At 45.4% G+C, this 43,006-nt stretch carries 35 protein-coding genes, 2 pseudogenes and 1 riboswitch (1 of these 38 running past the window's edge); of the genes and pseudogenes, 7 read left to right on the top strand and 30 right to left on the bottom strand.

Annotated elements, in window-relative coordinates; all coding sequences use genetic code 11:
• Nucleotides 1–481: the 3' portion of a hypothetical protein gene (locus tag ACTNDQ_RS00530; RefSeq protein ID WP_144096145.1), read on the top strand. It extends 293 nt beyond the left edge of the window; the window shows 481 of its 774 coding nt (coding positions 294–774); the start codon falls outside the window, past its left edge; the stop codon is at nucleotides 479–481.
• Nucleotides 482–549: 68 nt separating this feature from the next.
• Here ACTNDQ_RS00530 and ACTNDQ_RS00535 read toward each other — a convergent pair whose 3' ends face one another.
• From ACTNDQ_RS00535 to ACTNDQ_RS00590, 12 genes are all read right to left on the bottom strand, one after another.
• Nucleotides 550–3,093 carry a histidine kinase N-terminal 7TM domain-containing diguanylate cyclase/phosphohydrolase gene (locus ACTNDQ_RS00535; protein ID WP_278795337.1) on the bottom strand — a complete coding sequence of 848 codons (2,544 nt, stop codon included), beginning with the start codon at nucleotides 3,091–3,093 and terminating at the stop codon, nucleotides 550–552.
• A 2-nt stretch (nucleotides 3,094–3,095) separates the two neighbouring features.
• Nucleotides 3,096–4,727 carry a GH3 family domain-containing protein gene (locus ACTNDQ_RS00540; RefSeq protein WP_178818263.1) on the bottom strand — a complete coding sequence of 544 codons (1,632 nt, stop codon included), beginning with the start codon at nucleotides 4,725–4,727 and terminating at the stop codon, nucleotides 3,096–3,098.
• Nucleotides 4,724–5,305, bottom strand: a complete 582-nt coding sequence (locus tag ACTNDQ_RS00545; RefSeq protein ID WP_118608104.1) for a hypothetical protein — start codon at nucleotides 5,303–5,305, stop codon at nucleotides 4,724–4,726. Before ACTNDQ_RS00545 ends, ACTNDQ_RS00540 begins: the two co-directional genes overlap by 4 nt.
• Nucleotides 5,306–5,543: 238 nt before the next feature.
• Complete coding sequence (locus tag ACTNDQ_RS00550; protein ID WP_288788089.1) at nucleotides 5,544–6,023, bottom strand: metallophosphoesterase family protein; 480 nt, start codon at nucleotides 6,021–6,023, stop codon at nucleotides 5,544–5,546.
• Nucleotides 6,020–6,604: an XTP/dITP diphosphatase gene (locus ACTNDQ_RS00555; protein WP_110103311.1), complete on the bottom strand. Its 585-nt coding sequence runs from the start codon at nucleotides 6,602–6,604 to the stop codon at nucleotides 6,020–6,022. The genes ACTNDQ_RS00550 and ACTNDQ_RS00555 overlap by 4 nt, the downstream gene beginning before the upstream one ends.
• Nucleotides 6,601–7,758, bottom strand: coding sequence for a THUMP domain-containing class I SAM-dependent RNA methyltransferase (locus tag ACTNDQ_RS00560; protein WP_441063197.1), 1,158 nt, complete (start codon nucleotides 7,756–7,758; stop codon nucleotides 6,601–6,603). The genes ACTNDQ_RS00555 and ACTNDQ_RS00560 overlap by 4 nt, the downstream gene beginning before the upstream one ends.
• Nucleotides 7,755–8,297: a phosphodiesterase gene (yfcE, locus tag ACTNDQ_RS00565; RefSeq protein WP_278795334.1), complete on the bottom strand. Its 543-nt coding sequence runs from the start codon at nucleotides 8,295–8,297 to the stop codon at nucleotides 7,755–7,757. Before yfcE ends, ACTNDQ_RS00560 begins: the two co-directional genes overlap by 4 nt.
• A 126-nt stretch (nucleotides 8,298–8,423) precedes the next feature.
• Complete coding sequence (locus tag ACTNDQ_RS00570; protein ID WP_015526020.1) at nucleotides 8,424–8,756, bottom strand: rhodanese-like domain-containing protein; 333 nt, start codon at nucleotides 8,754–8,756, stop codon at nucleotides 8,424–8,426.
• A gap of 112 nt (nucleotides 8,757–8,868) precedes the next feature.
• Complete coding sequence (locus ACTNDQ_RS00575; RefSeq protein ID WP_441063200.1) at nucleotides 8,869–9,072, bottom strand: hypothetical protein; 204 nt, start codon at nucleotides 9,070–9,072, stop codon at nucleotides 8,869–8,871.
• A 306-nt stretch (nucleotides 9,073–9,378) separates the two neighbouring features.
• Entirely contained in the window at nucleotides 9,379–10,308 is a 930-nt protein-coding gene (locus tag ACTNDQ_RS00580; RefSeq protein ID WP_110103310.1) for a cation diffusion facilitator family transporter, read from the bottom strand.
• A 200-nt stretch (nucleotides 10,309–10,508) separates the two neighbouring features.
• Nucleotides 10,509–10,690, bottom strand: a riboswitch (NiCo riboswitch).
• 504 nt (nucleotides 10,691–11,194) lie between these two features.
• Nucleotides 11,195–12,742 carry an ASKHA domain-containing protein gene (locus ACTNDQ_RS00585; protein WP_180954769.1) on the bottom strand — a complete coding sequence of 516 codons (1,548 nt, stop codon included), beginning with the start codon at nucleotides 12,740–12,742 and terminating at the stop codon, nucleotides 11,195–11,197.
• Nucleotides 12,743–12,786: 44 nt separating this feature from the next.
• Nucleotides 12,787–12,960 carry a hypothetical protein gene (locus ACTNDQ_RS00590; RefSeq protein ID WP_277663816.1) on the bottom strand — a complete coding sequence of 58 codons (174 nt, stop codon included), beginning with the start codon at nucleotides 12,958–12,960 and terminating at the stop codon, nucleotides 12,787–12,789.
• 358 nt (nucleotides 12,961–13,318) lie between these two features.
• Here ACTNDQ_RS00590 and ACTNDQ_RS00595 point away from each other — a divergent pair.
• Nucleotides 13,319–14,880: pseudogene (locus tag ACTNDQ_RS00595) on the top strand (IS1182 family transposase).
• 4 nt (nucleotides 14,881–14,884) lie between these two features.
• On the opposite strand, the gene pckA reads toward ACTNDQ_RS00595, so the two are convergent.
• Nucleotides 14,885–16,489: a phosphoenolpyruvate carboxykinase (ATP) gene (pckA, locus tag ACTNDQ_RS00600; protein WP_441063203.1), complete on the bottom strand. Its 1,605-nt coding sequence runs from the start codon at nucleotides 16,487–16,489 to the stop codon at nucleotides 14,885–14,887.
• A gap of 351 nt (nucleotides 16,490–16,840) precedes the next feature.
• Here pckA and ACTNDQ_RS00605 point away from each other — a divergent pair.
• Nucleotides 16,841–17,942: pseudogene (locus ACTNDQ_RS00605) on the top strand (threonine/serine ThrE exporter family protein).
• Between the two features lie 95 nt (nucleotides 17,943–18,037).
• Here the strand turns inward: ACTNDQ_RS00605 and ACTNDQ_RS00610 are convergent.
• Nucleotides 18,038–18,793 carry a DUF4866 domain-containing protein gene (locus ACTNDQ_RS00610; protein ID WP_441063205.1) on the bottom strand — a complete coding sequence of 252 codons (756 nt, stop codon included), beginning with the start codon at nucleotides 18,791–18,793 and terminating at the stop codon, nucleotides 18,038–18,040.
• Nucleotides 18,794–18,808: 15 nt separating this feature from the next.
• On the bottom strand, nucleotides 18,809–19,456 hold the full coding sequence (locus ACTNDQ_RS00615) for a YoaK family protein (RefSeq protein WP_278795390.1): 648 nt from the start codon (nucleotides 19,454–19,456) through the stop codon (nucleotides 18,809–18,811).
• 166 nt (nucleotides 19,457–19,622) lie between these two features.
• On the opposite strand from ACTNDQ_RS00615, the gene ACTNDQ_RS00620 reads away from it, so the two are divergent.
• The gene (locus ACTNDQ_RS00620; protein ID WP_278795330.1) at nucleotides 19,623–20,501 is read left to right on the top strand and encodes a LysR family transcriptional regulator; all 879 of its coding nucleotides are present in this window, start codon (nucleotides 19,623–19,625) and stop codon (nucleotides 20,499–20,501) included.
• 28 nt (nucleotides 20,502–20,529) lie between these two features.
• On the opposite strand, the gene ACTNDQ_RS00625 is transcribed toward ACTNDQ_RS00620, so the two are convergent.
• Together ACTNDQ_RS00625 and ACTNDQ_RS00630 are read right to left on the bottom strand one after the other, a co-directional pair.
• Nucleotides 20,530–21,357: a PRD domain-containing protein gene (locus ACTNDQ_RS00625; RefSeq protein ID WP_279199040.1), complete on the bottom strand. Its 828-nt coding sequence runs from the start codon at nucleotides 21,355–21,357 to the stop codon at nucleotides 20,530–20,532.
• A 239-nt stretch (nucleotides 21,358–21,596) separates the two neighbouring features.
• Nucleotides 21,597–23,849 (bottom strand): PTS transporter subunit IIABC, encoded by a 2,253-nt coding sequence (locus ACTNDQ_RS00630; RefSeq protein WP_279199021.1) that lies wholly within the window; start codon nucleotides 23,847–23,849, stop codon nucleotides 21,597–21,599.
• 437 nt (nucleotides 23,850–24,286) lie between these two features.
• Between ACTNDQ_RS00630 and ACTNDQ_RS00635 the strand changes: the two genes are divergently transcribed.
• On the top strand, nucleotides 24,287–26,008 hold the full coding sequence (locus tag ACTNDQ_RS00635; protein WP_441063208.1) for an ABC transporter ATP-binding protein: 1,722 nt from the start codon (nucleotides 24,287–24,289) through the stop codon (nucleotides 26,006–26,008).
• 259 nt (nucleotides 26,009–26,267) lie between these two features.
• On the opposite strand, the gene ACTNDQ_RS00640 is transcribed toward ACTNDQ_RS00635, so the two are convergent.
• From ACTNDQ_RS00640 to ACTNDQ_RS00680, 9 genes are all read right to left on the bottom strand, one after another.
• The gene (locus ACTNDQ_RS00640; RefSeq protein WP_288787743.1) at nucleotides 26,268–26,702 is read right to left on the bottom strand and encodes a hypothetical protein; all 435 of its coding nucleotides are present in this window, start codon (nucleotides 26,700–26,702) and stop codon (nucleotides 26,268–26,270) included.
• Nucleotides 26,689–27,480 (bottom strand): ParA family protein, encoded by a 792-nt coding sequence (locus ACTNDQ_RS00645; RefSeq protein ID WP_092070221.1) that lies wholly within the window; start codon nucleotides 27,478–27,480, stop codon nucleotides 26,689–26,691. Before ACTNDQ_RS00645 ends, ACTNDQ_RS00640 begins: the two co-directional genes overlap by 14 nt.
• A gap of 229 nt (nucleotides 27,481–27,709) precedes the next feature.
• On the bottom strand, nucleotides 27,710–28,885 hold the full coding sequence (gene mmsB / locus ACTNDQ_RS00650) for a multiple monosaccharide ABC transporter permease (protein ID WP_279199024.1): 1,176 nt from the start codon (nucleotides 28,883–28,885) through the stop codon (nucleotides 27,710–27,712).
• A 4-nt stretch (nucleotides 28,886–28,889) separates the two neighbouring features.
• Nucleotides 28,890–30,428 carry a multiple monosaccharide ABC transporter ATP-binding protein gene (mmsA, locus tag ACTNDQ_RS00655; RefSeq protein ID WP_441063211.1) on the bottom strand — a complete coding sequence of 513 codons (1,539 nt, stop codon included), beginning with the start codon at nucleotides 30,426–30,428 and terminating at the stop codon, nucleotides 28,890–28,892.
• Between the two features lie 85 nt (nucleotides 30,429–30,513).
• Nucleotides 30,514–31,542, bottom strand: a complete 1,029-nt coding sequence (gene chvE, locus ACTNDQ_RS00660; protein WP_242981975.1) for a multiple monosaccharide ABC transporter substrate-binding protein — start codon at nucleotides 31,540–31,542, stop codon at nucleotides 30,514–30,516.
• A 309-nt stretch (nucleotides 31,543–31,851) separates the two neighbouring features.
• Complete coding sequence (locus tag ACTNDQ_RS00665; protein ID WP_441063224.1) at nucleotides 31,852–32,916, bottom strand: sugar ABC transporter substrate-binding protein; 1,065 nt, start codon at nucleotides 32,914–32,916, stop codon at nucleotides 31,852–31,854.
• Between the two features lie 20 nt (nucleotides 32,917–32,936).
• Nucleotides 32,937–34,535 (bottom strand): response regulator transcription factor, encoded by a 1,599-nt coding sequence (locus ACTNDQ_RS00670; protein ID WP_278795324.1) that lies wholly within the window; start codon nucleotides 34,533–34,535, stop codon nucleotides 32,937–32,939.
• Nucleotides 34,513–36,021 (bottom strand): sensor histidine kinase, encoded by a 1,509-nt coding sequence (locus ACTNDQ_RS00675; RefSeq protein ID WP_278795323.1) that lies wholly within the window; start codon nucleotides 36,019–36,021, stop codon nucleotides 34,513–34,515. Before ACTNDQ_RS00675 ends, ACTNDQ_RS00670 begins: the two co-directional genes overlap by 23 nt.
• Nucleotides 35,999–37,027 carry a sugar ABC transporter substrate-binding protein gene (locus ACTNDQ_RS00680; protein WP_173760704.1) on the bottom strand — a complete coding sequence of 343 codons (1,029 nt, stop codon included), beginning with the start codon at nucleotides 37,025–37,027 and terminating at the stop codon, nucleotides 35,999–36,001. The genes ACTNDQ_RS00675 and ACTNDQ_RS00680 overlap by 23 nt, the downstream gene beginning before the upstream one ends.
• Nucleotides 37,028–37,168: 141 nt before the next feature.
• Between ACTNDQ_RS00680 and ACTNDQ_RS00685 the strand changes: the two genes are divergently transcribed.
• On the top strand, nucleotides 37,169–37,753 hold the full coding sequence (locus ACTNDQ_RS00685) for a TetR/AcrR family transcriptional regulator (protein WP_278795322.1): 585 nt from the start codon (nucleotides 37,169–37,171) through the stop codon (nucleotides 37,751–37,753).
• Nucleotides 37,754–37,910: 157 nt separating this feature from the next.
• On the top strand, nucleotides 37,911–39,875 hold the full coding sequence (locus ACTNDQ_RS00690; RefSeq protein WP_278795321.1) for an oleate hydratase: 1,965 nt from the start codon (nucleotides 37,911–37,913) through the stop codon (nucleotides 39,873–39,875).
• A 145-nt stretch (nucleotides 39,876–40,020) separates the two neighbouring features.
• On the opposite strand, the gene larE is transcribed toward ACTNDQ_RS00690, so the two are convergent.
• The 4 genes from larE to ACTNDQ_RS00710 all read right to left on the bottom strand — a co-directional run.
• Complete coding sequence (gene larE, locus ACTNDQ_RS00695) at nucleotides 40,021–40,848, bottom strand: ATP-dependent sacrificial sulfur transferase LarE (protein ID WP_278795320.1); 828 nt, start codon at nucleotides 40,846–40,848, stop codon at nucleotides 40,021–40,023.
• 258 nt (nucleotides 40,849–41,106) lie between these two features.
• Nucleotides 41,107–41,907 carry an MBL fold metallo-hydrolase gene (locus ACTNDQ_RS00700; protein ID WP_129974597.1) on the bottom strand — a complete coding sequence of 267 codons (801 nt, stop codon included), beginning with the start codon at nucleotides 41,905–41,907 and terminating at the stop codon, nucleotides 41,107–41,109.
• Between the two features lie 181 nt (nucleotides 41,908–42,088).
• Nucleotides 42,089–42,277 carry a Uma2 family endonuclease gene (locus ACTNDQ_RS00705; protein ID WP_441063226.1) on the bottom strand — a complete coding sequence of 63 codons (189 nt, stop codon included), beginning with the start codon at nucleotides 42,275–42,277 and terminating at the stop codon, nucleotides 42,089–42,091.
• 156 nt (nucleotides 42,278–42,433) lie between these two features.
• A partial coding sequence (locus ACTNDQ_RS00710; protein ID WP_441063216.1) for an RNA-guided endonuclease TnpB family protein occupies nucleotides 42,434–43,006 on the bottom strand: 573 nt, incomplete at its 5' end.

Below are 43,006 nucleotides of genomic sequence, written 5' to 3' on the forward strand. Positions count from 1 at the left end.
TGACTATATGGAAAGCTTTTCCCCGGAGGGACTTGATCCGGATGATCTTGCGTCCCTCTTTCAGGCCTTTGCAAAGGGAGACACTGCTGCCGAAGGTGCACTGACACAGTTCTACATGGCTCAGGCAGCCCAGATGGCCGCTGAACTGAACTGTGAGGAAATCCACCTGGCCGATCTCATTCAGGAGGCAAATCTGGCCCTTCTGGCGTCTCTCAAAGAGACAGACCCACAGGAGAAAAACGATACCTGGATGCGTGGTCGTATCCGCAGCGGGATCCTTCATGCCATTGAGGAACAGACACAGCAGAAATTCCGTGACGACTATCTGGTATCCAAGGTAGAAAACCTGGAGGCTGCGGTTAAAGAACTCACAGACGATGATGACGCCACCAAATTCACCATTGATGAGCTTGCCGTGATCCTGGATATGAATGTGGATGAGATCCGGGATGTACTTCGCCTTACCGGAGATGATAAATAAAGCTTTCTTCATATTCTTCACAAAAACGGGTCTGACATAGCTTGTCAGACCCGTAATCTTAATATTCTTTATGCTTTTTCTTCCCGTTTCAGCTCCGCCGGTTCTGCAAGATGGATCTTTCCTTCCCGAAATATGTGGATAAATACCTCCGCCATATCCGGATCGAACTGTTTTCCTTCCTCTTCTCTTATGATCCGAAGAGCTTTTTCCACTGGCATCAGTTCTTTATAACAACGTTTGGATGTCATGGCGTCAAAGGAATCTGCGATGCAGAGGATCCTTGCAGATGCCGGGATATCTTCTCCCGCGATCCTCCTTGGATAGCCGTTTCCGTCATAACGTTCGTGATGACCGATAACCGCAGGGATAACATAATCCAGCGACGGAAGGTGACGGATGATCCCGATGGACGCTTCCACATGACCTTTCATGATCTCATACTCTTCATCCGTAAGCTTGCCTTCTTTATTCAGGATATGCTCCGGGATCCCGATCTTTCCAACATCATGAAGAAGCGCCGCCTGACGGATGATCTCCACCATTTCCGTTGTATAGTTCAGCGCCTTCGCAAGACTTGTTGCGTAATAAGCCACATTGTTGGAATGTCCGAAGGTATAATGATCTTTGGTATCAATGGCTGCAGTCAGCGCATAGATCGTGGATTCATAGGACTGATAAATATGTTCATGATCGGATTTCTTACCCGCATTTTCTTCATCCAGGCTTTCCTTCAGCATGGTGTCAAAAATCTCGATGCCGTTTTTACCGCTGCGCTTTACATGATATACTGCCAGGTCCGCATTATCCAGGAGTTCCTTTGCTGAGCGTGCCGCATAAGGCGCCGCACTGATCCCCACGCTTACCGTAAGGATTTTCAGCTTGTAGTCTGCAGAATCGTTGCGCATATGCAGGATCTGCTTCTGTATGGATTCTGCCAGATTTCTGGCGGAAAAAATATCGTAATTTGGCATCAGGACCGCAAATTCCTTGGCACTGTGACGTGCCACATATCCCTGTTCTCCCACGCTTGCCTGGATGATATCTGCCACCTTTCGAAGTGCAACATCTCCCTGCTGATTTCCGTACAGCTGATTGTACAGCTTGAAATCATCAATATTGAACAGGATCAGTGCAAGCGAACCCTCTTTATTTTTTTCGTATTCCTCATCCAGGATCTCATAAAAATATTTCCGGTTCAGAAGGCCCGTCAGTTCATCGGTCCTTGCCTCAGTCCATGCCGCCTCATAAAGTCTGGCATTTTTGATGGCAATGGAAGCTACTGAGCTGACCGAAGACAGCATGGCAAGGTCATTATGGTTCAGATTCCTGTGTCCGTCACCGGAAATCGCAATGATCCCGGCCAGATCATCATTTTGTCGAAGACCTGCACAGTATTCGATACCCAACTCTGAAAACATATGTTTCTCCGACTCCCACATGGATTTGTAGGCTGTGGAAGAACGAAAATCCCGGATCACCACACAGTCCTCATTTCTGGTAAGCCAGGTGACCACCGGATTGTCCGCTTTCAGCGAAAAGGTCAGATCGTTCAACGGACGGTTGCTGTAAACAGCCTGATATTCCCCTGATTTTTTGTCTCTCAGACAAATATAGATCCGTCCTGCATTGGTAGTTTCCTTCAGCACATTTACCGTATTGCGCAGGATCTCTCCTACCCGGAGTGTCCTGGATACTGACTGGCTGAAATCTTTCAGCTCCTGAGACTGCTGGATCTCTTTTTTGATAAAAACATTGTTCATCAGACATTTCCACAGCACTGTGACCAGCCATGCAGATATAAGAAAAACGAAAGAAAAGATCAGCACATGATACTCACTGGCTGCAGGGAGCAGCATTCGGATATAACTCATCAGGTACGGTGAAAGATTGATAAACAGTACTACCGTCAGGACCACGCCCACACCAAAGCAAACCCCATCTGACGCAAGACGGCGCATCTGGAACAGCCGTCTTCTGGTCAATGCATAAAGCATCAGGACAGCATTGATCAGACCGCTGACAATATCGATGGGGAATCCGGAAAATACCGGCACTGCCAGCGCAAGGTTTCCCACAAAAATGATCAGTATCCCCACAAGGATCGGTTCGATCTGTTTGCGGTATCCGGGATGTCTCCGGCATCCGCGGTACATGGTAATAAAAATCTGGATAATGGTGATCCCTGCTACCACAAAGAACAGAAGGAACCAGGGTGTGATCTTATAAACAAAATGCGCACCACCGTTTTTACGGATCAGATCCGGCCAGCGCAGGATGATCCCGCCCGGGATGTTGATCACAAAAAGCAGCAGCATCAAAAACAATGGGATCTTGCTTTTTCTGCCCATACGCACTCCCATGAATTCACTGATGAACACATAGTAAAAATATGGCAGAAACAGGATTCCTGCCAGAGACACATAATACCACAGGATATAAGAGGGGCCTGCTTCCATACGCATCAGAAAAGAGCCCAGCGTCCAGCAGAGCATTCCTCCCAGCACACACATGAAACTGTTGATGATCCGGCTGCGCTTACCAGCCAGAAGAGTCAGTATCATAAATGTATAGAAAAAAACTGAAATGATTGAAAATGATATATAGCTTTCCATAGTTACTTCCTCATATTCCCGAATCCGATCTCATCCTGCAGTCTCAAAAGTTCCGCCACCTCATAATAAGGAGTGCTCATATGCCGTGGTTTCCGTCCTTTTCTGGACTCATACAGATGAAAGGTACCACAGCGCAGGATGGTCACCACAAGGGGATCCATTCCCAGGATTTTCTTCAGATCCCGGTAATCCTGATCGATATATTTGAAATACGTGGTCAGAAGTTCTTTCAGAATATCCGTGCTCATAGCCTGATACATCAGCGCTTCTTTTTTTACTTCTATATAAAGATGCAGATATGGGCGTTTTTTCTCATTATATTCTTTCACTGCGATCCAATCCGTAACCGGCTGCCCGGACAGCTGGATCACACTTTTGATACCATTTTCCGAAATCCTGGTAAAGCCTGCGATATCAATGATCCACGGAACACGGTCTATGTACTCAAATCTTGGGATCTGTGTCCGGTCCTCCTGGTTGGTAAGACCCACGCACCGATACATATCTCCCACACGGTACCTGGCAAAGGCTCCGCCCTTCAGCACAGTGATCACAAGCTCATATTTCTCCCCGGGAACAACCTCATCCATAAGATAGGTCGGAGGAGTGAACGTGGGATCCTCATAATTATGGAGCATATCCTTTTCGGTGATAAATTCATAAAAGCAGGTATCCGGAAAAAAGTACATTCCGTTCCTGGTCCAGGTCTCGGTTCCTATAATGGAAGGTTCCGTTCCTGCAAAAAGCTCCATGGGCCGAACTCCCCACATTTCCTCCAGATCATCCTTATAGCACTGGTTGTCGGTTCCTGCCACCATAAATCCCTTCAGGTGAAAAAGGTCTTTCGGAAGAAGCTCCCGTTTCTCCTTCTTACAGATCTTTTTGGCATTCAGGATCCTTTTCAGCATCTTTGGTTTATACTGCAGAAGTTCCGAAAAGGAGATTTTGCTTTTTCCTGATGATACGCTTCCGGTGAGGCTCTGGCTTACTGCATAGGCCACACTTCCAAGTCCGAAGAAAAATTCCACGTCCTGTTTCATGGCCATCTTGAAGCCCTCTTTGTTCCGCTCACCAAAGCTCATATTTACCGCATCTTCCACTTCCGGAAGAAAACGGATGTCGATGTCCTCTTTCAGCGCCAGTGGAAAAAGGCCGGTAGCAAAAGGCAGCGGTGCCAGTCCGTAAAGGATCTTGTCCGTTTCCTCCACATCAAATTTGCCCTTTTCACGGCTTGTAGCCAATATGAGGCAGGCAACTACATTGTTCCTGTAGGTATCCAGCATACTTCTTGTGTATGGTGCTACCTTTATCGGATGGCGTCCGCCTTCCCAGGTCGTCTGTATCCAGATGATCGGATTCCCCGGAAGAGTTTCACTTCTCTTCTGGAGGAGCATATCCGCATAATCCTCATAAGTGGTAAGAGGTACCAGCCGACGGAACTCGTCGATCCCGGATGGTCTCCTGCCCTTCAGAATGCTTTTGCCCAGTTCACAGTCTGACCAGAGCTGGATCTGCTCTTCCATCAGGCGATTCTGGATCTTCATGTAATCCTGCATTGTCAGATCAAGAAATCCGCAATATTCTTTCCAGATAGCATCATACTGCTGTTTTCGAAGCTTTTCGCCAAGACTCACCGCCTTTTCCCCCCTTTTCGCCATGTTTTTATACAGGCAGCTGTACTGTTTCGGTCTGGGATCAGAAAGGGAGTTGTCTGCTGATACGCTCCGTAATTACTGAATGTTTCCGGAAACACGATCCTGTCCTGGTAAAAAATGTACAATATGTTCCACACGATAAGGACCCCAAAAGCCCCCATTGCCTTCCCGGATCCCAGAAATCCGGCCAGGCAAAAATAAAATCCGGCGAACCACAGAACGCCAGGATGTCGGCAGAGTGCATAAACACCCTCTGTATAGGCCAGCCTTTCATGATTTTCTTTGACATATGTCTCATCAAAGGGCAGCGCAAAAAACAATGTATAGATCAACAGTCCCAGAAACAGGATCGCTGCTGTCAGAAAAACAGCAGAAATAAAAAAAGAACTTCCCCGCCGCGGCCAGCAGCTCCGGATCACCAGACCTGTTGACACTGCGATCAGGAAACATCCTATGCTAAAAAACGGATGAAGAAAGCTTTTTTTCAATCGGATACTGTTATGATCATACAGGAAGCAGCATAAAAAGCCGATACTCCCTATAATAACCGCAGTCATCTGTATTTTCCCCCTTCATTTATGTAAAGCGGACCTTCTCATTCCGCTCTGCTGCATTCTCAGGAACGAGACCCCTTCATGGTCAGTACCCTAAAGAATGCTCTATATTACTAGAAAACAACTACTTGTTCATTATATAGCACATAGCTGACTTTCGCAATCGTTTTTGACTAATATATGCTGAATATTGGCACAAATTTTATCAATTATGACAGTTTATTTGTTTTTTCTGCCGGAATCAGAGGTAACGGATCTCTACGTGCATTTCGCCCTTTCCATCTGTCTCCATTACTGCATAGCTTGGATGGCGTCCCCGTTGTCTGGGAAAAGCCAGACTTCCGGGATTTACCAGAAGCACACCTGCTTCCTTTTCAACAACCGGTACGTGGATATGTCCGAAAAAAGCCGCATTGCATCCCCTTGAGCGGGCAGCTTCTGCCAGCTGATCAAAGGCCATGGATACACCGTAGTAATGACCGTGAGTTACCAGGATCTTATTTCCCTCGACCTCGATCACATCTTCTCTCGGAAGATCCGAGAAAAAATCATTATTTCCGGACACAATACTGCAGGGACATTCTGCAAGGGCTTCGATATAAAATTCTCTGCCTTCCACATCTCCGCAATGTACCAGCATGTCAAAAGGAGCCTCCCGATTTATCGCGATCTCCAGGTTTTCATCTCTTCCGTGAGTATCGCTTACGATCAGCACCTTCATACAAGCTCTTCCTTTATAAGGCAAAGAGCTTTTCCACGATGGCTGATCCTGTTCTTTTCTTCCATGGAAAGCTCTGCGGAAGTACAGCCATATTCCGGAAGATAAAAGATCGGGTCATAGCCAAAGCCATTCTCCCCTTTTTCCTCGTAGCCGATGCGGCCTTCCATGGCAGCACGTACTGTCTTTCTTCTGCCATCCGGGAAAGCTGCCGCAATAGCACATACAAAACGTGCAGTACGTTTCTCATCAGGTACACCTTCCAGACGCTGGATCAGGTTTGCGTTTTTAATATGATAAGAAGTATCCTCACCCATATAGCGTGCGGAATAGATTCCCGGCTCTTTGTTCAGATAGTCGATCTCCAGACCGGAATCATCTGCCAGAACGATCTCGCCGGTCATTTTACTGATTGCTTCTGCCTTGATCATGGCATTTTCTTCAAAGCTTTTTCCATTTTCATCAATATCCGCATGGATCCCGGCATCCTTCAGGGAAAGGATCTCCAGAGAAGGATCCGCAAGTATCCTTCGGATCTCCTTCATTTTATCCTCATTTCCGGTAGCAAAAATGATCTTTTTCATTCTTTAATACTTCCTTTCTTCGGCGGACGTGGTCCAAGAAACTGGTAATAGTAGGTTTTCATCATTCCGTTATAGATCTTACGGTTTTTATCTGCCTTTCGGCCGATGTCATTCTCTGCCTTGTCATAGGCAGTGATCAGATACATGGACCAGCGATCCAGCCCCTTATAGCTTTCACCGATCTCACGGTACAGTGCAGGGAGATTGGATTTTTCTTCGATCCGCTCACCATATGGCGGATTTGACACGATAAAACCAAAGGGTTTGGAATGGCGGAGTTCACTGACCGGGCGCTGCTGGAAATGGATCAGTCTGTCCACTCCTGCCATTTTTGCGTTGGCGCGTGCTGCCTTGATGGCAGCTGCATCGATATCAAAGCCCTGGATATCGGTTTCAATATCAAGATTTACACGTTCTCTGGCTTCTTCTCTTGCATCCTCCCAGCATTCCTTCGGGATCAGATGCTCCCAGCTCTCGGCCAGAAAATGACGGTTCAGTCCCGGCGCCATATCCGCTGCCATCATTGCCGCCTCAATAGGAAAGGTGCCGCTTCCGCAGAACGGATCGACAAGAATACGGTCCTTTTTCCAGGGGGTGAGCATCAAAAGAGCGCTGGCAAGCGTCTCGGTGATAGGTGCCTTGACAGTCATCTGGCGATACCCTCTCTTATGGAGGGATACTCCTGAAGTGTCGATTCCGATCAGAGCTACGTCTTTCATAAAGGCCACACGGATAGGAAATTCCGGACCGTCTTCCGGAAACCAGGAAATCCCGTAGATACCTTTGAGACGCTCTACAATGGCTTTTTTCATAATGGACTGGATATCAGATGGACTGAAAAGCTTACTTTTGATGGAGTTTGCCTTGGCTACCCAGAATTTACCGTTTTTCGGTATGTAATTCTCCCATGGGAGAGCCTTGGTCTTTTCAAAAAGCTCATCAAAAGTCTCGGCCTTTACTTCGCCTACTTTCAGAAGCACACGTTCTGTGGTACGAAGGAACAGATTGGCGTCTGCCACACCCTGGGCATCAGCCTCAAAGGTTACTCTTCCGTCTTCCACCCTGGTCACTTCATAGCCAAGATCCAGTATTTCACGCTTCAGCACCGCCTCTGTTCCAAAATGACAGGGCGCCGTTAATTCCCACAGATTCATAAAGTGATCTCCCGTACTGTATTTCCTTCAAAATCTTTAATAGTAAAAATTTCGTTCTCAAGGATTGCATAGGTCGGCGGGTTACCTTCCTTTGGAATGGATACGGAACCTGGGTTCAGAAGGATATAATTCCCCATATTTTCTGCCTTCAGCACATGTGTATGACCGTGGATCAGAATGTCTCCGTCCATCATCGGCGGAAGATTATCCTTATTATAGATATGACCGTGTGTGGCGTACATCGTTTTTCCTTCGATGGCAAGGATACAGTAATCTGCCATAACCGGGAAGTCCAGGACCATCTGATCCACCTCTGCCTCACAGTTTCCGCGTACTGCATAGATCTGGTTTTTTCTCTCATTTAAAAGGCGGATGACTTCCTTTGGTGCGTATTCCTTCGGAAGGTCATTTCTTGGTCCGTGATAAAGCAGATCTCCCAGAAGCACCAGTCTCTCCGCCTTCTCCTTGTCATATGCTTCCAGCATTTTCCGGCAGTAATATGCCGAACCATGTACATCGGACGCAAACATATATTTCATAAGCTTTTCTCCTTGTAATTTGTGTTGGTTTTTATCTCTGTTCTTTACATTATCATGATTTCCTTTAAAATACAAGATTTGTTACAGATATGCATTCGCAATCTATTTTGATATCGTCCGCTTTTTTTATCCGCGCACAAGATTTCTCCCTCTGTAGGCTGCAAATCCACCGATCACGGACCTGGTACGACAGCCCTGTCTTGCCAGGCTCCGGGCAGCCTGCATGCTGGCGCCGCCGCGGTCGCAGTAAAATATCAGCAGCTTATCTTTGGGAAAACGATATTTCTGATCCTGTTTTTTCTCAAGATATTCCTCCAGCTCTCTGTATGGAATATTTACCGCGTTCCGGACATGTCCCCTTCTGTAGGCGGCAGAATCCCGGAGATCTATGATAACAGCGTCGCTGCGCTCCACATAATAATCCAGCATTTTTGCAGAAATAGTTTCGATCTGAAACATGGAAAAAATCTCCTCTTTTTGGTATATTATATGGAAGCTTCCGGGTGAATGTTCCCTTATATGTATTTAAGCGGGAAAAGCCATCTCTGACTTTTCCCGCTTTTCTTATCCTTTAATATCTGTCAGAGCCTCTGTCCTTCTCAGAATCATATTCATCGGAAACTTTGTTTCCGTAGCTGCTTTTGGAACTGTTCCTGGAAGAATTTCCCGAACTGTTCTTAGAGCTGTTTTTTCCGCAGTTTCTGGAAGCACTTTCCCCGTGATTTTTTCCTGCATAATTAGACTCATTTCTGTCTGTTTCGTAATTTTTCGCCATTTGAATTACCTCCTGATGAAGTTGATTTTACGGCTTTCCGAAGCTTTCTGCCGCTTTTTATTACAGGAAATAGTATCCCAAAAAGTTTGGAGATTATTCGCCAAAATCATATTGCTTTTTTTTCCAGTTTATATTATAATCATTCTTGTAAAAAGAATTTACCCTTCAAAAATTTTTTTTACATAACCCCTTATTTAATTATTTATACTCCCCTCGAAACACCCGGTAGCTCCCCTACCGGGTGTTTCTCTATACAAAAAACAAGCCGCCGGATGACGATCACAGTCGCTCCGGCAGCTTGTTTTTTTATCCGTTGATCGGATTTACATGCACCATACAGTGCTTTACATCTTTGAATTTATTCTCGATCGTATGATGTACATTTTCCGCAATATCATGTGCATCAAAAAGGGAAATACTTCCATCTGCTGCGATCTCGATATCCACATACATCTTGGATCCGAAAAGACGGGTTTTAAGAAGGTCTACTCTTCTGACGCCCGGTACCTTGAGTATCTCTCTCTTCATGGATTCCTCAGTTTTTGCATCACAGGAATGATCTACCATCTTGTCAATGGCATCCCTGAAAATGTCGATCGATGCCTTGGCGATCATAACGCAGATCACGATACTGGCGATCGGATCCAGAATCGGGTATCCCAGTCTTGCTCCTAAAATACCGACAAAAGCTCCGATAGAGGAAAGTGCATCTGAACGATGGTGCCATGCATCTGCCATCAGGGCTCCTGAATTGATCTTCTTTGCAGCACCTCTTGTATACCAGAACATCCACTCTTTTACCACAATGGATACCACTGCTGCAATCAGTGCAAGTGTTCCCGGAATGGCAATGGTTCCGCCGGATGTGCTTTTTACGATATCACGGGCACCGGTAATTCCGATCCCGAGACCAGTGACAAGCAGCATTCCTGCAAGGACAATGGAAGAGACACACTCCATTCTTTCATGTCCGTACTGGTGCTCTTTGTCCGATTTCTTTGTAGAAAGACGGACACCGATAATTACGATGAAGGTGCTTCCCACATCTGATGCAGAATGAATGGCATCCGAGATCATCGCTCCTGAATGTGCCACAATACCTGCGATCAGTTTAAATACTGATAATAAAAGGTTTACCAGAATACTGATCCCGGATACCTTCATTGCTGTCTGCTGTTCCCATGAAGCTGTTTTTTCTGTATCATGTATAATTGTTTTGTTTTCTGTGTGTTCCATAAACAGAATCTCCTTTTAAATATATGATCAGGTTCTTCTTATGGCACAACATTTTCCGTGAAAAAACCGGCAGTTCCTTCACTACTCGCTGCAGTGCGATTTTCCGCCGGTGTTCTTTCTTTTCTGTATAAGGATATCCCAGCTTCTACCTTCTGTTCCATCCATATTTTGCAGTAAAAAAGACATACCTGCGAAACATACACTGTCCCGCAGATATGTCTGAAAGCAAAGTCACATTCTGCTTCACCTCATATTCCGTGAATGCAGGTTCTTTGCAATTACGTTTAAATCCATATCCGCTGCCGCTTCCTGCGGCCCGGCCCCATGCCTTCGGATAAATATTTTCGATTCCGAAAAGCATCGCCTGCTCAGTTTGTACTGTTGATCTCGCATCCTGTTCGAATGTAATGCAGTGCAAAGAGAATTTTTGCAGTCTTACGGGTCTCCCGCTTAACTTCTCAGAAAGGATACACCATATGCCCTTTGTTAGTCAAGCCAAAGTTTTTTATTTTACAGGTAGATATCTTCAACTTTCTGTTTATTCCATGTCTGGAAACATGCTTCGCACTGCACAGTTCTATATCAAATAATAGCTCCTCAGTTGTTTGTCAAAAAACCGGGAGCGGATAAATCCGCTCCCGGCAGACTGTAGACAAAGTCTATTTTGGCAAAGATTCCAAGAAGCAGTTCTCCTGGCCTTTTCTGAACGCAAAGATTTTTTGGATTTCTTTCTGTCAGAAAAGTCAGCTCGGTATGATTCTGGACACAGGCTGCGGTCTGGTTTCCTGATTCAGGTGCTTTGCAGCGCATCTATCTGTCAATCCGCGCCTGACACCGGTCACTTCCATGAGCTTGCATGACTGATTCTGAGTATCCATCGCTATAATCAGGAAGAGAGATTCCGACAGGATGCTTCCACCGTCGGGTAGCGCTTTATGTCCGTATGCGGGATGAATTTTGCTGCCTGCATGCGAATCAGAAAATCCGGAATGGATGCAAATTGTACGCAGTAAAGATTTTCTGTAAAATATTGAATATCGTCCATTCTGGTGCGGTCAAGCAGCAGAATACGGGCACCGTCCAGAGAGGCGTTGGAGATACAGGTGTATTTCTCACGGGGCTGATCCGGAAAGATGCCGATCGTGATGGCGGATTCCAGATTAGAATGAGCACTAAAAGCACCAGACAGATAAAAATGGGAAATATCTGTCTCCAGACATCCTGCTGACTCAAGCAGACAGTCCATCATGGTGTAGGCAGCGGCTTTGGTATCCAAATATTGTTTAATATCCGTCTGTGAGAAATACAGTGGTTCTCCGCTCCCGGACTCTTCGGCAGTGGCATAGACGGCGGCATACTCCTGTTCCTCCTCCAGATATATGATCCGCGGAGTGACATCTGGATTCAATGTGCCCGCAATATTGATCCATCCATGAAGTCTCATTTGGGCCAGTAGATCGATAATGCCGGAACCGCAGATGCCCACCGGGCGGCTTCCGTCGATCGTGGTAAAGGTCAGGTCTTTGCCGTGGATCGTCACTGTATCTATGGCACCCTTCCCGGCCTGCATACCGAAACGGCTGATATAGCCTTCCAGAGCCGGACCTGCGGCACCAGCGCCGGCTAACATCCATTCGCGGTTGCCGATAACGAGTTCTCCGTTGGTACCGATGTCGAAGAACAGGAGGGTGTCTTCACTTTGGCGGATATCCAGATTCAGAAGTCCGCTTACAATATCTCCCCCCACATAATTGGAGGCAGAGGGGATGATGTAGAGCATTCCGGAAAAATCAAGTCCCAGTTCGCTTCCCCATAACCATCCGGGCTCTGTAGTGACCGGCGCGAAGGGAGAGGAAAATACGGTCCATGCATTCAGCTTTAGCAGAAAATGAATCATGGTCGTGTTGCCGGAGACGATCATGATCGGACAGCTGCGGACTTTGATGTCGGTCTGCGAAGCCAGCTGTCCGATCAGAGACTGAAAGGTTTCAACCGTGACTTTCTGAAGGTCATCCGCATGTCCGGAATCCTCCATGGTATACGTGATGCGAGTGAGAATATCGGTTCCGTAGGTGCGCTGCCCGTTGGTGCCGCGTACCTGTGCAACGACAGCCCCGGTATTTAAGTCGACCAGCTGCATGACAATAGTGGTGGAACCGTAGTCCACAGCAAGTCCATAGTGCATCTGCCGTGTGTCTCCGGCCTCCACATCGGTCACGATCCAGTCCTTTTCCCTGTATACCAGCGTTACTGTGATGTGATAATCACATTCTCTGCACAGGGGGTAAAGCTTTTGCAATATGTGAAGAGGGATTTTGGCATTCTTATATCCAACGTCGGACAACGTCTGACAGATCCTATGCTGGTCACTTTTCGTATCTTCTTCCGTGGGAGGAGTGATCTCAAGATATACTTTTTCACTGAAACATTTCATTTTCATGCCTCCTATGTTAATCGATGCGCCGTTTTGGCAGGTTATCAGAAATACCACCGGCCATTATCGATAGCTGGTCTCTTAATCAATAATTTGCATTTGAAATGGATATCATTCTCTTTTACAGGAACATTCTTTCCTTCTTTACATTCTGGGCATTGAACAATTTTTCCATTTTTCAAGTCTTTGAGCATGCCACCAATGGTTTCCTTTTTCATCGTACTTCTTCCATGATTGTTGGGGATTTTGTTCTATCACGGAATTATTATATTCCTTAAATCATCACTGGTCAATGTCCTCCCTTTTATGCGGAATAATAAAGATCGTCGCTTTTTAAGGAGAAAATGAGAAGTAGGAAGCGGATTTGTGAGAAAACCCAATCATATGGAGCAGGGGATACGTGGTTGGTTAAATGCACCAATACTACGTCGGAAATGATCTAAGGAAAAAGAAAAACATCGCTGCCATGACAGCGATGTTTCAGACTGTAGACAAAGTCCCGGCGAAAGCCGGGCTTTTCTATGTTTACGACCGTTTTTCTGGTATAATACAAATATAAGAAGGGCGGTGTTTTTTATGATGACAAAAAATTCAGATAAAAAAAGGGAACAGATGATAATGCTCTGTATGGATGATATGGTTCCCCAAAACCATATGCTGCGTTTAATTGATAAAGCCATTGACTGGACTTTTATATATGAGCTTGTAGAAGAAAAATACTGCCCTGATAACGGAAGGCCCAGTATGGACCCTGTCATGCTGATTAAGATTCCCTTCATTCAATATCTTTATGGAATCAAAAGTATGAGGCAGACCATCAAAGAGATAGAAGTAAACGTTGCTTACAGATGGTTCCTCGGATTAGACATGCTGGACCCTGTCCCTCATTTTTCAACCTTTGGGAAAAACTACACCCGCCGTTTTAAGGACACAGATCTTTTTGAGCAGATCTTTGCGAAAATATTAGAAGACTGCATGAAATTTAAACTGGTGGACACCGATCAGATCTTTGTGGATTCTACTCATGTGAAAGCATGTGCAAACAACAAAAAAATGCGAAAAAGAGTTGCACATGAACAGGCCCTTTGGTATGAAGAAAAATTACAGAAGGAAATATCCAGGGATCGTGAAGCGCACGGGAAAAAACCTTTAAAGGAAAAAGACAGAAATGATCCCCCATCCGGCGGCGGGAGCGATAATAATACAAAGGAAGAAGAAATTACAGAAGGGATTAAAACGCAGAAATGCAGTACCAGTGATCCGGAAAGCGGCTGGTTCCGTAAAGGCGAGCATAAACATGTTTTCGCCTATGCAGTGGAAACAGCTTGTGATAAACACGGCTGGATCCTGGGATACAGCATTCATCCGGGGAATGAACATGACAGCCGGACATTCAAAACACTTTATGACAAGATAAAGATCTATTCACCGGCTATGATCATTGCAGATGCCGGTTACCGTACACCAGCAATCGCCCATGAATTGTTAGAAGATGGTATCGAGCCTCTGTTCCCATACAAGAGGCCAATGACAAAGGAAGGGTTTTTCCGAAAATATGAGTATGCATATGATGAGTACTATGACTGCTACATATGTCCGGAAAACCATATATTATCCTATCAAACGACAAACAGAGAGGGGTATAGGGAATACGTAAGCTGCGGAGAAATATGTGCCAGTTGCCCCAATCTTCATAGATGTACGGAAAGTAAAGAACACATAAAAGTGGTTACCCGCCATGTGTGGGAAGAATATATGGAGAAAGCGGAGGATATCAGGCATACACTTGGCACTAAACAGATATATGACCTAAGAAAGGAAACAATCGAGAGGATTTTCGGAACAGCCAAGGAACAACATGGATTTCGTTATACACAATACATAGGGAGAGCCCGGATGGAAATGAAAGCGGGGCTTACTTTTGCATGTATGAACCTGAAAAAACTGGCCAGGATACTGGACAAAAGGGAAGAAAGAATATCGACTATCCATAATATTGAGCGGTTATTAAAGGAAAAGACATTTTTAAAAAAAAGTGGTGCTGGAGATTATCTCCAGCACCAACTTTGTCTACAGTCTGCCGGGAGCGGATAAATCCGCTCCCGGTTAAGTCTACGATCTGTATTCAGTTGGAATGACTGATTATGCCTGCGGGCCGGCTGCAACGAGTGCTTTACCAGCTGCATTTCCTTCATATTTAGCAAAGTTCTTAACAAATCTTGTAGCAAGATCTTTAGCCTTTGTCTCCCACTCTGCAGCATCTGCATATGTGTCACGTGGGTCAAGGATTGCAGGATCTACACCCGGAAGCTCTGTCGGAACCTCGAAGTTGAAGAATGGGATCTTCTTTGTCGGAGCTTTAAGGATAGATCCGTCAAGGATAGCATCGATGATACCACGAGTATCTTTGATGGAGATACGTTTTCCAGTTCCATTCCATCCTGTGTTAACGAGGTATGCTTTCGCACCGCTCTTCTCCATTCTCTTAACGAGCTCCTCAGCATATTTTGTCGGATGAAGCTCAAGGAATGCCTGTCCGAAGCATGCGGAGAATGTAGGAGTAGGCTCTGTGATTCCACGCTCTGTACCAGCAAGCTTAGCTGTGAATCCGGAAAGGAAGTAGTACTGTGTCTGCTCCGGTGTCAGGATAGATACTGGAGGAAGTACGCCGAATGCATCTGCGGACAGGAAGATAACCTCTTTCGCTGCCGGTGCAGAAGATACAGGGCGAACAATGTTCTCGATGTGGTTGATCGGATAGGAAACACGTGTGTTCTCTGTTACGCTCTTGTCAGCGAAGTCGATCTTGCCCTCAGCATCAAGTGTTACGTTCTCAAGAAGAGCGTTTCTCTTGATCGCATTGTAGATGTCCGGCTCAGACTCTTTGTCAAGGTTGATAACCTTAGCATAGCATCCACCCTCGAAGTTGAATACTCCGTTGTCATCCCAGCCATGCTCGTCATCACCGATCAGAAGACGCTTAGGATCTGTGGAAAGTGTTGTCTTACCTGTTCCGGAAAGACCGAAGAAGATTGCTGTGTTCTCTCCGTTAAGGTCTGTGTTTGCAGAGCAGTGCATAGCAGCGATGCCCTTCAGCGGCAGATAGTAGTTCATCATGGAGAACATACCTTTCTTCATCTCTCCGCCGTACCATGTATTGACGATAACCTGCTCACGGCTTGTAATGTTGAACATTACAGCTGTCTCAGAGTTCAGTCCTAATTCTTTATAGTTCTCAACTTTAGCCTTGGATGCATTGTAAACAACGAAATCCGGTTCAAAGTTCTCAAGCTCCTCAGCTGTCGGCTGAATGAACATGTTTGTTACGAAATGTGCCTGCCATGCAACCTCAACAATGAAACGGATAGCCATACGTGTGTCTTTGTTAGCTCCGCAGAATGCATCTACTACGAAAAGTTTCTTGTTGGAGAGCTCTTTCTTTGCGATGTCCTTTACTGCTTCCCATGTTTCCTGAGTTGCCGGATGGTTATCGTTCTTGTACTCATCGGATGTCCACCAAACTGTGTCTTTGGAGTTCTCATCCATAACGATATATTTGTCTTTAGGAGAACGTCCTGTGTAGATACCTGTCATTACATTGACAGCACCAAGCTCGCTGACCTGACCCTTCTCAAATCCCTCAAGCTCCGGTTTGGTCTCTTCCTCAAATAATGTCTCGTAGGAAGGATTGTACACGATCTCAGTTGTTCCGGTAATACCATACTTTGTTAAATCGATTTTTGCCATCTTAACATTTACCTCTCTTCTTTAATAGTAATTATGATAGCCACCTACTGCTGCAGGTTTTTGTCATCCTGCCATAGGAATTGGTCATTCCAACATCCCTATCCACAATTATACATAAATTGTACGTAAAAGCAACCAAAAAAATTCATTTTCCGCAAAAAAATGATAAATCTTTAACAGTGACGTTTTGGTACTGTCAGATTTTACTCCATCTATGCTTGACTTTTTCAGAATAATGGCTACAATATATCTGATTATAGTTATTATATATATTTATAATAATAACTATATAATTTTAATATATAGAAAGAAGTGATTTCCGTGTCAGATATTCCGGTTAAACGTAATCATATGAAAATCCCCTGGCACAACTATGTAAGCGCCAGGAACAGCCAGCCCATCACCGAAGCTTCTCTTTCCGAAAAAGCTTCCCTGATCGGCCGTACAGGCATGATACTTCTCTCCTGTGGGACCGGTGCCTGGCGGGTACGGAGTTCCATGAATACATTGTCAGAAGCACTTGGCATCACCTGCTCCGCAGATATCGGACTGATGTCTATAAGCTACACCTGCTTTGACGGTGAGAGCAGTTTTTCCCATGCACTTAGTCTGGCTACCACCGGCGTAAATACTTCCAGGCTGAACAGGCTGGAACATTTTGTCAGTGATTTTCCTGCGGAGGGTATCCATATGAGCGGTGAACACTGCACAGTCAGTTAGATGAGATCGAGCGGATCCACGGGCTTTATTCCCCTGCAGCCCTGGGACTGGCTTCTGCACTGGCCTGTGGTGCATTTACTTTTCTTCTGGGCGGTGGCCCGCTGGAAATGATCCTGGCTTTTGCAGGCGCAGGCATCGGAAACGCCATTCGCTGCAAGCTTGGCAAGCATCATTTTACTCTGTTTATGTGCATTGCAGTTTCTGTTTCCTCCGCCTGTCTTGTATATGCAGGCTTCCTGAAGCTGGCAGAGCTTCTGTTCCACATTTCCGTCCAGCATGAGGCCGGATACATCTGTTCCATGCTGTTTATCATTCCGGGCTTTCCGTTTATCACAAGCGGGATCGACCTTGCCAAGCTGGATATGCGTTCCGGTCTGGAACGACTGGCCTACGCCATTATTGTTGTAATGGTGGCTGCTGTCTCTGCCTGGCTGATGGCACTGCTTCTTCATCTGAAGCCTGTGGATTTCCTGCCTCTGGAGCTTTCGGCATCTCAGAGAATCCTGTTCCGGCTTCTGGCAAGCTTCTGCGGGGTATTCGGCTTTTCGGTCATGTTCAACAGCCCTGTCCGTCTAGCCGCAGCTGCCGCCTTCATCGGCGCACTGTCCAACACTTTACGTCTGGAGTTTCCGCCTCCTGGTTTGCAGCTGCGATCCTGATCATCGTTTCTCTTCCCCTGGGCCTTATTTTCGCCAGGATCCTTACGGACAAAATGTTCCGCTACTGCACCTGATGGGCATACAAAAAGGACTGCTTTCTGTAACTTCCGGTCATCAGCTATCCTTCTGATAACCGGAGCAATACAAAAGCAGTCCTTTTTTGTACATTCTATTTCATTACGATCTCATCAGCGATCCCGATCATTTTTTCCAGGCGGTCCGCAAATTTATGGATGGGGAGAAAAACGCCCAGTCCGTCATAACGTTTGCCACCATCCTCCACAGAATCCTGCCCATAATACACAAAAGCTCTTGGAAGCTTCTTCTGAATTACCATCATGATATCCCATACAGCCGCATAGGCCTGTGCCTCCGTTTCCTTTTCCCTTACGCTGTCCGGAAGCTCATACACCAGCAGCACACCGATATGTTCGCCCATTTTGTACTCTTCTACTTCCATGGTATCTTCATCATAGGCATGGCGCTTCCGGTAGCCATACGCCAGATACATCTTTACGCCCTGCTTCTCCCTGTATATCCTGCGGAACCGGTCGTAATCCCTGTCACTTACATGGATTCCCTTTTCCCGCAGAAAATTTCCTTTTTCATCTGTGAGAAATACCGGATTCTCCTGTCCATCTGCATTGAACCTGAACGGTGCCAGAAAAGAATTTCGCAGAAGATCAAACATACTGTTCTGGCAGATCGCCATAAGGAGAGCAGTCAGATCACGGTTTTTATATGCGTCCAGCAATGCATAGGCGAATTTTTCCGGAGGAAGATATCCGCATTCTATGTCTGTATCCGCATCCATGGATTCATAGAAGGTCTCCGTCAGCCGTCTGCACGCCTCCGGATCCTTCAGGATCTTTTCAAATAAAAGCTCCGCCTTTTCCTCTCTTGGGAATAATGTACTGTTTTCCACAATTCCTCACCCTTTCTAATCTCTATGTTTACTGGAAAACATCAGAATAAAGCTGATCAGAAGCAAAACATCCGATACCCAGATTGCCGGGATCCCCAGCCTCATGGACAGATTTCCTCCGCCACCGGCTCCAATGGCAAAAAAGAAAATTATCCCGAAATAATAAAGAGCCTGCTTCAGCTGTTCCGGACGTTTTTCACGACAATACACGGACAACGCCGCCGTGCCGCTTCGTAAATTTCCGATGCACATAGTGCTTGCATAGGAATAACCGCCCACCTTCCGGAAGGTCTGTACCTGCATGGCGCAGGAAAAGGATACCAGTGCGGTTGCCAGCATATCCAATTCTCCCGGCATAAATCCCACCACAAAAAGGATCAGGATCTCGATCAGCAGGATCATCTGCCTCCAGTGAAGTTTTTTTGCATATTTAAAGGTATTCTGGATTCGCTCCGCCGCTACAACACCAATGGCAAAGGCTAAAACAGGAAACAGATACCTTAAACCGTCTCCCCACTGTCCTGTCATAAAATTATGGCTCATCAGAACCACGTTGCCTGTCTGGGCGTTGGAAAACACCTCATCTCTTGTAAAGTATGTGCAGGCATCCTGAAATCCGCCGGACATTGCCAGAAATACACTTGTGATAAAAGCTTCTGACATCTGCCGGTCCGCATTTTGCAGCTTTCCGCCTCCTGAAACCACTCTAAATCACTCCTGTCATTGATTTTTTTCCTCGGGTGTATTATAGTTTGCTCAGAAGCAAATGTAAAAAGTATTATTAATATCGTAAACATATTAAAATCATATCACAGGATGGAGACAATACATGATCACTTACGACTACTACCGGATCTTTTATTATGTAGCCCAGTATAAGAGCTTTACCAAGGCAGCAAGAGCTCTTCACAACAACCAGCCAAATATCACCCGCTGTATGAACAACCTGGAGCAGGAGCTGAAATGTACGCTCTTTCTCCGCTCCAACAAGGGAATCGCACTTACACCGGAAGGCCGCCAGCTTTATGAACACGTTGCCCTGGCTTTTGAGCAGCTGTCCATCGGCGAGGAGGAGATCCGCCAGAACGGAGAGCTGGAGCATGGTCTGGTTTCCATCGGCGCCAGCGAAAATGCCCTGCGTCTGATCCTTCTGGAAAAGCTGGAGCTGTTCCGCGAGCAATATCCCCATGTTCGCCTGCGCCTCTTTAACCATTCTACTCCTCAGGCAGTACAGGCACTGAAAAATTATGCGGTGGATTTCGCTATTGTCACCACTCCGATCTCCATCCGCAAGCCTTTACAGAAAAAAAGTCTCCTGCGTTACCGGGAGATCCTTGTATGCGGAAGCAAATATAAGGATCTGACCACTGCCCCTATCAGCATCCATGAGCTTCAGGATCTGCCCTTTGTAGGTCTTGCGGAAGGGACCAGCACCAGAGAAATGTATATGAATTACTTTATGGAAAACCGTGTTTCTTTTCATCCTGACATCGAGGCAGCAACTACAGACCAGGTCCTTCCCATGATCGTCCACAATCTGGGAATCGGCTTTTACCCCGAGCCCCTTGCCCGGGAAGTGATCAATGACGGGAAGATTTTTGCCCTTCAGCTTAAGGAGACGCTCCCTCAGAGAGAGGTCTGCTTAGTCACAAACAGCAGTACTGCCATGAGTACTGCTGTCAAAAAAGCTATTGAATTTATTGTGTAAATCCCTGAGGCGGATCAGCCATTTACATTTATTGTTCCACTGTCCGCTCAATATGCATGGCAAGATAACCGATCTCGATAGGGTCCAGCTTTTTCCCAAGGCTTTTGCCCAGGCTCTCGCAGACATCCTCTGCGATCCTGTAGGATTCCGGATATTTTTCTTCTATATATCCATTCATATCCAGCTTCAGTGTCTCCCCTGTGGAGACACGGGCTACCATATATTTGATATGGTTCATCATACGATTGTAGGACAGGGAGATCACATCGATCTTTCTTCCTGTGGCCATCTCGATCATGGCGATGCATTCCCGTACCGTTCTTGCTGTCTGCATGGCAACAGACACCTTTTCATCTCCAAGTGCTGAGTGAATATGAAGTGCCACATATCCCACCTCATGCTCGTCGATCTCAATATCCATCCGCTCCTTCAGGATCTTCTTCAACACCTCCGCCACCTTGAATTCGCTGTAAAAAAGCACCTTGATATCATCAGTCAGAGGATTGCTGATCTGCTCATGATTCCGGATACGTCCCACTGCAAAGGAAATATGATCGGCAAGGGGAAACAGGATCCTTCTGTCTATGGTATCCCCAAAGGTCTTCTCAGCTTCTCTCAATATCTCATCTGCGATCTCCAGAAATTCCGGTGCTACGCTCTTTGCCAGTTCTTTTGCTGAGCCGCGTTCTGTCTCCTGAGCCAGCCTGTAAATAGTACAGTCTGCCGGAGCCTCAAAACGCTGGCTGACCTTCTTTCCAAATCCCACACCTTTTCCCAGAAGTACATATTCCTGGTTTTCTTCCATATTTATGGCAATGATGCCGTTATTGTTCAATACCTTGCTCACTCTGTACATCTTTTTCCCCACCATTTTTATATGTCCTGCTGCTTTTCCACATTCCACCACTGTCTGCCCCGGATTTTCAGTCGACATTTTTATCTGCAGCTGTTGATTTTCTTTATCGTAACAGAATCTTTCTTTTGTGTAAAGCCCTTCTGACAGACAGTTATTTTCTTTGCCACAGGAAAAGCGCGCCCGGGCATTAGGCGCGCTTTTCACAAAACCAATCTTCTATATTATTGCTGAAAAATTTCCTATTCTTCCACAGTCTCTACTGCGAACAGCGGCTCTCCTGCCTTGATCTCTCCATTGGCAAGAAGGCGTACTCTCTGATCATCCTCGATCTCTGTGCAAAGGATCGGCGAACATAAGGACGGAGCGTTTTCTGTAAGATACGGGATGTCAATCTTCATCAACGGCTCGCCTTTTTTTACATGCTGTCCCTGCTCTACCAGGATCTCGAAGCCTTTTCCTTCCAGCTTTACAGTGTCAATGCCGATATGGAGGAGCATAGGAAGATCTGTATCTGTCTGGAATCCGATGGCATGCTTTGTGTCAAAAATAAACTCTACCTCGCCGTCTTCCGGAGCACAGATCACCGGGTCCTTCGGTGTGACTACAGCACCCTCTCCCATCATTCCTTCCGCAAAGCCTTCATCCGGCGCTGTGGAAAGGTCTGCAGCGATACCGGTTACCGGGCTGTAGACAATCGCTGTTCTGAGAACCTTTTTCTCCGGCTGCGTGCTGGCTTCGGATGTCGGAGCTGTGTTCTGAGCAGCCTCACCTGTACTTTCTGCTGTACGCTCTGTATCAGACTGAGCCTGATTTTCCGCATTGTCTGTTTCTTTCTCATTTGCACCTTCAAAATATTCATTCGGCGCTGTCTCCAGATAATCCTCCAGCTTGGATTTGATCACAGTTACCTGCGGACCGTAGATGATCTGCACGCCCTGGCCTTTTTTCACGATTCCTCTGGAGCCTGTTGTTTTCAGAATGTCGTCGTTAACTCTTGCTGCATCATGGACGGTGATACGGAGTCTTGTTGCACAGCAGTCCACATCGCTGATGTTTTTCTTTCCTCCAAGGCCGGCTGTGATGGCTTCACTTACCGGGTCTGCAGATGTACTTCCTGCTGCTTCACCGGCTTTTCCGGATTCTTTTCTCGCGTTTACATCTGCTTTTGTATAAAGCTTTGTTTCTGTGTCGTCATCCTCACGTCCCGGAGTCTTGAAGTTGAACTTTTTGATCAGGAAGGTGAAGATCACATAATAGAGAATAAAGTAAATGATACCTACCGGGATAATCCTGAGCCAGCTTGTCTTTGCATTTCCCTGAAGGATCCCGAACAGGAACAGATCAAGGAAACCGCCGGAAAAGGTAAGTCCTACTGCAATGTTCAGCATATGTGCGATCATATAAGCCGCGCCTGCAAGAACAACCTGTACCGCAAACAATGCAGGAGCTACAAACAGGAAAGAGAACTCCAGTGGCTCTGTGATTCCTGTAAGCATACATGCAAGGGCTGCGGAAAGAAGAAGTCCGCCTGCTGCTTTTTTCTTCTCAGGCTTTGCACAGCGGTACATGGCAAGAGCTGCTCCCGGAAGACCGAAGATCATGAAAATGAACTCTCCGGAAAAATATCTTGTTGCATCTGCGCTGAAATGCGCTACATTTGCGGAATCTGCAAGCTGGGCGAAAAAGATATTCTGTCCGCCCTGTACCATCTGGCCTGCAACCTCCATAGTCCCGCCAACGGCTGTCTGCCAGAATGGCATATAAAATACGTGATGAAGTCCGAAGGGGATCAGCGCACGTTTGATAATACCGAAGATCAGAGTTCCGATATAGCCGCTGCCTGTTACAAGACCACCCAGAGCATAAATACCGTTCTGGACTGCCGGCCATACGAAATACATCAGGATTCCCACAAACATATATACAATGGTGGAAATGATGGGCACAAATCTGGAACCACCGAAGAAGGAAAGTGCGTTTGGAAGCACGATCTTATGAAAACGGTTGTGCAAAGCTGCAACACCAAGGCCGACGATGATACCGCCAAACACACCCATCTGTAAGGACTGAATGCCGCAGACAGAGGTTACAGTACCTTCCAGAACGCTTTTTGCGATCTGTCCGTCTGCTGTGATCTTACCATTTACTACCAGCATACCATTGATGGCTACATTCATAACGAAGTAAGCGATCAGTGCAGAAAGAGCTGCTACCTCTTTCTCTTTTTTTGCCATACCGATGGCCACACCTACTGCAAAGATCAGCGGCAGGTTATCAAATACCGCGCTTCCGACTTTGTTCATAATGATCAGGAGTGCATGTAAAATCGTTCCGTCTCCCAGAATCTTCTGAAGTCCGTAGGTTGCAATGGTTGTTTCATTTGTGAAGGAACTGCCGAATCCAAGAAGCAGGCCTGCCACAGGAAGGATTGCTATGGGAAGCATAAAGGAACGTCCCACTCGCTGCAAAACTCCGAAAATCTTGTCTTTCATGTTTTCTCTCCTTTTCTTTCGACGTTTTGGAGCGGGAGTCTTTTAAGTGGGCAACAAAAAAAGACACCAACCCCCATAAACGTCAAATAATAACATCTATGACTGGTTAATGCCTGCTCATCAGTTACACACCAAATCTGAAATACACTATACGGGTTTTGTTCTTCTGTGTCAAGGAGTAATTTGATTTTTTCCCCCAAATATATCTCCTCATATCACTATCCGCTCCGTTGCCAGCAATCCCTCGCGGAATATTACCTGTGAACAGCAGCCATATAGCTACTATTCTCCGAAAGTATGCAAAAACGAAACAGACCTGAAATTCACTTATCTTGACTTTATTCTTACTTATGATAAGATGAACATAGAATGTCCGGCAGCAATGTTTTTTGCTCAGACAACACTATACATTTCATAAAAACGGAGGTACTTTTCCGATGAATACCATCAAGAAATTCATCCACTACTACGGCCCGTACAAAGCGGTCTTTTTTATTGACCTGATCTGTGCAGCCGTTATCAGTCTGGTAGATCTTGCTTATCCCCAGATTCTTCGTACTATGACAAAAACTCTCTTTACACAGGATAAGGATATTATTCTTCATGCCCTCCCTGTGATTGCAGCTTCTCTTTTTGTTATGTACATTGTGCAGAGCCTCTGCAAATATTATGTAACCTGTCAGGGACATATGATGGGTGCAAAGATGGAACGTGATATGCGCCGGGAGCTTTTTGACCATTACCAGGAGCTGTCTTTTTCCTATTACAGCAGGAATAATTCCGGTCAGATGATGAGCAAACTGGTCAGTGACCTTTTTGACATTTCCGAGTTTGCACATCATGGTCCTGAGAATCTTTTTATCTCTCTGGTAAAGATCGTCGGTGCTTTTATCTTCCTGTTCTTTATCAACAAAAAACTTGCACTGCCGCTGATCCTCCTGGTGATCGTGATGTTTGTGTTTTCCTTCCGCCAGAATGCAAAAATGCAGGAAACCTTCATGGAAAACCGTCGTAAGATCGGAGATGTAAATGCCAGTCTTCAGGATACGCTTTCCGGAATCCGCGTGGTGCAGTCCTTCGCAAACGAGGACATCGAACGTGCCAAATTTAAGAAAAGCAACGAAGCGTTCCTTGTTTCCAAAAGAGATAATTATCACTGCATGGGAAGCTTCATGAGTTCCAATCTTTTCTTCCAGGGCATGATGTACCTGGTAACTCTTGTTTACGGCGGCTATCTGATCGCTCAGGGTGAAATGCAGACTGCAGATCTTGCCATGTATGCCCTGTATATCGGAATCTTTATCAGCCCCATCCAGATCCTGGTGGAACTTGTGGAAATGATGCAGAAGGGTCTTTCCGGTTTCCGCCGTTTCCTGGATGTGATGGAAACAGAATCCGAGATCAGGGATGCACCTGACGCTGTGGATCTTACCGATGTTAAAGGACATGTCCGTTATGACCATGTTTCTTTCCATTACAGTGACGATGAAACTGCGGTACTTTCCGATATCTCTATTGATATCCCGGCTGGAAAATCCATTGCCCTGGTGGGACCTTCCGGAAGCGGAAAAACCACGATCTGCTCTCTCCTGCCCAGATTTTATGATGTGACCGGCGGTTCCATTACTGTAGACGGAAAGGATATCCGCGGGCTGACTCTTAAGAGCCTTCGAAGCCAGATCGGTATGGTACAGCAGGATGTTTATCTTTTTGATGGAACCATTAAAGATAATATTGCCTATGGAAAACCGGGTGCTACCGACGAGGAGATCATCAAAGCCGCCAAATGTGCAAGTATCCATGATTTTATCATGGAGCTGCCGGATGGATACGATACTTATGTAGGCGAACGCGGCACCAGACTTTCCGGCGGCCAGAAGCAGAGGATCTCTATTGCAAGGGTATTCCTTAAGAATCCTCCGATCCTGATCCTGGATGAGGCCACCAGCGCTCTGGATAACGAAAGCGAACGTTGGATCCAGAAGAGTCTGGAGGAGCTTTCAAAAAATCGTACTACCATTACGATCGCGCACCGGCTTTCTACGATCCGTGATGCGGATGAGATCATTGTGATCACAGAGGATGGTATCGCTGAACGCGGTACACATGCTGATCTGCTTGAGAAGAATGGATTGTATGCTGCGTATTACAATATGTAAATAAGATACGAGGGAGGGTCATCTCAGAGTTGCGAAGCCCGAAGCCCCTCCCTCGAGCTCCCACCCTCTTGGGCACGCCAGATTCATCAAGACAGAATGGGTTGAATGATGACTGTGACGTACGGACGTGGGAGGCGCTTCGCTGTCCCACTGGGATTATTATGGGATAAAAATAAAAGACCGCTGTATATCACAAATGATGTGGATATATGGCAGTCTTTTTTGTTTGTTACTTATTTTTCAAAAAATTCAGTAAATATTACAGCAGATAAACCGGAAGTTCATCCTTGATTCCTACCGGCTGGTTGTTGTCCGGCTCGTCTTTCTTTGGGGTGAGGAACTTGGCCTGAAGTTCATCGGCGTTTCCTCCACTGATCACATTCTGAGCTACGGTTCCTGTTGTGATTTCTGCGGCGGCTGTTTTCTTAGCTGCAGTTTTTCGTGTTGTTGTCTTTCTGGTGGTGGTTTTCTTTGCTGTTGTTTTTGTTGTGGCTGCTTTCCTTGCTGTGGTCTTCTTTGCCGGAGCCTTCGCTGTGGTTTTCTTTTCGACTGTTTTTTCAGCAGCTTTCTCTCCTGTTTCTGTCTTTACTTCTGTCGGCTTTTCTGTCACTTTTACCTCTGTAACTTTCTCTTCTGTCTTTGCTGTTTTCTCTGCATTTACTGCTCTTGCGATGCTTGCTTTACCTACTGACACGATCCATTACCTCCTCTGCCAATGCTATGTATTCTTTTGCGCTGCGGCTGCTTTTTTTGAATTCCACAACCGGCTCGCTGCTGTCCTGTGACCATTCGATAGAGCTGTCCACACGGATAAAGGATTCGAAAAGATAGATTCCTTCCATCTCTTTCAAAGTCTCCATGGTCTGTTTGAAATAATTCTTTCTGGCATCTGCCTTGGTCACCACGATTCCCAGAACCTGAAGCGCCGGAGCGATCTCACGGACCTCATTCAGAAAATCAAACATATTTGCAAGCCCAAACATGCCCCACGGGCTGGCCTCCACTGGAACCAGAACGTAATCCGATGCACACAGGATATTCATCACCCAGCCGCCAAGAGTCGGCGGTGCATCGATGAGAATGTAATCATACACCCCGGAATCCTTGATCTTCTGCAGGCATTTCCGCAGGATAAATTCTCTCTGCCATTTCGTAAAAAGCTCATATTCCACGGAGCTCATCAGCGTAGACGACGGAACCAGATCCAGATTCTCATACTTCGTATGCACGATAAAATCGCTGAGATCCGACTGATGACCAATGGCATAGTAGAGATTTTTTTCCCCGGCAGCCATCTTCAGAACTTCTTCTTCATCAAAAAATGAAAGGGAAAGATTCAGCTGCATATCGCCGTCCACAAGAAGAACCTTCTTCCCCATACCGGCCAGTGCCGCACCTACATTGGAACAGCTGGTAGACTTCCCGCTGCCGCCCTTATTATTCGCAAAACAAATCGTCACTGTATTTCCCATCACAGCCTCCCGACAACACAAAATCGTAAATCACTAACTTTCCCTTATTATAATATAACGCTCCCCCAAAAAGCAAGCATATCCCCCATAAAACCACAAAATCTGGCAAAAAACTCTCACATAAAACAACAGCAAAAGAAGAATCTTGTTGCGGAATAATTTCCTATGCAAAAAAGCAGCAGACTTCAGATCTTTCCGAAAGCCTGCTGCTAAACTTCATTCATTTTTATTATTTTACGATAAAAGATTTTCTCTTACTTACAACATCGAAGATAACGGCTGCAAGAAGAACCATACCTTTGACAACCTTCTGGATATTCTGGTCAATACCCATGATACTCATACCAAGGTTCAGAACACCCATAAGGAGGGCACCAATGATAACACCGGGAACTGTACCGGTACCACCATAAGCAGAAGCACCACCGATGAAACATGCACCGATCGCATCCATCTCGAAGTTTGTACCTGCCTGTGGGTTGGATGAGTTCAGTCTGGCCATTGTCACCATACCTGCAATAGCTGCCAGAAGGCCCATGTTCAGGTAAGCAAGGAAATAAACCTTGTTTGTGTCAATACCGGAAAGCTTTGTTGCCTTCTCATTACCGCCAACTGCATAAAAATAACGACCTGTTGTAGTCTTGGAAGCAATGTATGTATAGATTGCGATGATCACTGCAACCCAGAGAAGGGAATTCGGGATACCTTTGTACTGAGCAAGTCTGAACATGAATGCAAGAACAACTGCACAGATCAGAACCATCTTCACTGCAACACCACCGAAAGACTCAACACTGTAGCCTTTTTTTGCACGGTCTGCACGGTTTTTCATAACAAGTGCAACATAGACGATGCAGACAATAATGCCAACTACAAAACATGTTCTGTTAAATCCTTCACCTCCACCAAGGAAGTCCGGAATATAGTTATTGAACAGAGCCAGATAAGCATCCGGCATCGGGGCCAGGGTCTGTCCTTCCAGAACTACGTTGGAAAGGCCACGAAAAGCAAGCATACCTGCCAGAGTAACAATAAATGGAGGAATTCGTACATAAGCGATCCAGAATCCCTGCCATGCACCAATGGCAATACCCACAAGAAGCATCACGATCATAGTGAGATACGGGTTCATACTGTTGAGAACCATCATCTTACCACCGACAGCAGCAACAAAGCATACAACAGAACCAACTGACAGATCGATGTTACCACCTGTTAAAATACAGAACAACATACCGGTTGCAAGAATAAATACATATGCATTCTGGGCTACCAGGTTATTTACATTCTGCGGAAGAAGCATAACGCCCTTTGTGTTCACAGAAAACATGATCACAACAAATACCAGAACAATGACCATGGTATATTTTTTTAATATTTCTGAAAAACTAATCTTTTTCTCCATCTTCTTACTCTCCTTTACCTGACTTCACGATCCTGGACATGATCAGCTCAGATGTAGCTTCCTCACCACTTACCTCACCTACGAATCTGCCCTCGTTCATGATATAGATTCTGTCTGACATTCCAAGCACTTCCGGAAGCTCAGAAGAGATCATGATCACAGATTTTCCTGCTGCGACCAGGTCATTGATGATACAGTAGATTTCATATTTGGCACCTACGTCAATACCTCTTGTAGGTTCATCCAAGATCAGAATATCCGGCTCTGCAAACATCCATTTTGCAAGAAGGACCTTCTGCTGATTACCACCGCTCAGGTTTCCGACATTCTGCTCAACTGTCGGACACTTGGTTTTCAGTTTCTTCCTGTATTCCTCAGCAACTGCGTATTCTTTATCCGCATCGATCACTTTTCCATTACTGATACCGGACATGTTTGCAAGCGTAGTGTTCATCTTTATGGACTTGGAAAGGATCAATCCGTTTCCTTTTCGATCCTCTGTAACATAGGCGAGCTTGTTGTCAATAGCCTCCTGAACTGTATTCAGCTTCACTTCTTTTCCATTCATGAACACCTGGCCGGAAATCTTAGTTCCATAGCTCTTGCCAAAAATACTCATGGCCAATTCTGTACGTCCTGCTCCCATCAGTCCTGAAATACCGACAACCTCTCCTTTATGTACTTTAAAGGATACGTTATTTACCACCTTACGTTCTGTATACAGAGGATGGTAAACATTCCAGTTCTTAACTTCCATGGAAACATCGCCGATCTTTACATTTGGACGTTTCGGGAACCGGTCTGTCATCTCACGTCCAACCATTCCCTGAATGATCCTCTGCTCAGAAAAATCGTCTTTCTTTTTATCCAGTGTTTCAATGGTAGATCCATCTCGGATAACTGTGATCTTATCTGCCACATAGGAAATCTCATTTAATTTATGGGAAATGATGATAGAGGTCATTCCCTGCTTCTTGAATTTCAGAAGAAGATCCAGAAGAGCTTTGGAGTCATCTTCGTTCAGTGATGCGGTAGGCTCATCCAGAATGAGCAGCTTTGCATTCTTTGCAAGTGCCTTTGCGATCTCAACCAGCTGCTGTTTACCTACACCGATATCCTTGATCAAAGTTCTGGAAGATTCCTCCAGTCCCACTATTTTCAAATATTTATCTGCTTCCCCATAAGTTTCATTCCAGTTAATGGAAAAGCTCCTGCCTCTTTCATTGCCCAGGTACATGTTTTCACCGATAGTCATATACGGGATCAGTGCCAGTTCCTGGTGAATGATCACAATTCCTTTATGTTCACTGTCTTTGATGGTGTTAAATTTACAGATCTCACCATCGTAAATAATATTTCCTTCATACGAGCCGTACGGATATATACCACTTAATACATTCATTAATGTAGATTTACCGGCACCGTTCTCACCTACCAGTGCGTGGATCTCGCCTTCCTCAACCTGGAGATTAACGTTGTCCAGTGCCTTTACACCTGGGAAAGTTTTGGTGATATTTTTCATTTCCAGAAGTATCTTAGCCAACTTAATTTCCCTCCCTTTCCACTGTTCATGCAGGCGGTTATGATCCCCGCCTGCATATGATAAAATTCTGTTCTTAAAAATCCACTTATTTGATCTGATCCTCTGTGTAGTATCCGGAATCGATCAGGATCTCTTTGTAATTATCTGTTGTAACAACAACCGGGTCGCAAAGGTATGTCGGGATGACACCTGTTCCGTTGTCATAGGATTTTGTATCGTTTACTTCCGGCTCCTCACCTTTCATGATGGAGTCAACCATTTTTACTACTGCAGATGCAAGAGCTCTTGTATCTTTGAATACGGACATTGCCTGTTTTCCTGCTACAAGATTCTTAACGTTTGGTGTGTCACAATCCTGACCGGTGATGATCGGATATTCTCCTGTGTAGGAAGCTGCCAGTGCATTCTCAACACCAAGTGCCGTGGAATCATTGGAGCAGAGAACTGCGTCAAGATTTGTTCCGTCAGAGTAGTTACCAGCGATAATAGTATCCATTCTGTCCTGTGCTTTTGCGCTGTCCCAGTTAGCTGTGGCAACCTGCTCAAACTCTGTCTGACCGGATTTTACTACCAGCTTTCCGTCATCAATATATTTCTGGAGAACATCCATTGCACCACCGAAGAAGAAGTTACAGTTATTATCACCAGGATCTCCTGTGAACAGCTCGATGTTGAATGGTCCGTCCTGATTGTCAAGATCCAGTGCATCTACCAGGTACTCGCCCTGTTTCTGACCTACTTTGTAGTTATCGAATGTTGCATAATAGGTTACTGCGTCGGAATTCATAAGAAGACGGTCATAGGAGATAACCGGAATTCCTTTTTCTTTGGCCTGTTTCAGTGGCTCGCCAAGGCTGCTTCCGTCGATGGATGCCACAACCAGAAGGTCACATCCGTTTGCTACCTGGTTCTCAAGCTGGGAAACCTGTGTGCTTACGTCGTTGGATGCATACTGAAGGTCTACTTCATATCCTGCTGCCTCCAGCTCTTTCTTCATGTTCTCGCCATCCTGGTTCCATCTCTGGAGATCCTTGGTCGGCATGGTAACACCGATCAGTTTCTTGTCTGCTGCCTGTGCTGTTGCTGCCGGAACTACCACCATACCAGCTACCATTGTTGCGCAAAGAAGTGCAGATACCATTTTTCTTTTCATTGTAAAATCCTCCGTTTCATTATTTGTTTTTGGAATCACGTTTCCTTCGATGATGTTACTATAGCACAGGACTGTCTGGACATAGTTGGCAATGACAGAGACATTTTTTTTGCAAAAGAAAAATGCCCTGCATCAGGCAAGACATTTTTGCACCAAAAATCTGCTATTGATTTTTGTCATAATTGTGCATTATTGCACATATGGCTACACTGCCACATTACTTGCAGAATTTCACCACCACATATATGCCGGTATGCAATCTGTTCTGCATTACTCTGTATCATAATCTGTATTGAGATATACTTCATCCCTTCTGTGGAAACCGCCGTCAATGATCACCTCATCAATATTATCCCTTGTAACGGCAACCGGTTCCAGCACCTTCGCCGGGATATCGTAGCTTCCATCGTTCATGGTATCTGTCACATCTGACGGAAGCTTTCCCTCTTCTGCCATCTTCACCGCATATTCAGCTGCCTGGCATGCCAGATCTTCGATAGATTTAAATGCTGTCATGTACTGGGTTCCTTCTACAATACGCTGACATGCAGCCAGATCACCATCCTGGCCTACCACGATCACCTGTCCGGCAAGCTGGTTTTCCGCAAGAACCTGTATCACCTGGCTGGCAATATCATCATTTCCACACATGATTCCCTTTACATCAGGATACTCTTCCAGTGCCTCCTCCACATAATCTGCTGCCAGTTCCGCGATCCAGCCCTCACAGTTGGCTTCGTAAACCACCTTCAGATCACTGTTTTTCAGAGTGTCTTCAAATCCCTCTTTTACCATGTCCACATTGTTATCTGAAGCAGATCCCTGGATCATAAAAATCTTTCCGCCATCAGGGATCGCTTCCATCATGGACTGTGCCATGACCTCTCCGACTTTCCGGTTATCAAAGGAAATATACATGTCTGTATCCGCATCATTTACCATGCGGTCATAGGAGATCACCCTGATCCCTGCATTATGGGCACGCTCCACAGCCTCAGATAATGCCTTGCAGTCTCTGGCAATGATCACGATCACATCCATATGCTTCTTGATAAAATAGTCGATCTGGCTGATCTGCTCTTTTGTATCTGCTCCCGCATCCTGAACATTCACTTCCGCTCCCAATTCCCTTGCTGTTGCCACGAATACATCCCTGTCACGGATCCACCTCTCAATAACAAAGGAATCCACTGTAAGACCGATCTGAATTTTCTTTTCACCACTGTCTTCCTCTGTATCGTTTTCCTGCGCAGCTGTCTGCTTTGTTTTTTCGGAAGCACAGCCATTCAGAATCAATGTCAACAGACACAGCAAGATCAACAGCTTCCTGATCATTTTCCCCCCGCTCATATTGTCTACCTCAACCTCTCTCTGAATTCACTTGGTGTCACGCCTTCGTATTTTTTGAATATCCTGCTGAAATAATTGGGGTCGCTGTATCCGGATTCCGCACAGATCTCCTTGATGGAAAGCCCTGAATCCTTGAGAAGTTCTCTTGCATTACGAAGCCGCACTTCTGTAAGATACTCGATAAAATTTCCTCCGGTCTCCTGCTTAAAAAGCTTGCTGAAATAATAAGGGCTGATATCCACCTCCCGTGACACCTCATCCAGTGAAATATCTTTTTTGTAATTGTCCCGAATATAGGACTTTGCTTTTTCGATAATGGAAACCGCTTCTTTTTCCCTTGCACTTTCCATGTTACTGCAGATTTCTGATGTTTTGCCCAGGAACCATTTTTTCATTCCTTCTATATCTGTATATTCCTGGATCTCATGAATATAATTTCTGCGGCAGCTGATCGCATATTTCACGGTACCTGCAAAAAAGGCCTTTTTTTCCACTCCCATCACAAGCTCCAGGATCTTGATGCGCATGTCCTCCAGATCTACTCCCGGCTGCTTCTCCATCCACCTGATAAATTCCTCGGCACAGCTTAAAGCTCCTGCCACATCCTTATCCATCACCCGCTTTTCATAGCGACGTTCCAGATCTCTTGGATATTCGCCGTCATATTTCTGTGCAGCCGGAACATCCTCAATATGTATCACATGGCTGGTGCTTTCCCGAAGTGCGATCATGGCCTCCTTGAAGGATTCTTTCATGGTGCTTCCCATCTCCTTCACCCGGCCGATACCACAGCGAAATTTACTGTCGATCCTGCTTTCCAGCTTATGTACCATGTTTCTGGTTCTTGTTACAACCTCCACACGTTCCTCATAGGACTCCCTGGAATTACGGTACGGAACAAGCAGTACAATACGGTTTCCCATAATAGGTCCTACCAGACATTCAAAAAATCCCTGAGCGATTTCCCGGAATATGGAATAAAATTTGTTTGCCTTCACACTGGCCCCCACTGCATTTGTAAGAACACCATTTTCCGTAGAATCCCCGAATTCAGCCACGATCATATATCCATATTCTTCCCGGATATCCAGAAGCTCCCTGTAATTATCCTGATATGTCTGAAAATCATCCTGCAGAAGAATATTATTGATATATCCGCTCTCGATCATGGGTACAACTGTCTCCAGCTTTTCACGGATACGGAGATCATCGCTTCGCTTCTGTCTTGTGGAATCTACCTTTTCCATAGCTTTGGAGCATATTTCCAGAATCACCTTTTTGTTTACCGGCTTGGTAAGAAATTCCATAACTCCGAGATTTACCGCTTCCTTGGCATAATTAAATTTATCATAGGCTGTAATGATCACAAAGACCACAGACCTGTTAAATTTCTGAATTTCCCGGATTGCCTGGATCCCACTTAAGCCCGGCATCTGAATGTCCATAAAGCAGATATCCGGCGGATATTTCTCCGCCTCCTCCACAACCACACGTCCTGTCTTGGCTGTATGGATCTCACATTCATTTCCATAGTTGGAACTTATAATATTTTTCAGGGATTCCAGCATGATCCCCTCATCATCAGCAATCAGGATTCTGTACATTTTTTTCGCTCCTCTCCAGAGGAATATTGATCACTACCTCTGTTCCCATTCCTTCACCTTCACTGTATATTTCCATTAATCCGTCCCGCTCATAATACAGTTCCAGACGGCTGATCACATTATTCATTCCGATTCCCGTGGAATCACCCTCGCCTGAACTGCTGTGGACTTTTTTTGACAGTACTCTTTGTATCTGTTCTCCGGTCATGCCCAGTCCGTTATCCCGAACACTGATCTCAATATGATCATTCCATCTCTCCACACTGAGATCAATATGTCCTTCCCAATCTATATTCCGGATTCCATGATTGACTGCGTTTTCCACAACCGGCTGCAGGATCATACTGGGAACACGTACATTTTCCACATCACATTCCACTTTTTTTGAAAAATGGATATCCCCGGCAAACCGTACATTCAGAATATAAATGTAATTGTCCACAGCCTCCAGTTCTTCCTCCAGTGTGGCATCTTCCTCACCCTTCTTTACATTGTAGCGAAAAAAATCTGCCATCTTTTCCACAAAGATACTGGTTTTTTCTGCATCCTCCATCATTGCAAGCTGTACTCCTGCATTCAGGGAATTAAAAAGGAAATGCGGGTTGATCTGAGACTGGAGATACTTAAGCTGTGCCTCCTTGAGATGTGTTTCCATCAAAAGCTCCCTCTCTATCATCTGCTGTTCTTTTTCCATGCTGGCCTTTGTCCTGGCAATGTAAAGACCAAGATTATCCACCATGGTATTAAAGGCTCTTGTTACCGTTCCAAGCTCATCCCTGGAATCTGCTGGGGGCATCTTTACATTAAAATTCCCCTTACCTACCAGCTGTGCAGTTTCTGCCATATTAGTCAGCGGCAGGAACATCTCCCTTGTTGCCATGATCAGAAGGAACATTCCACAGATCACCACCAGAAGCATGATCATCATATTACTGATCTCCAGATATCTCATAACCGCCCGGAGAGCTGCATAAGTCTGGGAATTTTCTTTAAAAAGCTGCTTGTTCAGCTCATCCATAGAACTCTGGATATAACTGTAAAGCTCCAGACTTTCATCATATTCCTGCTTATATTTCTCCACATTCCTGCCTCTCTTGGCAGCTACAGTTCCTGCGGTACAGGAAAGATATGATTCCGACATCTTACGTATCTTCTTCTCCAGAAGTTTTACGGAATCATCAATATTCCGTTCATTTAACTTCTCCAGCTCCTGCCTGTATTTCGCCTCATTCTGATAATAATCCATCAGTGCCTGGGAGCTTTTTACCTTCAGATACTGGTACATACTGTCCTGCACATCGTCAAAAACCTGCCCAAGCTCTGTGATCTGGGCATTGCTGGCATACACATCATCCATCTCCTGCATGGAGTTGTTGATCCGCGCATAAAACAGCATGTTGATGCTGAACAGTAAAACTGCCAGCACGCCAACCTCGATCATGATCTTGCTTACAAGAGAAAAGTCACTCCAACGGATCTTTTTCATCTGTGACTGCCTCCCTCCTCATCTTCTCCACTGCTGTTCTGTCAAGAAAATTAATGTCTACGTTGTAGAAAGAATTGGTTCTTCCATCTTCTATATAGCTGGTAACTGCCTCCACACTGTACTGTCCCAGCTGGGTCGTGTCCACATCACAGGTAACTGAAATAACACCTTTTTCAACTGCCGCCAGAATATCCTCAGATGTATAATAACCAATGATCTTCACTTTTCCTGCAAGGTTGAAATCCAGAATTGCCTGTCTTGCACACTCCGTTGTCTCCTCATCCATACACACAAGGATATCCGGAACATTCCGCTTCTGCTGAAAAATATCAGTAACTGCCTCCTCTGTTTCAAAGGTTCCTGTTGACAGAAGATTCCTTCCCTTGATCTCAATATCCTCAGAACCAGCTGCCATCTTCACCGCATTGCTGATCTGAGTGTATATCTGACTTTCGTTCATATCATCAATGTCCCGTTTCTGCAGGATCAGGATCTTCTTCGTGTTCTCATCCACGTATTTGGCAACAATTTCCCCGTAAGCCATGCCAAGCTGATAATCGCTGACTCCCACAAAGCTCTGGCGGCGGCTGTGCACCGCATCACTCATGACTGTAACCACCGGTATTCCGTTTCTTACTGCAGTATTGATTGCTTCTTCCAGACCGGCTTCTCCATTATACTGCAGGATAATACCATCCGCCTTGGCCGCAATGCTCATATTCATATAATCAAGTTTATCATAGGATGTTTCTCTGTCCGGCCCCATGATCTCAATCAGTACATTATTGGGAGCTGCTTTTTTCTTCGCACTGTCATATACTGCCTGCCAGAACTGGGAATCGGGGCTGTCCACGATCATGTCGTACTGGTATTTATATATTTTCTCTTCCTGTTTATCCAACCCTGCTTTTTCACTGATTCCTCTGTAATAGGATTCTCCTGTCACATAAGTAAGTACTATCACGGCAGCAAAGATCAGCAGGATACAAACTGATTTTTTCTTCATAGTACACTCCGTTCTGTTCCGCAAAATATTCCAGGTTCAGTTTATCATAATTTCACAGAAAAGTCACTGTTTAACATGGATTTTCTGTGCACTTTCATGTTATATTAATAACTATAACCTTGCCAAAGGAGGCCGCAAGACATGACAAACGCAACCAAGCTTGCCCTGGAAGAATCCCTGAAACATCTGCTTCTTAAGAAGCCTTTAGATAAGATCACCATCAACGACCTGACTACGGACTGCGGAATCAGCCGCATGACTTTTTACTATCATTTCAAAGATATCTATGATCTTGTGGAGTGGTGCTGTCTGGAAGATGCCAGAATTGCCCTTCAGGGAAAAAAAACCTCTTCCACCTGGCATGAAGGGCTTCTGCAGATCTTTGATGCTGTGATGGAAAACAAGCCGTTTATCTTAAATGTATACCGCTGCGTGGGGCGGGAACAGATCGAGAATTATCTGTTCCAGCTTACCTGCGATCTTCTTATGGGCGTGGTAACAGAAAAATCAAAAGATATCCCCATCACGGATGAACAGAAAATTTTTATCGCAGATCTGTATAAATACAGCTTTGTAGGGATCATGCTGGACTGGATCAAAAACGGCATGCGCAAAGATTATCGCGAAATCGCAGATGATACCGCAACCGCACTGTACGGAAGCATCGACAACGCCATCCGCAATTTTGCCGCCAGAAACAAAACAGCAGAAATGCATACAGAATAAAAACTTATCAAAACAGACATAATGATAAAAAACTGAACACTTTCGGTATTTTGTAAATAGAATCTTTTTTCCGGATGGGCTATCATAGCCTCAACAGCAACAAAGAACAGTTAATCCGATACAAACAGGTATCTCATTTACGAAAGGTGGATGTCATATGTCAGATAAAAAAGGATTCATGGGACTTGCAGCACTTGCGGCAGCCGGAGCCGGCGCAGCCATGCTGATGAAAAAAACAAGAGAGATCAACGAAGAGGAAAACCTCCATGTGAAAGAAACTACTGCAAACTACCGCAACACCGAGCGTGGAAAGCATGACAAAAACAGCAAAGGGATTTATTATTCCAACGGTAACTACGAAGCCTTTGCCCGTCCGGAAAAACCGGAAGGTGTGGACGACAAGCATGCCTACATTGTAGGAAGCGGTCTTGCTTCCCTGGCTGCTGCATGCTTCCTGGTAAGAGACGCACAGATGCCAGGTGATCATATCCACATCCTGGAAGCCATGGATATTGCCGGCGGTGCCTGCGATGGAATCTTTGATCCGTCCAGAGGCTATATCATGCGTGGCGGTCGTGAGATGGAAAACCATTTCGAGTGCCTGTGGGATCTTTTCCGCAGTATTCCTTCTCTTGAAAAACCGGGTGCTTCTGTTCTGGACGAGTTCTACTGGCTGAACAAGCACGACCCGAACTATTCTCTCTGCCGTGCAACCGTCAACCGTGGACAGGATGCACATACCAACGGAAAATTTAACCTGAGCCAGAAGGGCTGCATGGAGATCATGAAGCTGTTTATGACAAAGGATGAGGATCTTTACGATAAAACCATCGAAGATGTATTTGATGATGAAGTGTTTGATTCCACCTTCTGGCTGTACTGGAGGACCATGTTCGCATTTGAAAACTGGCACAGTGCTCTGGAGATGAAGCTTTACTTCCAGCGTTTTATCCACCACATTGCAGGTCTTCCGGATTTCAGCGCCCTGAAATTCACCAAGTACAACCAATACGAATCCCTGATCCTTCCCATGAAAAAATATCTGGAGGATGCAGGTGTTGACTTCCAGTTTAATACTGAGGTCACAAACGTGATCTTTAATTTTAAAGATGGCAAAAAGATCGCCACTGCTATTGAATGCAAGGTAAAAGATGTGGAGCAGGGCATCCTTCTTACAGAAAATGATTATGTTTTCGTCACTAACGGAAGCTGTACAGAGGGCACGATCTACGGCGACCAGAACCATGCACCAAACGGTGATGCAGAGGTACGTACCAGTGGTGTATGGTCTCTGTGGAAAAATATCGCAGCTCAGGATCCTTCCTTCGGACATCCGGAAAAGTTCTGCTCAGACATTTCCAGAACAAACTGGGAATCCGCTACTGTCACCACTCTGGATGACCGTATTATCCCTTATATCACCAATATCAGCCAGCGTGACCCACGTACCGGCAAGGTTGTTACCGGTGGTATCGTAAGCTGCCAGGATTCCAAATGGCTCTTAAGCTGGACCATCAACCGTCAGGGACAGTTCAAAGAGCAGGATCCGAAGAAGGTCTGTGTATGGGTTTACGGATTGTTCACAGATGTTCCCGGTGATTATATCAAGAAGCCGATGAAGGATTGTACCGGTAAGGAAATTACCGCCGAGTGGCTGTACCACCTGGGTGTTCCGGTAGATCAGATCGACGATATGGCAGAAAACAGCGCTGTCTGCGTTCCGACCATGATGCCGTACATCACCGCCTTCTTCATGCCACGTACCAAAGGTGACCGCCCGGATGTTATCCCGGATGGCTGTGTAAACTTTGCATTCCTGGGCCAGTTTGCGGAAACTCCTCGTGATACCGTATTCACAACAGAATATTCCGTACGTACTGCAATGGAGGCTGTATACGGACTTTTCGGTGTAGACCGTGGGGTTCCGGAAGTATGGGGAAGCGTTTACGATATCCGTGAGCTTCTGGACAGCAGTGTGAAGCTGATGGACGGAAAATCCCCGCTGGAGATCCAGCTGCCAGGGCCGCTGAATGCACTGAAGAAACCACTTCTGAATGTTGTGAAGGGTACTGTGGTTGAGAAAGTACTGCGGGATCATGATGTGCTGAAGGATTATATGTAAGATATACAGCCTGCCAGACAGATATTCTCAATCCGAAAATTAAGATTTGAACACAGTAACGGAGCCTCCGGTTCTATTCGTGCAGCAATCCCCCGGAAATACTTCTCGCGCGGTATTTCCGGGGGATTATTTTATTTTCTGATACTTATTTTCCCAGTGTTTCATTCATACTTCCGGAACGGAAGCCCTGAAGATCCAGAGTCACGTAAGAAAATCCCAATGTGCGGAATTTCTCTGTGATCTTTGTTCTTATTTCATTATCTGCAATTTTCAGGATCTCTTCTTCCGGAACCTCGATCCTTGCCATGGTACCGTGGATGCGAACACGGAACTGATGGAATCCCAGATCCATCAGAAACTGCTCAGCCTGATCTACCATGTGAAGCTTCTCCTCGGTAATGGTCTCACCGTATACAAATCTGGAAGCAAGACAGGCAAAGGATGGCTTGTTCCAGGTTGGAAGATTCATGTCTTTTGACAGCTCCCGGATTTCTTCTTTATAGAGGCCTGCTTCCTGGAGCGGACTGCGGACCCCAAGCTCCTGGATGGCTCTTTTTCCCGGGCGGTAATCGCCTAAGTCATCCATGTTGGAGCCTTCTACGATCATATTCATATTATGCGCTTTCGCTGCTTCCCAAAGTTTTGTGAAGATGGCTTTTTTGCAGATGTAGCAGCGGTCAGGTGGATTCTGACGGAAGCCCGGAATGTCGAATTCGTTGATCTTGCATATCTCCTGGCAAATGTGATTTTCCTGGCAGAAATCTTGCGTTTCTTTCAGTTCTCTGTCGGTGAAGGAGCATGGACATGCGGTAATGGCCATAACTTTGTCGCCAAGTGTTTCCTGTGCAGCTTTCAGCAAAAATGTGGAGTCCACTCCACCGGAAAAAGCTACGGCTACACTTCCCAGGGAACGGAGGATTTCCTGGAGTTTTCTGTATTTTTTTTCAAGTGTGATGTTATCTGTTGCTGGCATATGTTCTGTCACCTCGTAATTTGTAAAATCTTATTTTTGCCGGATCCGAATCTGTAATTTTCAGATCTGTTCTTATTGACATGCTCTTGCAATGCTATGTGTGTATTCTTTATTGTAAACGATACCTTTTTTGCCATACAAGTATTTTTCTACCTGACAGATGTACTATGAAATTTATTAGTATCCTCTCTGTTTCCAAACATAATAAGACCGGAAATACAGCATATGCCATACTTCCAGTCTTTCTTTTTACAGTTATTACATTTCGATCACATCAAGATCATCCGGAACAAACAAATTTCCGTGATAATACTCTCTGCCTTCTGCTCCGTAAAGCTCTTTACGTTTCTTAATGTTCTTATCCTCTGTGTGATACAGGACAAGATTCTTAACTCCAAGGTTCTCAGCCAGCTCACTGGCATCCTTAACTGTGGAGTGATGCTTCTCATATGGATTGAAGATATCACGCTGTCCATACAGACAAAATGCTTCGTGGAACATCCAGTCGCTGCCTTTTGCGTATTTCTCTTCACATTCATTGTATGGCTCGTCTCCGCAGCAGGTAAGCACCTTACCGCCGTCGTAGATCATCTGGAAACCGAACTGTTTCGCCTTGGTGGAACCGATATCAAAGAAGGTCACTTTCTTATTAAGAATTGTTTTTTTCTCGCCGTCTTTTACCTCGATCAGATGAAGTCTGTCACCGATGTACTGTGTCTCCTTCTTATTCAGAAGCTTAAATGCCATGTCTTTCAGAAGTCCGATCACTTCATCATGAGCATAGATGTTTGCCTCGCCCTGATAAGTGCCTTTTTTCATGTTCTGGCAAATGATGCGGATCACCCACACGATCCCCATGATATGGTCTACGTGCTTATGTGTAACAAAGATCTCATGAACATCCATCAGATCAACGCCAGCCTTCTTCAGCTGAGAAAGCACTGTATTTCCGCCGCCTCCGTCAACCAGAAAATGGCCGTACTCATCGCTGAGCACAAAACATGTATTGTAGCACTCTGTTACCAGTGCGTTACCTGTTCCAAGCATGGTTAATTTCATTCTGTTCTCCTCCTGTATAGCCCTGGTCATCAAACATTCAACCACCCACCATTCTGCTCTCTGACACTCTGACCGGCTGTCTCTGGTCATATTACAGACACATATACAACCGTTTAATTTTTTGTTTTCTTATTTTTTCTGTGTTTTTCGTGTCCAATGATAACATTATGAAGAAATATTTTCAATAAGATCCATTCATTTTCATAGCAGAAAAATCAATCCACAAATCTTCATATATTCCTGTTTTCACAGAATCCTGTAATGTATATGGTTCCGAGGTTCCATGTTCAAAATTATATACCAGAACAAGATTCTTATCCGGATCTACCAGCCAGTATTCTCTTACTCCGGCAGTTCGATATTTAAACAGTTTCGTATATTGACACTCCCCACAGCTAAAGCAGGGGGATTCTTGCTTCTCCCACTACTGCATTGGCAAACACCTTACGGTACTGCAATGTCTTACACAGTGTCCACAAGCTATATTTATACTGTTCCCGTATGTCCTACGGTACAGTTTTTATCTTTATGCAGACTGCATCTGCAGTCCTTTTTTCAGAATATTGATACTTGCATTCGTATCCCGGTCATGAACCGCATGGCATTTGGGACACTCCCAGATACGAATGCCCAGATTTTTTATCCGTGGATTTCTGTAGCCACAACAGCTGCAGGTCTGACTGCTCGGATACATCGTTGGTACTCTGTGAATTTCATTTCCATACCAGCCAGCTTTATATTCCAGCATTTCAAAAAATTTTGCCCAGGAAACACTCGCTATCGATTTTGACAGTTTATGATTCCGGATCATCCCCTTAACATTCAGATCTTCAATACAGATGGTTTGGTTTTCACGCACCAGCATCGTTGACTGTTTCTGCAGGAAATCATTCCGCTGATTGGTTACTTTCTCATACACTCTTGCCACCCTGATCCGCTGCTTCTCGCGGTTATGGGAATCTTTTTGTTTTCGGGAAAGCCTGCGCTGTTCTCTTATGAGTTTTCGCATTGAGCGTTCCAGATATCTGGGATTTGATACCGTATTTCCATTACTGTCGGAGTAGAACGCTTTGATTCCGACATCAATCCCTATCGTTCC

The organism is Blautia massiliensis (ex Liu et al. 2021) (assembly GCF_052064225.1).
In the GTDB taxonomy this organism is placed as follows: domain Bacteria; phylum Bacillota; class Clostridia; order Lachnospirales; family Lachnospiraceae; genus Blautia_A; species Blautia_A fusiformis.

Bases quoted from the DNA above. Each gene is read 5' to 3' on its own strand.
- ACTNDQ_RS00535 (WP_278795337.1), bottom strand. From the start codon at position 3,093: ATGGAAAGCTATATATCATTTTCAATCATTTCAGTTTTTTTCTATACA.
- ACTNDQ_RS00545 (WP_118608104.1), bottom strand. From the start codon at position 5,305: ATGACTGCGGTTATTATAGGGAGTATCGGCTTTTTATGCTGCTTCCTG.
- ACTNDQ_RS00550 (WP_288788089.1), bottom strand. From the start codon at position 6,023: ATGAAGGTGCTGATCGTAAGCGATACTCACGGAAGAGATGAAAACCTG.
- ACTNDQ_RS00555 (WP_110103311.1), bottom strand. From the start codon at position 6,604: ATGAAAAAGATCATTTTTGCTACCGGAAATGAGGATAAAATGAAGGAG.
- ACTNDQ_RS00560 (WP_441063197.1), bottom strand. From the start codon at position 7,758: ATGAATCTGTGGGAATTAACGGCGCCCTGTCATTTTGGAACAGAGGCG.
- yfcE (WP_278795334.1), bottom strand. From the start codon at position 8,297: ATGAAATATATGTTTGCGTCCGATGTACATGGTTCGGCATATTACTGC.
- ACTNDQ_RS00570 (WP_015526020.1), bottom strand. From the start codon at position 8,756: ATGTTTCAGATCGAAACTATTTCTGCAAAAATGCTGGATTATTATGTG.
- ACTNDQ_RS00575 (WP_441063200.1), bottom strand. From the start codon at position 9,072: ATGGCGAAAAATTACGAAACAGACAGAAATGAGTCTAATTATGCAGGA.
- ACTNDQ_RS00580 (WP_110103310.1), bottom strand. From the start codon at position 10,308: ATGGAACACACAGAAAACAAAACAATTATACATGATACAGAAAAAACA.
- ACTNDQ_RS00585 (WP_180954769.1), bottom strand. From the start codon at position 12,742: ATGAAATGTTTCAGTGAAAAAGTATATCTTGAGATCACTCCTCCCACG.
- ACTNDQ_RS00590 (WP_277663816.1), bottom strand. From the start codon at position 12,960: ATGAAAAAGGAAACCATTGGTGGCATGCTCAAAGACTTGAAAAATGGA.
- pckA (WP_441063203.1), bottom strand. From the start codon at position 16,489: ATGGCAAAAATCGATTTAACAAAGTATGGTATTACCGGAACAACTGAG.
- ACTNDQ_RS00615 (WP_278795390.1), bottom strand. From the start codon at position 19,456: ATGTCAGAAGCTTTTATCACAAGTGTATTTCTGGCAATGTCCGGCGGA.
- ACTNDQ_RS00620 (WP_278795330.1), top strand. From the start codon at position 19,623: ATGATCACTTACGACTACTACCGGATCTTTTATTATGTAGCCCAGTAT.
- ACTNDQ_RS00625 (WP_279199040.1), bottom strand. From the start codon at position 21,357: ATGTACAGAGTGAGCAAGGTATTGAACAATAACGGCATCATTGCCATA.
- ACTNDQ_RS00630 (WP_279199021.1), bottom strand. From the start codon at position 23,849: ATGAAAGACAAGATTTTCGGAGTTTTGCAGCGAGTGGGACGTTCCTTT.
- ACTNDQ_RS00635 (WP_441063208.1), top strand. From the start codon at position 24,287: ATGAATACCATCAAGAAATTCATCCACTACTACGGCCCGTACAAAGCG.
- ACTNDQ_RS00645 (WP_092070221.1), bottom strand. From the start codon at position 27,480: ATGGGAAATACAGTGACGATTTGTTTTGCGAATAATAAGGGCGGCAGC.
- mmsB (WP_279199024.1), bottom strand. From the start codon at position 28,885: ATGGAGAAAAAGATTAGTTTTTCAGAAATATTAAAAAAATATACCATG.
- chvE (WP_242981975.1), bottom strand. From the start codon at position 31,542: ATGGTAGCTGGTATGGTGGTAGTTCCGGCAGCAACAGCACAGGCAGCA.
- ACTNDQ_RS00665 (WP_441063224.1), bottom strand. From the start codon at position 32,916: ATGATCAGGAAGCTGTTGATCTTGCTGTGTCTGTTGACATTGATTCTG.
- ACTNDQ_RS00670 (WP_278795324.1), bottom strand. From the start codon at position 34,535: ATGTACAGAATCCTGATTGCTGATGATGAGGGGATCATGCTGGAATCC.
- ACTNDQ_RS00675 (WP_278795323.1), bottom strand. From the start codon at position 36,021: ATGAAAAAGATCCGTTGGAGTGACTTTTCTCTTGTAAGCAAGATCATG.
- ACTNDQ_RS00680 (WP_173760704.1), bottom strand. From the start codon at position 37,027: ATGAAGAAAAAATCAGTTTGTATCCTGCTGATCTTTGCTGCCGTGATA.
- ACTNDQ_RS00685 (WP_278795322.1), top strand. From the start codon at position 37,169: ATGACAAACGCAACCAAGCTTGCCCTGGAAGAATCCCTGAAACATCTG.
- ACTNDQ_RS00690 (WP_278795321.1), top strand. From the start codon at position 37,911: ATGTCAGATAAAAAAGGATTCATGGGACTTGCAGCACTTGCGGCAGCC.
- larE (WP_278795320.1), bottom strand. From the start codon at position 40,848: ATGCCAGCAACAGATAACATCACACTTGAAAAAAAATACAGAAAACTC.
- ACTNDQ_RS00700 (WP_129974597.1), bottom strand. From the start codon at position 41,907: ATGAAATTAACCATGCTTGGAACAGGTAACGCACTGGTAACAGAGTGC.